Origin of the sequence: Amycolatopsis vancoresmycina, from assembly GCF_000716785.1 — a bacterium.
Taxonomy (GTDB): Bacteria; Actinomycetota; Actinomycetes; order Mycobacteriales; family Pseudonocardiaceae; genus Amycolatopsis; species Amycolatopsis vancoresmycina.
Window position 1 is genome coordinate 1 of record NZ_JNYY01000016.1, and the last position, 57671, is coordinate 57671.

Genomic DNA, 57671 nt, shown 5'->3' on the forward strand with positions numbered 1-57671 from the left:
CCTCATCTCCTACCTCGTCTCCGCCTACTACTCCGCCGCCGTCCTCGTCCCCGACGCCCTCGCCATCCTCGAATCCGCCGAAATCGGCCGGGAGGAGTAACCAGGACACGGGTAACGGCCCGGGCGGCGACTCGCGTGTCGCCACCCGGGCGGCGCCGTCCCGCTGGCAGGATCGGCTCATGGAACGTGTGCTCGGCATCGGTGGGTACTTCATCCGCGCCTCGGACCCGGCCGCCCTCGGCGCCTGGTACCGGGACTGCCTCGGCCTCGACACCGACGAACACGGCGCCTGGCAGCAACAGGCCGGCCCCACCGTCTTCGCTCCCTTCGAAGCCGGGACCGACTACTTCGGCTCGCCCACCCAGCAGACGATGCTCAACTTCCGGGTCCGCGACCTCGACGCCATGCTCGCCCAGCTGCGGGCATCCGGCGCCGACGTCGCCGACGACGTCCAGGACATGGCCGGGGTCGGGCGGTTCGGGTGGGTCACCGATCCCGAAGGGAACCGGATCGAGCTCTGGCAGCCCGCCTAGAGCACGAACCCGGCCGGGAACGGGTCGGACGGGTCGAGCAGGTACGTGGCCGTGCCGGTGATCCACGCCCGGCCCGAGAACTCCGGCACCACCGCCGGCCCACCGCCGACCGTCGTCTCGGCGACCAGCTCGCCGGTGAACGTCGTGCCGATGAACGACGAGTTCTCGAACGGCGTGTGCAGCGGCAGCTCGCCGCGCGCGTGCAGCTGGGCCATCCGGGCCGACGTGCCGGTGCCGCACGGCGATCGGTCGAACCAGCCGGGGTGGATGGCCATCGCGTTCTGCGACGCGCGGGCGTCCGAACCGGGCGCGAGGAACTGGACGTGCTTGCAGCCGCCGATCAGCGGGTCCTCCGGGTGCTTCGGCGGCCGCTGTTCGTTGATCGCCGCCATGATCGCCAGCCCCGCGCCGAGGATCCGGTCCTTTTCCGCCCGGTCGAACGGGATGCCCACCGCGGACAGCTCCAGGATCGCGTAGAAGTTCCCGCCGTAGGCCAGGTCGTAGCGGACGGAACCCAGGCCGGGCACCGAGACCTCGGCGTCGCGCTCGGCGAGGAACGATGGGACGTTGCGCAGCTTGACCCGCTCGGCGCGGCCGTCGCGGACGGAGACCTCGGCGTGCACCAGCCCGGCCGGGGTGTCCAGGCGGACCACCGTCGTCGGCTCGGTCACCTCCACCATGCCCGTCTCCACCAGCACCGTGGCCACGCCGATCGTGCCGTGGCCGCACATCGGCAGGCAGCCCGACACCTCGATGTACACCACACCCCAGTCGGCGTCCGCCCGGCAGGGCGGCTGGAGGATCGCCCCGCTCATCGCGGAGTGGCCGCGCGGTTCGTTCACCAGGAACTGCCGCAGGTGGTCCAGGTGCGCCATGAAGTACCGGCGGCGCTCGGCCATCGTGGCACCGGGGATCGGGGCGACGCCGCCGGTCACCACCCGGGTCGGCATGCCCTCGGTGTGCGAGTCGACCGCCGTGATCGCGCGCGAGGAGCGCATCTACGCCACCCCCAGCGCCGCGAGCGCACGGCCCATGTCGGCGCGGACCTGCTCGCGGTGGGCGTCCGACAGCGGTCCCCGCGGCGGACGGCACGGCCCGCCGCGGCGGCCGACCAGGTCCATCCCGAGCTTGATGGCCTGGACGAACTCGGTGCGCGAATCCCAGCGGAACGCCGCCACCAGCGGCTCGTACAGCGCCCGCGCCTCCTCCAGCTTGCCCGCCGTGGCGAGCTCGAACAGGCGCGCCGACTCGGCCGGGAACACGTTGGGGAACCCGGCGAACCAGCCGGTGGCGCCCATCAGAAGGCTCTCCAGGACGACGTCGTCGGCGCCGCCGATCACGGCCAGTCCCGGCGCCCGCTCGCGGATCTCCAGCACCCGGCGGACGTCGCCGGAGAACTCCTTGACGGCCACGACGTTGTCGATCTGCGCGAGCTCGGCCAGCAGGTCCGGGGTGAGGTCGACCTTGGTGTCCAGCGGGTTGTTGTAGACCATCACCGGCAACCCCGCTGACGCCACCGCCTCGAAGTGGGCGAGCACCTCGCCGCGGTTGGCGCGGTAGAGCGTCGGCGGCAGGCACAGCACGCCGTGCGCGCCGTCCTCGGCCGCCGCCTCGGCCCAGGCCCGCGCCTGGTGCGCGCCCGGGGCGTGCACGCCGACGACGACGATCCCGTCGGCGCCGACGGCCTCGATCGCGGTGCGCGCGACGCGGCGGCGTTCGTCGTCGGTGAGCGAGGAGTACTCGCCGAGGGAACCGTTCGGGCCGACGCCGCGGCAGCCGTTTTCGACGAGCCAGCGGCAGTGCTCGGCGTAGGCGTCGTAGTCGACGGCCAGCCCGGCGGGTGCGGCGTCGTCGGCCCGGTAGGGCAGCGCGGCGGCGACGACCACGCCGCCGAGGTCGCGGGTGCTCATGCTGGGGTCTCCTTCGGATCGGCGAGCTCGCCCAGGCGGATCGGCTGGGCGATCGGACGGTGGTGCCGCTCGGCGCCGCCGCACAGGTCGGCGACGGCGGCGCCGCACATCCGGCCCTGGCACGGCCCGAGCCCGGCGCGGGTGCCGAGCTTGAGCGCGTGCGGGCCGGGTGCGGCCGGGTCGGCGACAGCGCTTTTCAGGTCGCGGTAGGAGGTTTCCTCGCAGCGGCAGACGACGGTGTCGTCACGCAGCCAGCCGGGCCACGCAGCGCCGATCGGGTGCGCGGCGGCCAGTAGCCGGGCGAAGGCGCGTGTGTGGTCACGCTGCTGCAGCAGGGCACGGCCCGGCGTTCGCCCGGCGGCGGCCCACCCGGCGACCGCGCCTTCCGCCGCGGCGGCGGCCGCACCGCCGATGCCGGTGAGCTCCCCCGCGGCGAACACGCCTTCGACGCTGGTGCGCTGGTCGTCGCCGACCCGGACGAACCCACCGTCGAGGACGCAGCCGGCCGCGACGGCCAGTTCGGGTTGCGGCACGAAGCCGTGGCCGACGCAGAGGGCGTCGACCTCGTGGGTGCGTTCGGTGCCGGGGACGACCGACCAGTCGGACCGGACGCGGGCGGTGACGGCTTCACGAACCCGGTCGTCGCCGCGGGCTTCGACCACCGCGCGGCCCGTGCGGTACGGGACGCGGTGCCGGGCCAGCTTGGCGGCGTAACGAACAAGTTCGTTCATCTTGCCGGCGTGCCCGGCCGCCCGCCACGACCATCCACTGAGGACAGTGCGCGCCGGGTTCGCCTCCAGCACGGCGAGGACCCCGGCACCGACGTCCAAAAGGGACTCGGCGACCGGCAGCAGGAACGGGCCGGCCCCGGCGACGAGCACCCGCCGCCCGGCGGCGACCCGCTCCCCCTTGGCCAGCGCCTGCGCGGCACCGGCGGTGAAGACGCCGGGCAGCTGCCAGCCGGGGAACGGCAGGACGCGGTCGTGCGCGCCGGTGGCCAGGATCAGCGCGTCAGGCTCGAGGGTGTGACGCCGCCGGTCCGTCCCGTCGGCCGGGCCGCGCAGGACGTGAACCCGCTTGCCTTCCACGGCCCAGACGGTGGCTTCCGGCCACCATGCGCACCGGCTCAGGAGCGCATCGAACCGCTGTGACGCTCCGCGGTGGTACTGCCCACCGGGCGCGTCCGCCTGGTCCAGGACGGTGACCTCGGCCCCGGCGGCGAGCGCGTGCTCGGCCGCCGCGAGCCCGGCGGGCCCGGCGCCGACGATGACGACGTGCGTCACGCGCCCTCCTCCCGGGACTGGGTCCGGATCTCGTCGCCGTCGGCGGCGCGGCGGCGGCAGGCGCGGACGTCGGCGACGCCGTTGACGGTGAGCAGGCAGTCGAAGCAGGCGCCGATCCCGCAGAAGACCCCGCGCGGCGCGCCGGACCGCGTGGTGCGCCAGGACAGCCGCCCGGCGGCGAGCAGCACCCCGGCGACGGTCTGCCCGGCCAGGCCGGTGACGGTCTCGCCGTCGACGGTGATCGCGATCGGCTCGCTCACGCCAGCACCGCCGGACGGTCCACAGTGAACTCGTCCACCGGCATCGACGGTTGCTCGCCGGTCAGCAGTTCGCGCAGCAGGCGGGCCGTGCCGGCGCTCAGGCCGATCCCCGCCCCCTCGTGACCCGTTGCGTGCCAGAGGTTTCCCAGCCGCGGGTCTTCGCCGAGCACCGGCAGGTGGTCGTCCACATAGGGCCGGAAACCGCCGTACGCGCGCATGACCGCGGCGTTCGCGAGGGCCGGGAACAGCCGGACCGCCTTGGCCGCGATCGCGCCCAGCACGTCCGGGCGGATCGTGTCGTCGAAGCCCACGCGGCGGCGGGACGAGCCGATCAGCACCGTGCCGCCCCGGGTCGACTCCACCACCGCCGACGTCTGCAGGTCCCCGCTGCCCGTGCCGACCGCGCCGACGTAGTCCGCGTCGTAGACCTTGTGCCGCACCACACCCGGCATCGGCGTGGTCACCAGGACCTCGCCGCGCCGGGGCCGGACCGCGATCGGCGCGCCCAGCCGGGCCGACACGGGCCCCGACCACGGTCCCGCGGCGTTCACCACCACGTCCGCCGCGACCACTTCGCCGGCCACGCGGACCCCGGTGATCCGGCCGCCCTCGACCCGGGCGCCGGTGACCTCGGCTTCGGTGCGCAGCCGGGCGCCGTGGTGCAGCGCCGAGCCCAGCAGGGCGAGCGCGGCACCGGCCGGCTGGACCTGGGCGTCCTGCGGGTAGTGGACCGCGGCGGTCACCTCGCGGGTGAGCGCGGGTTCGGCCGCCGCGACGGCCGCCGCGTCGAGCCGCTCGGTGCGGACCCCGGCCGCGGCCTGCGTCCCGGCGAACGCGAGGAGCGCGGCGGCGCCGGCTTCGGTGGTGGCGACGACGATGCTGCCCTTCGGGTCGAACTCCGTCGCGGCCGCCGCCCGGGGCTCGAACTCCGCCACCAGCTGCGGCCACAGCCGGGCGGACAGCTGCGCGAGGGCGAGTTCGGCACCCGGTCCCTTGTCGGAGACCAAGATGTTGCCTTCGCCGTGCGAAGTGCTGCCGCCCGCGGGGCGGCCGCGGTCGAGAACCAGGACGTCGAAACCGGCCAGGGCGAGCTCCCTGGCGCACGCCGCGCCGACGATGCCGGCGCCGATCACCACCACCCGCGTTCGGTTCATCGACCCTCCAGCGTTCGGTATAGCGAACGATAGGTCTCGGCCGGGACGGGTGTCAATCCGTCATGACGGGGTGCGGCCGGCCGTCGAGCCGTTCGTCCGCGCGGTACTGCAGGAGCAGCACCGAGTGCACCGGCGCGGCGAGCGCGGTGTAGCTGTGCGGCTCGCGGGCGTCGAACGCGACGTAGTCGCCGGGCCCGAGGTCGACGGTCCGGCCGGCCACCTCGACGCGCAGCTGGCCCGCCTGCACCACGGTGTGCTCGACGCCGACGTGCCCCTGCGACCGCTGCGGCGCGTCTCCGCGGACGACCTGGTCGTACACCTCGAAGACGCTGTCGGCGGCTTCGATGCGGCGCAGCGGCCGCAGGTCGACGCCCTCGCCGCGGAGGACCTCGACGTCGGCGGCCCGCACCACGGTCAGCCCGCCGCGCGGCCGGTGGTCGAGCAGGTCGGAGATCGCCACCTCGAGGACGCGGGACAGGCTGAACACGGTCTCGATGGTCGGGTTGCCGGTACCGCCCTCCAGCTGCGACAGCGTCGCCTTGCCGATGCCCGACCGCCGGGACAGCTCCGACAGCGACAGGCCGCGCGCCGACCGGGCCGCGCGGAGGTTGACCGCCAGCATGTCGCGGATCGACTCGTTCGGTAAAGCGTCCACCGGCGACGTCCTTCGTTCGGTTTGCCGATCGGGGTCATGATGCCACGGCGCTAGGGTGGACGGATGGACCAGTCGATCCTCGCCCTGGCCGACCTGGCGACACCCATGGCCATCCGCGTGGCGGCGACGCTCGGCCTTGCCGACCACGAGGGCACCGCCGCCGAACTCGCGTCCGCCACCGGCGCGTCCCCCGCGGCGCTGGCCCGCCTGCTCGATCACCTGGTGACGGCCGGGGTGTTCGCGTTCGAGTCCGGCCGCTACCGGCCCACGGACCTCGGCGCGCAGCTGCGCACCGAAGCCGCCAAGGTGCTGCTGGACATCAACCGCGCCGGCGGCCGCGCGGACCTGGCGTTCGCCGACCTGCTGGGCACGATCACGACGGGCGAGCCGGCGTACGAGCGCCGCTACGGCCGCGGTTTCTGGGCGGACATCGACGCCGAGCCCCGCCTGCGACGGTCGTTCGACGCGCAGATGGGCTGGCGGTTCCGGGACCACGCCCCGCGGATCGCCGGACGCTTCGCCTGGAGCCGCTTCCCCCGGATCGTGGACGTCGGCGGCGGCGACGGCGTGCTGCTGGCGGAGATCCTGCGCGCGCACCCCGAGGTCCGCGGCGAGGTGCTCGACCTGGCCCCCTCGGCCACGGCGGCGGCCGAACGGTTCGCGGCGGCCGGGTTCGGCGACCGGGCGAGCGCGGTGGCCGGAAGCTTCTTCGACCCGCTCCCCCCGGCGGCCGACGCGTACGTGCTGTCGGACATCCTGCACGACTGGGACGACGACCACGCTGCCCGGATCCTGACGCGCTGCCGCGAGGCGGCGGACCCGTCCGGAACGGTAGTGGTGATCGAGCCGCTGCACGAGGCGGCGGGCACGGCGATGGACCTGTTCATGCTGATGTGCTTCGGCGGCCGCGAGCGAACACCGGCCGAGCTGGAGACGCTGGCGGCGGACAGCGGCCTGGTGTTGCGCGAGACGGTCGCGGTGTCCGACGGCCGGACGGCCCTGGAGTTCGGGGTGGCCGGTCGTGAGTGGTAAGACGAGTTAGAACGCGTCTTACCACTCACGACCAGCCGCGGCAGAGAGTGGGCCGAGGCGGTACTACCTGCTGTAGGTCAGGCAGTTGGCCGCGTGCCCGCCGTCGCCCTGGCCGACGCGGATGCTCGACGCCGTGCACTCCAAAGCCGAATTGTGGCGGCAGTCCGCCCGGGAGCAGGCGCCGACCTGCGCCACGACCCGGTCCAGGCCGCCCTTGGTGTTCAGCGGGACGAACGTGCCGCAGTCCGCCGAGCCGTTGTCGCCGCCGACCGTGATCGCGAACGCGTGGCAGCCGTCGTGGTTGTAGGAACAGCCGGTCACCGTGCACTCGTGCACCGCCGGCATTTCCGTGGTGGTCATCCGCACTCCTGGTTCCGTGGTGGGAAAGCAGTCGATCTCCCGACGCTCCCACCGCGGCCGCGGCCCCGCAACGCGCGGGCCGCGGCCGGGTGAACCTGCGTACCGGGCGGGTGAAAACCGCGCCCGACCGGGGATCAGTGCGAGATGATCTTCGGGTCGCTCGTGCTCGGACGCCCGTTCTCCAGGTGCCCCGCCACCCGGCGCAGGAAGCGCGGGTCGTGGTCCGAACTCACCGAGACGTCGTACCAGTTGCCGCTGCGGTGCGTGTCCACCGCCTCGACCGCCCGCGCGCCCGGCCGCAGCACGCGGGTCGTCGAGCGGCGCCCGTACGCGTCCGTCAGCGTCAGCCGCACCGGGGACGGGCCGTTGTTGGTCAGGACCAGGGACAGGTTCCCGCTGCGGCCTTCCGGGCGCACGCTCACCTCGGGGCCGGCCGCGCCGCCGCCCCGGAACCGGCGGACGAACCCGTTCGGTCCGTACGCCGTGTAGTCGTAGCCGCCGGACACCGGCAGCGTCGCGGCGAGCGAGCAGCCGGCGCCCGCGGTGTACGTCCGCGGTTCGCCGCCCGGCGACGCCACGTAGAACGTCGCGCCCGCGCGGCCCTGGTTGGCGAACGTCAGGTGCAGCCCGTCGGCCGCCACCCGGGCGTCGGCCGCCAGGTCGTACGGGAGGGCGCGGGCCGGGCGCTGCCCCGGCTCCTGCTTCGGCAGCACCGTGCGGGCCGGGACCGCCGGCACGTAGTCCGGGTGCCGTTCGCGGTCGGGCGGGAGGTAGCCGGCGGTGTCCGGCAGCGCCGGGACCGCCGCGTCGGTGCGCGCGAAGTCGAACGCCGAGGTCAGGTCCCCGCACACCGACCGGCGCCAGGCCGTGATGTTCGGCTCGTGCACGCCGAACCGGCGCTCCATGAACCGGATGATCGACGTGTGGTCGAACGTCTCCGAGCAGACCCAGCCGCCCTTGCTCCACGGCGACACGACCAGCATCGGCACGCGCTGGCCGAGGCCGTACGGGCCGGCCGGGTTCGACGCCGAGCCGGGGTAGATCTCGCCCGCGGTGTCCACAGTGGACTGGCCGGCGGTCGCGTACGGCGGGACGACGTGGTCGAAGAAGCCGTCGTTCTCGTCGTAGGTGATGAACAGCGCGGTCTTGCTCCACACGTCCGGGTTCGCGGTGAGCGCGTCGAGCACCTGCGCGATGTACCAGGCGCCGTAGTTCACCGGCCAGTTCGGGTGCTCGCAGAACGCCTCCGGCGCGGTGATCCAGGAAACCTGCGGCAGCTCGCCGGCCTTGACGTCGGCGCGGAGCCGGTCGAAGTAGCCCTCGCCCGCCTTCGCGTTCGTGCCGGTGCGGGCCTTCTCGTACAGGGCGTCGCCGGGCTTGGCGTTGCGGTAGCTGTCGAAGTACAGCAGCGAGTTGTCGCCGTAGTTCCCGCGGTAGGCGTCGTCGATCCAGCCCCAGCCGCCGGCGGCGTCGAGGCCGTCGCCGATGTCCTGGTAGATCTTCCAGGAGATCCCCGCCTGTTCGAGCCGCTCGGGGTAGGTCGTCCAGGAGTAGCCCTTTTCGTCGTTGCCGAGGACCGGGCCGCCGCCCTTGCCGTCGTTGCCCGTGTACCCGGTCCACATGTAGTAGCGGTTCGGGTCGGTCGAGCCCATGAACGAGCAGTGGTAGGCGTCGCAGATGGTGAACGAGTCGGCGAGGGCGTAGTGGAACGGGATGTCCTCGCGGGTCAGGTACGCCATCGTGGTCGAGCCCTTGGCGGGCACCCACTTGTCGTACTTGCCGGCGTTCCACGCCGCGTGCGTGTCCTTCCAGCCGTGCGGGAGGTCCTGGATGAACTGCAGGCCCAGGTTGTCCGCTTCGGGGCGGAACGGCAGGATGTCGCGCTTGCCGTCCGACTGCTCCCACACCGACTTGCCCGACGCCAGCGTCACCGGCCGCGGGTCGCCGAAGCCGCGCACACCGCGCAGCGTGCCGAAGTAGTGGTCGAACGACCGGTTCTCCTGCATCAGCACCACGACGTGCTCGACGTCCCGCAGCGTCCCGGTGCGGTGGAACGCGGGGATCTCCGCCGCGCGGGCGATGCTGGTGGACAGCGCGGAAAGGGCGGCGGTACCGCCGGCGAGCTGCAGAAAACGTCGTCGGTTGACGTCCGTCATGGGGACTCCGGGGGTGTCGTGGTGGCGAGCCGGGTCAGTATGGGCGGCGAAGAGCGAACCTGTCCCGGGACCGAGGCTAACGCCGGGCGAAAGCCTGGTTAACGCCTGCGAGCGGACAGGCCGTTGACAGAGATACGGAAGTACGTACTAATGTAGTGCTTCACTATGAATGACGTACCCAATCTCGCCCGCGACCCCGACGACCGCCTCTACTCCCCCGGCGTCCGCAGCGCGCTGGCCGGGTTCACGCTCGACGAGGACACCGGCGCCCTGGAGGCCGCCGCGGCCGTCCGCACCGCCGCGCGGAGCCTCGACCAGCTGCGGTCGCACGGCACCGGCAGCCGCGGCCTGAGCCCCGGCGCCCTCGACGTCCTGATCCGGCTCGGCACCGGCGGCTCGAACGTCAAGGACCTCGCCGCCTCGGCCGGGGTGAGCTCCCGGAACGTGACCGGCCTCGTGGACACCCTGGAACGGGCCGGGTTCGCCGAGCGGGTCCCCGACCCGCGCGACCGGCGGTCCGTGCTGGTCCGGATCACCCCGGACGGCCGGAGCTGGCTCGAGGAGTTCCGGCGGCCGTCGCAGCTGGCCATGGCCGCGCTCTTCCGCGGGTTCACCGCCGCCGAAACGGCCCAGCTGCGGCACCTGTGCCTGCGGCTGGCCGAAAACCAGTCCCACCTCGCCCGGCACCTGGAGGACCGATGACCACCCGCGACACCGTTCAGGCCTACCACCGGGCCCGCTTCGCCGGCGACGTCACGGCGGCGGCCGCACAGCTGGCGGACACGTTCACCTTCCGCAGCCCGCTGATCGCCTCCGCCGACGCGCGCGGCCACCTGGACGGGCTGGCCGGGTTCGTCGGGATCGTCACCGGGGTCGACCTGATCAGCGAGCTCTACGGCGAGTCGGAGGCCACGCTCGTCTACGACGTGCACACCGCCACGCCGGTCGGCACCCAGCACACGGCCGAGCACTTCCGGTTGCGGAACGGGAAGATCGAGGCCATTTCCCTCGTTTTCGACGCGACGCGCTGGCGTCCGCTGATGGCCGCGGTGACCCGCCCGGACGCCCGGGAACGGGGTTAGCCGGTCCCGCTTCCGCCCTGCGGAGGTCCGAGGGGGGTCGACCTGCGAGCGGAAGCGGGAGTTCGAGGCCGGTACGGGGGTCGCCTCGCGGCGAAAGGCACAACACGGCTCCGTCATGACAGGTATTCCGTGAAGGCAAGGGGTGAGGCCCGGGGACACCGCCGTACCGACACCCATTACAACGTCGCGCCACCGCCGGTGTTCCGGACGGCGGGCGTGACGTGCGTCGCTCGGCCGGCCGGTTCGCGCGTGCGGACCGCCCGGCGTGTCAACGCCGGCACCGGAGCGGCCGCCGCGAGGAACACCAGGGCCACCAGCAGCCAGCCCGGCGCACCGAGCCCGCCCACCGCGAGGGTGAACACGCCGGGGCCCACCATCTGCACGGTCGCCGTGGCCGCTTCGGTGACGCCTTGGTACGCGCCCTTGGCGTCTTCGCGCATCAGCCGCACCGACAGGCCCCAGTTCGCGGCCACGTACCCCAGCTCCCCCACGACGTGCAGCAGCGCGGCCAGCACCACCACCGTGACGGCACCCGCTCCGGCGCCACCCGCCGTCGTCGCCAGCAGCACGCAGCTCGCGGCGAGCACGACACCGGACACCACCGCCGTCCGCGCGGCCTGGTGCACCGTGCGCGCGAACCGCGCGAACGGCACCTGGAACAGCGCGATGCCCACCGAGCTCAGCACGACCACGACGCCGCCGAGGCCCAGCGGCAGGTGGGTCCGGCCGGCCAGCCACAGCGGCAGCCCGGCCGACAACATGGCCCAGCACAGGGAAAGCACCGCCGTGGCCGCGACGACGGCCAGGTACGGCCGGTCGCCGAGCACCGTCCGGATCGCCGGGCGCCCGGCCGGGCGCGGGGCGGGCGCGGGCACCCGCAGCGTCGCGACGGCCAGCACGAGGAAACTCGCGGCGTTGACGGCGATCGCGAGGGTGTACGCCCCCCGCGTGTCGGCGGTCAGCACGAGGGCGCCGAGGCCGGCTCCGGCGGCGTACCCGACGTGCTGGGCGACCCGCTGCTGCGCGAGCACGCGCACCCGTTCCGCGGGCGCGGTGACCAGGCCGGTGATCAGCGCCGTCCGCACCGCGGTCCCGCCGGTCGCGAGGGCGGTGAACGGGATCGTCACGGCCAGGAACGACCAGGTGCCGCCGACCGCGAGGTAGGCGGCCATCGCGGCGCCGCGGACGAGGGTGAGCACGACCAGGACCGGCCGCGCGCCGGCCCGGTCGGCGAGTGCCCCCAGCGGTACCGCGGCGGCCATGCCCGCCGCGCTCGCCACCGCCAGCCCGGCGCCGACCGTGACCGGCGGGAGGCCGGCGATCCGGGTGAAGTACAGCGCCCAGATCGTGAACCACAGGCCGTCGCCGAGTGCGGAAACCCCGCGGCCCCAGAGGAGACTTCGCATGCAATCACCCTTCACGGAGACGTGAAGAGTAACCACGGCCGGCCCGGTGGTGCAACAATCATTCAGGGTCTCGTGAAATATGCTAGGCTCGCGCGCGGAAGGGAGCGGTGATGGGCGGACTGGTCGAGGCGGGCAACGCCGTCCAGGGCGCGATCGTCGAGCTGACGCGCGAACTGGCCGATCCGGTGCGGCTGACGGCCCTGCAGGTGCTGGCCGCCGAGGGCCCGCACACGATGGTGCAGCTGGCCGACGCCCTCGGCGTCACGGCACCGAGGCTGGGCAACCACCTGGCGCGGCTGCGGGCGGCCGGGCTGGTGACGGTCGAACACGCCGGGCGGCACGCCCTGTACCGCGTCGGCCGCGAGGACCTGCTGCCGGTGCTGACGGCCCTCGCGCACTACGCGGGCAAGGATTCCCTCGCGTTGCCGGACCGCGCCGAGTCGGGCGCGGACATCGCCCACACGTGTTACGACCACGCCGCCGGAAGACTCGGCACGGCGGTGTTCGCCCTCCTCGTCGACCGCGGCGCGGTAGTGCCACCGGACGGTTCCGCCTCGGAGGTGTCGCTGGGCGAGGACCTCTCGGCGTTCGCGGACCTCGGCGTGGCACCGGCGGAGGTGGACCCGGGCCGCCGCCGCCCGGCGACGGCCTGCCTGGACCGGACCCACCGGGTACCGCACCTGGGCGGGGTCCTGGGGCACGAGGTCCTGGCGGCGTTCGTCGCCGACGGCCTGGTCCGCCGGGGCGCCGGGGACCGGGAGCTGCGGATCACCGCCCGCGGGCGGCGCCGGTTCGCCGCGCTGCTACCCGGGTTCGCCTGAACACTCGCCGAAGATCTCCCCCAGCACCCGGCGCGGCTCCTCGTCAGCCGACTGCGTGCACGCGACCAGCGTCTTCCACAACGCCCAGCCCCGCCCGCGCGCCCACGCCGCCTCGTCAATCGACAGCCGCTCCCGGAACGCCGCGCGCCCCGAAGCGGTCAGCAGCGTCCACGCGATCGCCGTGTCGCATGCCGGGTCGCCGACCCCGCACGTCCCGAAGTCGATGACCGCCGCCAGTTCGCCGTCCTCGAGCAGGAGGTTCCCGGGCGCGATGTCGCCGTGGAACCAGCGGTCCACCCCTTCCCAACGCGCAGCCACAGCCGTCGTCCAGATCTCCCGGGCCAGCCCCGTGTCGACCTGGCCCTCCAAGGCTGCGAGCGCACGCTCGACCGACCCTTCGTACGTCTGCAGACCGGCGCCGCGGAACCAGTTGTGGATCCCCGGCTGCGGCCCGCCGGCCGCGTCGACACCCTGCAACGCGGCCAGGAATCCGGCCAGGTCGAGCGCGAAGCGGACCGGGTCGGCCACGCCGTCCGGGCGAGCCGGTTCGCCGGACAGCCACGGGTAGACCGTCCACTCGAAGGGGTAGCCGGCGCCGGGACGGCCCGCGGCGACCGGCACCGGGACGGGCAGCGGCAACCGGGGCGCGAGCGCAGGCAGCCACGTGCGTTCCTTGCCGACGGCCAGCGCGTACTCGGCCGCGCTCGGCAGGCGGGCCACCAGTGCGTCGCCGAGGTGGAACGTGAAGTTGTCCCACCCGCCCCTGGCCACCGGCCGGACCGGGAGGCCGGCCCACTGCGGGAACTGGACGGCGACCAGCCGGCGCACCTGTCCGGCGTCGACGGTGATGCGCTGCGGGCGCGGAAGATCGGGCACGTCCCGATTCAACCCGGCGCGTCCACCGGTTATCGGGCCCGCGTCGCCGCCAGGTACTCCCGGTTCAACGTCGTGATGCTCGCGAACGGGATGCCCTTCGGGCAGGCCGCCACGCACTCGCCGGTGTTGGTGCAGCCGCCGAAACCCTCCGCGTCCATCGCCTCGACCATGCCGAGCACCCGCTGGGCGCGTTCGGGGCCGCCCTGCGGCAGCAGGTTCAGGTGGGTCACCTTCGCCGCGGTGAAGAGCGTCGCGGAGCCGTTCGGGCAGGCCGCCACGCAGGCGCCGCAGCCGATGCACGTCGCGTTGTCGAACGCCAGGTCCGCGTCCGGCTTCGGGACCGGGGTCGCGTGCGCGTCCGGGGCGCTGCCGGTGGGCGCGCTGACGTACCCGCCCGCCTGGACGATCCGGTCGAGCGCCGACCGGTCGACGACGAGGTCCTTGACCACCGGGAACCCACTGGCGCGCCACGGTTCCACGTCGATGACCGCGCCGTCGGCGAAGGAGCGCAGGTGCAGCTGGCACGACGTCGTGCGTTCGGGCCCGTGCGCCTGCCCGTCGATCACGACGCCGCAGGAGCCGCAGATGCCCTCGCGGCAGTCGTGGTCGAACGCCACCGGTTCGTCGCCTGCCTCGATCAGCCGCTGGTTCAGCACGTCGAGCAGTTCCAGGAAGGACATGTCCCGGCTGACGCCGTCGACCGGGTAGGCGACCATGCGGCCTTCGGCGGCCGGGCCGGCCTGCCGCCAGATGCGGACGGTGAGGTTCACGTGTAGCTCCGTCGGGTCGGGTGGACGTGTTCGAAGACCAGTTCCTCGCGGTGCAGCACCGGCGGCGTGCCGTGCTCCCAGGCGGCGACGTGGGCGAAGTTCTCGTCGTCCCGCAACGCTTCCCCCTCGGGGGTCTGGTGTTCTTCGCGGAAGTGGCCGCCGCAGGACTCCTCGCGCACGAGGGCGTCGACGAGCATCAGCTCGGCCAGCTCCAGGAAGTCCGCGACGCGGTTCGCCTTCTCCAGTTCCTGGTTGAACTCCAGGCCGCCGCCGGGGATCCGGACGTCGCGCCAGAACGCGGCCCGCAGCTCCGGCACCCGGTCCAGGGCCTTGCGCAGGCCCTCGCGGGTGCGGGACATCCCGCAGTGGTCCCACATCAGCAGGCCCAGTTCCCGGTGGAAGGAATCCACCGTGCGCGTGCCCTTGACGGCGAGCAGCCGCGCGATCCGGGCGCGGACCTCGGCTTCCACCCGCGCGACCGCGCCGGGATCGACGTCGCCGAGCCGCGTGCCGCCGAGGTAGTCGTTCACCGTTGCGGGCAGCACGAAGTAGCCGTCGGCGAGGCCCTGCATGAGGGCCGACGCGCCGAGCCGGTTGGCGCCGTGGTCGGAGAAGTTCGCCTCGCCGATCACGAACAGGCCGGGGATCGTGCTCTGCAGGTCGTAGTCCACCCAGAGGCCGCCCATCGTGTAGTGGATGGCCGGGTAGATCCGCATCGGTACCGCGTACGGGTCCTCCGCCGTGATGCGCTGGTACATGTCGAAGAGGTTGCCGTAGCGGGCTTCGATCGCCGGACGGCCCAGGCGCGCGATCGCGTCGGCGAAGTCGAGGTAGACACCCAGCCCGCCGGGACCGACGCCGAGCCCGGCGTCGCAGATGTTCTTCGCCGCCCGCGAAGCGATGTCCCGCGGGACGAGGTTGCCGAAACTCGGGTACAAGCGTTCGAGGTAGTAGTCGCGTTCGGCCTCGGGGATCTCCCCCGGCGGCCGCGGGTCGCCCGCGCGCTCCGGCACCCAGATGCGGCCGTCGTTGCGCAGGGACTCGCTCATCAGCGTCAGCTTCGACTGGTGCTCCCCCGACCGCGGGATGCACGTCGGGTGGATCTGCGTGAAGCACGGGTTCGCGAAGTGCGCGCCACGTTTGTGCGCCCGCCAGATCGCCGTCGCGTTGGAGCCCTTCGCGTTCGTCGACAAGTAAAAGACGTTGCCGTAGCCGCCGGTCGCGAGCACGACGGCGTCCGCGAGGTGGGTGGTGATCTCGCCGGTGACGAGGTCGCGCGCGACGATGCCGCGGGCCCGGCCGCCGTCGACGACGAGGTCGAGCATTTCGGTGCGCGCGTGCAGTTCCACGTTCCCGGCGTCGATCTGCCGGGACAGCGCCTGGTACGCGCCGAGCAGCAGCTGCTGGCCGGTCTGGCCGCGGGCGTAGAACGTCCGCTGCACCTGCACCCCGCCGAACGACCGGGTGTCGAGCAGGCCGCCGTATTCGCGGGCGAACGGCACGCCCTGGGCCACGGCCTGGTCGATGATCTGCGCCGACACCTGCGCCAGCCGGTACACATTGGACTCACGGGCGCGGAAGTCGCCGCCCTTGACCGTGTCGTGGAAGAGCCGGTACACCGAGTCGCCGTCGTTGCGGTAGTTCTTCGCCGCGTTGATGCCGCCCTGGGCCGCGACGGAGTGCGCGCGCCGCGGCGAGTCCTGGAAGCAGAACTGCACGACGTGGTAGCCCTGCTCGGCCAGCGTCGCGCCGGCCGAGCCGCCCGCCAGCCCGGTGCCCACGACGATCACCCGGTGCCGGCGCCGGTTCGCCGGGTTCACCAGTTTCGCGGCGAACTTCCGTTCGTCCCAGCGGTTTTCCAGCGGACCGGCGGGGGCCTTGGTGTCGGCGATCGGGTCGCCGGTCACGTAGTCCGGCATCAGTGCACCACTCCCGTCATGATCGCGACCGGGACGAGGGCGTAGCCGCCCGCGACCACGACCGCCGTCGTGCTGCCGAGGATCTTGATCGCGCGTTCGCGGTTCGCGCCGACACCCAGGGTCCGGGCGGCGCTGGCGAAGCCGTGGCGGATGTGCAGCCCGAGCATGGCCAGGGCAATGAGGTAGATGACGTTCACCCACCAGACCCGGAAGTCGGCCACGAGGTTGTGGTACGGATCGCCGGGCACGAAGTCCCGGTTCACCGCGCCCACGGTGAAGTCGAGGATGTGCCAGACGACGAACACCGCGAGGGTCGCGCCGCCCCAGCGCATGGTCCGCACCGCGAAGGTCGCCTGCGGCCGCCGGTGGACGTAGCGGACCGGGCGGGCGCGGAGGTCGCGGCGGGCCAGCTGCGCCGCCGCGGTGACGTGCAGGACGAGCGCGACGAGCAGGACCGCGCGCTGCAGCCACAGGAACCACTCGGCGCGCAGCACCGGCTCGCCGATCGTGCGGAGCCAGGCCGCGTAGTGGTTGAGCTCGGCCGCGCCGAGGAACGTCTTGAGGTTGCCGACCATGTGCGCGAAGACGAAGGCGAGCAGGAGCACGCCCGTCACCGCCATGACGGCCTTCTTGCCGATCGTCGACGCCCAGAACCGCCGGACGCCCGGGCGCCGGTCCGGCGCGAGCTCGGTGACCACCCGATCGACGGTAGGAGCACGCTGATCAGAGGTCAAAGACATGATAACTCTGATCTCCATAGCCGTGGGCTATCGTGACCGAGTGCAGTTCCAGCAGCTCGCCTACTTCGTCGCCGTGGCCGACCACCGGCACTTCACCCGCGCGGCCGATCAGGCGCGGGTCGCCCAGCCGTCGCTGTCCCAGCAGATCCGCGCGCTGGAACACGACCTGGGCGCCCCGCTGTTCCACCGGATCCGCGGCAACGTCTCGCTCACCGAGGCCGGCGAAACCCTGCTGCCGATCGCGCGCCGGATCCTCGCGGACACCGAGGCCGCCCGGCGGGCCATCCGGGAACTGGCCGAGCTCGACCGCGGCCGCGTCCGGCTGGGCGCGCCGCCGAGCCTGTGCACCGGCCTGCTGCCCGCGATGCTCGCGGCGTTCCGCCGCCGGTACCCGGGCATCCAGCTGGAGCTGCACGAAAGCGGCTCGGGCGACCTGCGGCAGCGGCTCGCCGAGGGCGCGCTGGACCTGGCGCTGCTGGCGGGCACCCGGACGGCGGCCGGCCCCGGCCTGACGGCGACACCGCTGCTGCTGGAGGAACTGGTGGTGATCTCGCCGGCCCCGCTGGCGGGCGACCGGCTCGGCATCGAGCAGCTGGCCGACGTCCCGCTGGTGATGTTCCGCCGCGGCTACGACGTGCGGGAGGCCACGGTGAACGCCTGCCGCGCGGCCGGGTTCGAGCCGTCGTTCGCCATCGAAGGCGGCGAGATGGACGCGGTCCTGGAGCTGGTCCGCGCGGGTGTCGGGGCGGCGGTGGTCCCGCGCACGGTCGCCGGCGACCGGTTCCCGGTGACCCGGTTCGCCCCCGGCGCCGGGATGACCCGCGTGGTGCAGCTCGCCCACCGCGAGGACGTGGAGCCGACCCGGGCGGTGCGCGCCCTGCACACGGCGATCGTGGGGTTCGTGGCCGACCCGGCCCGCCGGGCGAGCCTGCCGCCGGGCATCGAGTCCCTTGTGCCGCGGCCGGTCGTGAGTGAGAAACAGGGTTAGAACACTGTTTCTCACTCACGACCCCGACCGGGCTAACCGAGGCCGAACCGCGCCGCGAACGCCGCCAGCTCCTCGCGACGGCGGGCGGGTTCCGCCGTCCCCGGCGTGACGACCACCCGCGTCACGCCCTGCGCGGCCAGCTCCTCGACGTCCTCTGTGGACATGTCCAAGCTCCCCCACCGCGTGTACTGCAGGGCATCCGGGTCGCGGCCCGCCTCCTGCGCCGTCGTCCGGGCCAGGTCGAGCTGGCGGCCGCGTTCCGGTGCGGTCAGCCTGCCGCCCGGGAAGTAGCCGTCGCCGCGCCGGCCCGCCCGGCGCGCTGAAGCCGTGCTCGACCCGCCGACGTGGACCGGGAGCGCGGCCAGCGGCTTCGGGAAGCTGCAGACCCCCTCGAAGGAGAAGAACTCGCCGTCGAAGTCCACGCCCTCCTCGCCACCGGCCCACAGCAGCCGCAGCACGTCGATCGCCTCGTCGGCCCGGCGGCCGCGGGTCGCGAAGTCCACTCCGGCCGCCCGCGCCTCGCCGGGCAGCGCGCCGACGCCCACCGTGAGCAGCCGCATGCGGCCACCGGAGAGGACGTCGACCGTCGCCAGCCGCTTGGCCAGCACGACCGGATGGTGGTACGGCAGCAGCAGCACGCCGGTGCCCAGCAGGATGCGGTCGGTGACGGCGGCGACGAAACTCAGGCACTCCAGCGGATCCGCGTACGGCAGCGACGGCGGCAGCTCCATCGGCCCGATCTTCGCGCCGGGGTGGAGCGCGACGTGCTCCGGCAGGTACAACGACTCGAACCCGCACTCCTCGGCGTCCCGGGCGAACCCCGCGATCATGTCCGGGTCCGTCCCGAAAAACGGCGTGCTGTAGCTGATTCCGAACTTCACCCCGCCGAAGCTAGACGTTGACGCCGGCGTCAAGGCAACACGCGGCCCGTCCCGCGATCGGGCGGCCCGGGGTTTGACCGCCGTCCACCGGGGAACGCCGCGGGGACGGTCGGCCGGCGGAGGTTCGGAGTGTTCGGAGCGTTGTTCGCGGTGACGAAGGCCGGGGCCACGCTGGCCCTGGCCGGTCCGGTCCTCGTGACGCAGCAGGCGAAGAAGGTGGTCTCGGCGCTCGTCCCGGCCGCCGGGGAACTGGCCGCGGGCGCGGCCGGGACCGCCGGGGAAGCGACCCGGGCGACCGGCCGCACCGCCGTGCGCGCCACGCGGGTCGCGCGCAACGCCACGGGCACCCGCACCGCCGTGTGGCGGGCCGGGCGGCGGCTCCACGTGCCGCTGCGGCCCGGTGCGCACGCCGACGTCGGCGCGTTCGCCGCCGAGCTGGCCGGGCACGCCGACGTCGCCGGGGCCTATTGGGACGGTGGGCTGGGCAGCGTGGTGGTCTACCTGGCCGAGGAGGAGGCAGCGGACCGCGTGCTCGGCTGGCTGGCGAACCGGTGCGAAAAGCACGGGCTCACCCCGGCCGAACCGGGTGACAGCGCCCCCGCGCACCCCGGCGACACCTACGGCGTGCGGGCGGCGGCGCTCGCCTTGGCGATGGACGTCGCCGGCCTGGCCGTGTCGGCGGGCGCCCGCTCGGTGCGGCTGCACCCCGGCGTGCGCGCCGCCGCGTCCGCGGCACGGGAACACCCGGCCGTCCGGGCCGCGCTCGACGAACGGTTCGGCTGGTACACGGCCGAACTGGCGCGGGCGGCCGGGTCCGCCGCGGTGCGCGGGCTCAGCCAGGACCCCGAGGAGCTCGCCCTCGACGCCGTCCTGCGCGCCGGCCAGCTCACCGAGGCGATCGCCCGGCTCACCGCGTTCGACGCCGCGCACGACGAGCTCTGCTCGCCGGACCGGCCCAGCCTCGGCGTGACCCCGCCGCCACGGCGGGTCCGCGCGCCCATGGAGGACTACGCCCGCTCGGCCGTCGGCGGCGGCCTGCTCGCCGCGCTGGCCGACCTGCTGGTGCGCCGCGACCTGCGCGAAGCCGCCGAAGCGTTCCTCACGACGTCCCCGATGGCCGCCCGGTACGCCGACACCGCGTTCCACACCGCGATGGGCACGGCGTTCGCCCGCGAAGGCGTGCTCGTCCGCGACCCCGACCGGCTCAAGGCACTGGACACTGTGGACACCGTCGTGCTGCACGCCGACGCGCTGCACGGCGACGAGGGCCTGGACCCGCACGCCGAAGCCGTGCTGGACGCGGCCCGCCGGGCCGAGGCGCGGGTCGTCATCACCGGGGCGGCCGCCCGCGAGCGGCTCGGCGAGTTCGCCGCGCTCGCCGACGACGTCACCGACGAGCCGTTCGCCGCGCTGGTGAAGCGGCTGCAGGACGACGGCCGGGTCGTGCTCACCGTCGGACGGCCGCCCGCGCGGTGCACCCCGGGCTGCGACGAGGTGGCCGGCCTGTTCGCCGGTGACCTCTGCGTCGCGCTCGCCGACCGGGACGCCCCGGTGCTGTGGGGCGCCGACCTGATCGTCCGGCCGGGACTGACCGGGGTGTGGCGGGTGCTGCGGGCCGCGGCCGCCGCGCGGGCGAACAGCAAGCGGGCCACGCGCGTGGCCACCGCGGGCGGCCTGATCGGCGGCCTGCTGCTGATGTCACGCCGCCGCCGTCCGCTGGTCCCGTTCCTGCCCCGGCTGGACCCGGTCCTGCTCGGCGGCCTGACCGGGCTGACCATGGGCACGGTCGCCGCAGTGCGCGTCGCCGCGGCCCGGCCACCCGCCGGCCGCGCCCGGATCGCCTGGCACGAGCTCACCGGCGACGAGGTCCTCCAGCGGCTCCAGGCCGCGGCCCCCGAACCGACCCACCGTGACCTGCTGACGCGGCGGGTGCGGGCGGCCGCCGTCGCGGTGGCCCGGCACCCGGCCGCGGCGCCGGTCCGGTTCGGGACGGGCCTGGCCACCGACGTCGCCGCCGAGCTGAACGACCCGCTCACCCCGGTGCTGGCCCTCGGCGCGGTCGCGTCCGCGGTGGTCGGTTCGCCGGTCGACGCGCTGCTGGTGGCCGCGGCGATGGGCCTGAACGCCGTCGTCGGCGGGGCCCAGCAGTTCCGCGGCCGCCGCGCGCTGGCGAAGCTGCGCGACGACGAACGGCAGCGGGCCCGCCGGGCGGGCGGCCGGGTCGTCGACGCGCGGGCGCTGCGGCCCGGCGACCGGATCGAGCTGCGCACCGGCGACGTCGTCCCGGCCGACGCCCGCCTGCTCACCGCGAACGACCTCGAGGCCGACGAATCCGCGCTGACCGGCGAGTCGCTGCCGGTCGCCAAGCAGCTCGACCCGGTGCCGGGCGCGCCGATGGCCGAGCGCAGCTGCCTGGTCTTCGCCGGCACCACGGTGGTCAGCGGGGAGGGCACGGCCGTGGTCGTCGCGGTCGGCCCGGAGACCGTGGCCGGCCGGGCGGTCGAGCTGGCCACCCGGACCGCCGCCGCGGTGGGCATCCAGGCGCGGCTGCAGGAGCTGACCCGGCGGGCCCTGCCGCTGACCATGCTCGGCGGCGCGCTCGTCACCGGCCTGGCGGCGATCCGCGGCCGTCCGCTGCGCCGGGCGCTGGCCGGCGGGGTGGCGATCGCCGTCGCCGCGGTGCCCGAGGGGCTGCCGCTGGTGGCCACGGTGGCGCAGCGGGCGGCGGCCCGGCGGCTGTCCGCGCGCGGCATCCTCGTCCGGGCCCCGCGGGCGCTGGAAGCACTGGGGCGCCTGGACGTCGTCTGCTTCGACAAGACCGGCACGCTGACCGAGAACCGGCTGCGCGTGGTCACCACGACCGGGCCCGGCGGCGAGGCGCGCGAGCCGGAACCCGGTGACGCGGTGCTGCGGGCCGCCGCCCGCGCCTGCCCGGGCACCCTCGACGACCCCCACGTCCGGGCCCACGCCACCGACCACGCCGTGCTGGAAGCCGCCGGCCCGGACGGGGACTGGACCGAGCTCGCCGGGCAGCCGTTCGAGGCGAACCGGGGCTACTCGGCCACGGTCGGCCGGGCCGGGGACGGCGAGCCGGTGCTGGTCGTGAAGGGCGCCCCGGAGGTCGTCCTGCCCGCCTGCACCGGCGCGGCCGAGCCGGCCCGAGCCGCGGAAGCGCTGGCGGACAAGGGGCTGCGGGTGCTGGCGGTGGCGACCCGGACGGCCGGACCGGAGCTCGGCGAGCTCGCGGACCTGGAGTTCCTCGGCTTCCTCGGGCTGGCCGACACGCTCCGGCCGACGGCCGGACCGCTGGTCGGCGGCCTGCGCGCGGCCGGCGTGGCGCCGGTGATGCTCACCGGCGACCACCCGAACACCGCGCGGGCCATCGCGACGTCGCTCGGCTGGCCCTCCGACGCGCCGGTCGTCACCGGCGACGAACTGGCCCGCCTGGACGGCGCCGGCCGGGCGCGGCTGCTGTCCGGCGCCGGCGTGATCGCCCGCGTCGCGCCGGAACAGAAGCTGCAGGTCGTCGAGGCGCTGCGCGAAGCGGGCCGGGTGACGGCGATGGTCGGCGACGGCGCGAACGACGCCGCGGCCATCCGCGCCGCGGACGTCGGCATCGGCGTGCGCGCCCGGGCGTCGACGGCCGCCCGCACCGCGGCCGACGTCGCACTGACCGGCGACGACCTGACCGTCCTGCTGGAGGCGCTGGCGGAGGGCCGCGCGCTGTGGCGCAGCGTGTCGGACGCGGTGGTGATCCTGGTCGGCGGCAACGCGGGCGAGATCGGCTTCTCGGTGCTCGGCACGCTGCTCTCGGGCGACTCGCCGCTGGGCACCCGGCAGCTGCTGCTGGTCAACCTGCTGACGGACCTGTTCCCGGCGATGGCGGTGGCGGTGACGCGCCCGGACGACGACGGCGGCCGGGGCGGCCTCGGCGAGGGCCTCAACCGCGCGATCACCGCCCGCGGCGTGACGACGGGCATCGGCGCGACGACGGCGTGGCTGCTCGGCCGGTACACCCCGGGAACGGTGCGCCGCACGAGCACGATGGCGTTGTGCGGCCTGGTCGGCACCCAGCTGGCCCAGACCCTGCGCGGGCGCCGCCACAGCCCGCTGGTCGTGGGCACGGCGGTCGGCTCGGCCCTCGCCCTGGCGGCGATCGTGCAGACACCGGGGGTGAGCCAGTTCTTCGGCTGCACCCCGCTGGGCCCGCTGGCCTGGGCCGGCGTCGGCGCGGGCGTCGCCACCGGAGCACTGGCCGGCTCCCTGCCGGTCCTGCGCTCGAACCCAGCGTGAGCCCAGCCGTTCCGGCCCGCCCCGGTAGCGCTGGCGCTACCGCCGGTTCGGTGGCCTGCACTCCTGATCTTCCCGACGGATTTCGGCATCGTGAGCGAGGTCGATCCGGACGGAAGGAGCAGAAGATGCGCAAAGGTGTGGTGGTCTTGACCGTGGCGGGGCTGCTGGGGGCCGCGGCCCCGGCGGCGGTGGCGGCACCGCCCCGGGACCCCGTCCAGGAGAAGCTCGATGCGCTGGTGGGCCAGTTCCCGGCCGCGCTGGCCTCGGTGACCCGCGGCGGGCGCACGGTGTCGCTGGTCGCCGGTTCGGCGCGGCTCGGCAGCCGGGTCCCGGTGCCGGCCGACGGGCGCGTACGGGCGGGCAGCAACACCAAGACGTTCACCGCGGTGGTGGTGCTGCAGCTGGTGGCCGAGGGCCGGGTGGAGCTGGACGCGCCGATCGAGCGGTACCTGCCCGGCCTGGTGCCCGGCGGCTCCGCGATCACCGTCCGGCAGCTGCTGCAGCACACGAGCGGGCTGCCGAACTACACCGAGTACCTCGGCCTGGAGGACATCGCGAAGCTGCGGCACCGGTACTTCGAGCCGCACGAGCTGCTCGCCACGGCCTTCGCACACCCGGCCCGGTTCGCGCCGGGGACGAAGTGGGAGTACAGCAACACCAACTACGTGCTGGCGGGCCTGCTGGTCCAGCGGGTGACCGGGCGGCCGGTGGCGGAGCAGATCACCGAGCGCGTGATCCGGAAGGCGGGCCTGCGGAACACGTACTGGCCGACGGTGGGCGACCAGGACATCCAGGGCCCGCACCCGCACGGCTACGCGCGATCGGGCGGCGAGGTGATCGACGTGACGGAGCTGGATCCGTCGTGGGGCTGGGCGGCCGGCCAGCTGATTTCGACCCCGGGCGACCTGGCGCAGTTCTCCCGCGCCCTCCTCGGTGGCCGCCTGCTGCCGGCACCCCAGCTGGCGGAGATGCGCAAGACGGTGCCCGCACCGCTGCTCCCGGGCTGGCGCTACGGCCTGGGGCTGTTCCGAGTCCCCCTCAGCTGCGGCGGCGAGTACTGGGGCCACGGCGGCGACATCCACGGCTACGAAACCCGCGGCGGCGCCACGGACGACGGCCGGGCGGTGGGCCTGGCGGTGACGGCGCTGCCGGGCACTTTCGGCGACGCGGACCAGGGGGCGCAGGCCGTGGTGTCCACAGTGGACGCGGCGTTCTGCCGTTAGCCGGGGTAGCCGCCGGGCCGGTCCCCGCAGGCGGGAAACACGGGACAGTGCATGTCCACCGTGCCGGGCCGGCGGTCCGGCTGAAGCCGACGACCCGCGGCGACACCAGCCCCCCGACGGCGGCGGCGAGGTCAGGAGGTGCCGACCTCGTCGGCGCGGCGGGCGCGGCGCCCGGGAACCTCGACCCCGAGCAGCGACGCCGCCTGCACCGGCAGCTGGACCGGAGACGACGGTGCTTCGGCCGTCGCTGGGATCCAGCCGGTCTTGAGGCTCAGCAATGCCGCCGACGCCGTGAGCTGGCCGGCGCCGAGCACCGCCCGGGTGCGGCGCCGGCTTTCCCGGTCCCGGCCGTATTCCGTCACCCTTCGCGGGGCGGTGGGTCCAGGACACCGATGTACCAGCGGTTGGGGCGGGGATGCCGGTCGAAGGGCTTCACCGAATACGTCGTGTAGCACCAGGACACCAGGACCTGGCGTGGCTCCAACGTGATCTCCCGGTGCAGCGCCACTTCCTTGCCCGCGCCGCTCACCACGAAATCGAGGCGATGGGTTCCGGGCGGGAGGTCGACCCACCGCACCGATCGGTCGTCGACGCTGCCCGCGTACAACTGACGGCGGCCTTCGCGGACGTACACGAATCGGAGATATCGGTAGCCGTTGCGGTTGCTCGAGGGGATGACCGCGTACGCCAGCAGCCCCGTGCGGCCTTCGCGGCGGGCTTTCCGCAGCTTCCGGCGCGCACTCCACTTGAGCTGGCGTGGCTCGAGCGGACGGACCTCGCTGGTGTCGGTCATCCTGGTCACTTTCCTCCGGTGGCGGCGACGCCACCTTAATGGTGGTTCAGGTCGTTGGGGTCCTGGGGCGAGTTGAGGTTGCAGCCGCCCGCGATCGAGTAGCCCAGTGACGCGATGTTCTGCAGCCAGGCGCCGACGTTGAGGCCGCGTTTCGCCTGGCGGTAGCCCCAGCGGCCGATCGCCGAACTGGCTCCCTCCGCCAGCTTGCCCGCCGCCTTCGCGCCGGCGCCGAAGACGTAGCCGGCCGCGCCCGTCGCGACACTCGCCACACTGACCACGCAACTCGCCGCGTTGCTGGTCTTGCACGTGTACCGGGCGTCCGCAATGGACAGTGCGGTGTCCGCGTAGAACAGCCCGTTGGCGAGCATCGACGCGCCTTCCGTGACGCCGACGCCAATCGCGGTGTCGGCGAGCAGGGTGCCGCCGACGAACTCCCCGACCACCGGGATGGCCAGCGACGCCACGGCGAGGCCCACCTCGAAGGCCGTCTTGTGCTCCCAGACGAAGTTCGCCGCCGCGCAGGCCCAGCCGAACCCGGACCAGCACATCCCGGACAGATCGGTCAGGTTGACCGGATTGCCCGCGACGTAGGCGTACGCGCTGTGCGTGCTGTCGACCTGCGGGTCGACCGTCAGGAACTCCGCGGTGCCCGGGTCGTAGTACCGGGCGCGCAGGTAGACCAGCCCGGATTCCGCGTCGGTGTACTGGCCGGTGTACCGGAGCGGCGTGTCGGCGGAACCGGACGCCGTCGTCGTGCCGTACGGCGTGTAGGTGTAGCTGCCGGCCACCGCACCCGCGCCGGTGAGCAGCGCGAGCGTCGAGCCGACCTGGTCGTGGACGTACCAGAACGCCCCGGCCGCGCCGACCTGTTCGATCGGGAGGCCGTCGGGGCCGTAGAGGTACTCGTTCGTCCCGTCGTTCAGGACGTTCGGCGTCGAGCCGGCGTCCCAGACGAACGTGGTCGTCGTCCCGCCGGACGTCTTGGACATCCGCAGGCCGTCGCCGTTGTAGCCGTAGGTCGCCGACGTCGTCCCCCGGGTGAACGCGTTCAGCCGCCCCGCCTGGTCGTAGCCGTAGGTGGCCGGGCCCGCTGTCTTGCGCTCGCCCGAGGCGCCGAACGTGTAGCTGACGGCACCGGCCGGGACGGTGCCGCACCCGGACGTGCCCGCCGAGCCGCTGGGCAGCGTCCAGCAAAGCTGCCCGGCTGCGTCGAACGCCTGGGTCACGGCGCCGAGCTGCACCGGGTTGTCCGCGGCGTCGTCGGTGTAGGTGTTCGAGCCGTCGGAGGCGAGCTGCTCCTTGGCGTTGTACCCGAACGTCTGGGTGGCCGGGCCGACCGTGCGGGACGCCAGCTGGCCGGCTGGGTCCCGGCCGTAGGTCGCCGCCACCGCCGTGGTCGAACCGGTCACGGCGGTGGTGCTCGTCAGGTGGTCGCTGTCGTCGTAGCCGTTGGTCACGGTGGTGCCGTTCGGGTACGACGCCGTCTTGACGACGCCGTCGCCGTCGTAGCCGAAGGTGGTCTTGTTCCCGTTCCAGTCGGTCACCGTCTTGAGCCGCTCGGCGTCGTCGAACGTCCGGACCACCGTGCTGGTGCGCCCCGGGTAGGTGATGCCGGTCTGGTTCCCGTTGTCGTCGTACCCGTACCCGACCGTCGCGCCCGAGCCCTGCGTCTGCGAGGTGACTTCGCCGAAGGTGTTGTAGGTCCAGATCGACGTGCCGGTCCCGTCCGTCATCGTCGTCCGGTGACCGGCCGGGTCGTAGCCGTAGGTGACCTTCGGCGTCACGCCGTCGGAGTAGGTCATCGACTTGAGCTGGCCCGCCGGGTCGTACCCGTTCGTCGTGACCCGGCCGGCGGGGTCGGTGGCGGTCAGGGCGTGCCCGGCCGGGTCGAAGTGCACGGCCGACGTGCGGTTGTCCGGATCGGTGCGGGAATTCTTCCGGCCCTGCCCGTCGTAGCCGTAGGTCGTCTTGGCACCGAGGCCGTCGATCGTGTCGGCGACCGTCCCGTCCGGGTTGAAGTCCGTGATCGAGGTCGAGTTGTCCGCCTGGGTGACCTTCACCGCCTGCCCCACCGGGTCGAAGGTCGTGACGGTGGTCTTCTGGTTGGCGTCGGTGGCCGACGTCCGGTGGCCGTCGGCGTCGAAGTGCGCGGACGCGGCGTGGCCGAGCGGATCCGTTGTCAGCGTGACGTTCCCGTAGGCGTCGTGGCCGTAGGTCGTGCACCCCTTGGCCGGCGGGGTGCAGCCGGTGGTGACGCCGGCCGCGCTGCCGTTCCCGTCCACCGTCGAGACGAGCAGGCCGGTCGACGTGTCGAACCCGGACTGCGTCCTGTCCCCGGCGGCGTCGGTCACCGACACCCGGTCACCGAAGGCGTCGAACGCGACGCCGGTGGTCTTGCCGTTGGGGTCGACCGCGCGGGTCTGGTCGGCCGGGTGCGCCGGGTCGTCGTAGTAGAACGCGGCGGTCCGGACCGGCGCCGGCCCGAAGTTGCCGGTCGTGGATTCCACGACGTTGTTCGCGCGGGTGACCGTCCTCGACGTCAGGTCCAGCCCGCCGCTCACGCCCGAGGGGACGTGCCCGGCCTGGTCGTACTGGTTGACCGTGGCCACCCCGTTGGCGTCGATGGTCTCCAGGAGGTTCGCGGCGTCGTCGTAGACGTAGTCGGTCGTGAACCCGAGCGGGTTCGACTCGGAGGTCTTGTTGCCGTGATCGTCGTAGGTGAACGTGTGCAGGGCGCCGTCGGGGTCGGTCTGGGTGGAGACGCCGAGGGTGACCGGGTCGTAGGTGTAGGACGTGGTCCCGGCGTCGGGGGTGCCGTAGCCCAGGGTTTCCGAGACCAGCAGCCCGTTCTGGTAGGTGTCCAGCTTCCGGTGGCCGCTCGGGTCCGTGACGAGGGTCTGCCCGGCGGCCAGGCCGCCGTCCGGGCCGTAGGTGAACGTCGTGGTGTGCCCGTTGGCATCGGTTTGCGTGTGGACCCGCTCGGCGCTGTCGTACACCATCGACGTCGTCGCCGAGGCCGGCCCGCCGAAGTTGGCCGGGGACCGCATCGACGTCATCAGGTGGTTGCCGTCGTAGGTGTACTGGGCGTGGTCGTCGTCCTTCAGGACGGGGGCCCGGGTGGTGCCGACGCCGTAGACGTCGGTCAGGTTGCCGTTCGCGTCGTAGCCGTAGGTCACGGTCCGGCCGGCCGCATCGGACAGGCCGCTGATGTGGTTTCCCGTCCAGCCGAGCGTGTAGGCGCGGCCGCCGGGGTCGGTGATCGTGGCCAGGTGACCGGCACCGTCGTAGGCGAGCGTCGTCCGGTAGGCCGGCGACGCCTTGCTCCCGGCGAGGTCCGTCTCCGCCGTCAGGTGCCCGCTCGCGACGTCGAAGGTGAAGATCTCCCTGCCCCGCCGCGTGTAGGTGTAGGTGCTTCCGGACTTCACCAGCGCCGCGTCGAACCGCGGCGCGGCCGGGGCGAAGGCGCTCCCGGTCGCGGTGAAGGCGACCGCGGACCCGTCCTCCTGCTTCACCGTCACGTTCCCGGTGGCGGAGTCGGTGTTCGCGGTCAGGTTGTACGAATACGTCCAGCCCCAGCCGAACGGCCCGTCCGCGGCGAGGGTCTTGTTGGGCCCGTTCGGGTCGGCGATGCTCCCGGCGTAGCTGCGGGTGAAGTTCAGCGGCAGGCCGCGCCCGGGAGTGGTCAGGTCGGTGAATTCGTCCCCGAAGTAGCCGGTCGCGGTGTCGACCGGGTCGCCGGCGGTGCGGCGGGCGCAGCCGCAGGCGATGAACGCCGGATTGCTGCCGCGCGGCTCGTCCTGGATCCCGGGCGGGCCGCCGATCGGCTGGCCCGGCGTGCCGCCCTGCGGCACGAACGCGATCGCGTCGAAGGCGACGTCGAAGTCCGAATAGCCGTAGCCGCCCTGGTCCTGGGAGCTGCCGTTGTTGTTCAGCGTCACGTTCGCGCCGTTCTGCATGGCGAACGTGCCGATGGTGACCCACTGCTCCGAGTTCCACGCCTGGTTCACGCGGAACTTCCACGGCGAGACCCCGCCGCCCGGGTTGATGGTGTAGACCACATTCGTGGCCTGCGCGCCGAGGCCGGGCAGGTGCAGCTTGACCTTGTAGTACTGCAGCGACGGCAGGTTCGGGGTCCACACGCCGGTGTTGATCAGCGCCGGGTTCGAGCCGTCTTCGGTGTGGGTGAAAAGGACCCGGCCGCCGAGGCCGGTGCCGAGCTGGTGGGTGTCGATCGCGCCGATCGGGTCGCCCGCGGAGTTCGTCCCGTACGTGTAGGTGAACGTGCCGTTGCTCGACCAGTTCGCGCCGCCGCAGCCCTGCAGGTTCAAGCGGTTCGGCTCGTCGTCGACGATGATGGCGCCGGCCGGCACCTTGGCCGTGTCCTGGCTGCACGTCGGCGGGTTCTGCGTCGGGTTCGCCGGTTCGGAGCCGCCCGACACCGCGTACGGGCTCGTCGCGCACGTCGTCGCGCAGCTCGGGATCCACGTCACCGGGTTGTGCCACCAGCACTGGAAGTCGTCCAGCATGCAGTGGCTCGCGCCCGGGTTGGAGGTGTTGGTGCTGGTGGGATCGCACTGGTTGGCCGCCGGCGAGCACATGGCGGTGTAGGGGGCGGGCTGCACCCAGTGCTGGCCGCCGTTGTACGTCGGCTTCGCGTACGCCGGGTTGCTGTAGCGGATCAGCGGGCTCGCGGTCCAGCCGAGCACCCGCTCCTGGTACGGCCAGCTCGCCGGGTGCGCCGCGTCGGCGTAGGTGTCCTGCAGGTACGGGTCGCGGTTGGGCGGGTAGTCCAGGTTGGCCGGGTTGTTGGTCCAGCCCAGGCCCCACGTGCCATGCGGGCCGGTGCAGGACGGGCCGGGCGTGCAGCCGGTGGTGTTGCCGTTGGCCGCGTTCGGCTGGACGCCCGAGTTGTACGCCCAGGCCGCGAAGTACCAGTTCTCCAGGTAACGCGGGTCGGCGTTGTTCGCGGTGATCCCGGCCGCGTAGAGCTGGTTCCAGGTGGTCTCCAGGATCTGCAGGCCGGCGGCGATGTTCTCCTGGTAGTCGACCGCGACCTTCCACTGGCCGTGCTCGGACAGCGAGTGGTCGCCGATGTGCATGCCGTCGGTGACCTGGCTGATGCCGTACCCGCAGTCGGAGGCGGCGTAGTTGATCGAGACGATGTCCCCGCCCGCGCCGTAGTAGCTGGCGATCAGCGGGTCGCCGGCCGTGCCGGCGGGCGCGTGCCACGACGCCTGGGACCAGTTCGACTCCTGAGCCATGATGCCCTCGAAGATGGACCGCGGCACCGAGTTCGAGCCACCCGCCGGGTGCGACAGCGGGATCAGCGGGAAGTCGCTGTTGGGCGCGTAGGCGACCAGGCCCAGGTTGCCGAAGCCGGCCGGGCGCGTGTACGCGCTGCCGGTCAGCAGGCCCTGCTCGGCCAGCTGCACCGCCCAGTTCACCTGCGCCGGGTTCGGCTGCATCACCTGCCGGTTGGCGGCCAGCGGCGGCACCGCGCACTTCGGCGTCTGCGCCTGGGTGGTGTTCGGCGCCGCCTTCGGCGCCGCCGCGTCGCCCTGCGGGCTCAGCCGGTTCTGGTGCGGTGCCTGGGTGGCCTTGGGCGCGGCGGAATACGCAGGCACGGCGGTGAAGGCGGCCCGGACGGCAGCCGGGACGGCGGGGGCGAGCACCTTGCCGGTGTTCGTCGCCAGCAGCGCGGGCGACGACTTCCGGCCGTCGCCGTCCGGGCCGAGCAGCGCGTCACCGTCCAAAGAGGACGCTTCGGCGCCGTGCGCGAGCGGGCCGTCGCCCACGCTGCGCACGCCCGCGGCGGCCAGCGCGGCGGGCGCGGCCGGGACGGCACCCGAGAGCACGGCGTGCCCCGCGCGGCCCTGGAACAGCTGCACCCGGCCCAGGTCGCCGGAGCCGAGCGGGGTGACCACGCCGCCGTGCTCGTGCGCGGCGGTCGCGGTGCGGGTGCCCGGCGTGGTGTGCAGGAAGCTGACGCCGCCGTCGGCGGCCGGGCGCACGTCGTAGACGTCACCGGGCAGGGTGGCCACCACCGCGGGATTTCCCTTGGCGGGCACGGAAACCAGCCGGTTGCCGGCCACGCCGACGATCCCGGACGCGGCCGGGACCGCGGAGGTGATCTGCCCCGGCGTGGTCACGTCGGCGTCGATCTTGCCGGTGGCCAGGCTCGCGGTGAGCAGCCGGGTCCGCCCGTCGAGGGCGACGGTGAACACGGCGCTGCTCCCGGTGCCGCAGCCGGGCGAGTAGTACTTGAGGCCGACGCCGCCGGCCAGTGCGTGCACGGCCCCGGAGCCGAGGTCGACGGAGTAGGCGAAGGCGCCGTGGTCGCGCGCGGCCTGGGTGTTCACGGCCGAGGCGGGCAGGATCGCGACGGCGGCGTACTTCCCGTCGCCGGACACGCACTGGTAGCCGGTCCACGAGCCGTCGTCGAACCCGGCCGGGTGCAGCAGCGCGACCTCCCGCCACGCGAACCCGGCGGGTTCCCGGCCCAGTTCGACGTGGTAGCCCTGCGCGTCCCCGTAGCCGTCGACGGCGACGTCGGCGGATTTCGCCGCGCCCGGCCCGAAATCCGCCGGTTTCGGCGCCGCGGCGGACGGTGCGGGTGCGGGTGGTTTCGGGGCCGCGTCCGCGACCGAGGTGGCCGCCCCGACGAGGGCGAGCACCGTGCCCAGCACGGTCAGCACCCGGAACCCGGACATTCTTCGCGCGCGATCGATCCCACCGGACACGGCAGATCCTCCCCCTGAAACGAGCGGCACCGGAAATCGGGCCACCACGGGAAAATCTAACTGTCCGCCTCGCGGGACCCATCACCCATTGGAGTGATCTTCGAATCCGGGCGGCATTACCTTTTCTTGGGATTTCCCGTGTCCCAAAAGGACAATCGCGTCGAAACGGGATTCAGCGCGTGCGGGCGCGCAGATGGGCTCGTTCGCCCTGGCGGCCGAAGAGGATGAGGAGCTCGACCGGCTTCCCGTCCGCGGTGCCCAGCCAGTGCGGGACGCTCGTGTCGAACTCCGCCGCTTCGCCGGGCGGCAGCACCAGGTCGAGCTCGCCGAGGACCAGCCGCAGGTTCCCGTGGAGCACGTACAGCCATTCGTGCCCCTCGTGGATCCGGTGGTCCGGCACGGGCGGCGGATCGGCACCGGGGATGACCATCTTGTACGCCTGCATCCCGCCCGGCCGCCGGGACAGCGGCACGAACGTCATGCCGTGGCGGCGGATCGGCGAGAGGTGGATGCGCGGGTCGCCGGTGCGCGGCGCGCCGACGAGGTCGTCGAGCGGGACGCCGTAGGCGCGGGCGAGCGGCAGCAGCAGTTCCAGGCTCGCCCGCCGCTGCCCGCTTTCCAGCCGGGACAGCGTGCTCTCCGACACCCCGGTGGTGCCGGCGACGTCCGCCAGCGTCAGCCCGCGGTGCCGGCGCAGCGCCCGCAGCCGGGGGCCGACGGCGTGCAGCACGTCCTCGAAGTCGTCGCTCACCCGGCCAGCTTGCCGGAACCGCAAGAAAGCGTGCCAGAACCGCCAGGGCCGGGTCAGGGTGGGCTCGTGCCGACATCGACTACCTGCGCCCACCCGCCGAAAGGAGCCACGATGCCCAGGACCCGGCGGCGGGACACCCCGCCCCCGCGCACCGGACCGGCCGAGAAGGAGGTGCTGCGCGGTTTCCTCGACCACCTGCGGGCCGCCGTGGCCGCCAAGGCGCGGGACGTGCCGGAGCCGCAGGTCCGGACGCCCGGCGTGCCCTCCGGGACGTCGCTGCTGGGCCTGGTCCGGCACCTGGCGCACGTCGAACGGTTCACCTTCCTCGGCGAGGAACCCGCCTCCTGGCCCGGCACGTTCCGGCCGGACCCGGAGGAGACCGTCGCCTCGGTGCTGGCGGACTACCGCACCGCGTGCGCGCGGGCGGACGCCGTCATCGACGCCTGCCCCGACCTGACGCAGCCGGTGGCCCGCCCCGGCCGCGCCGCGCCGTCCCTGCGCTGGGCGCTGGTCCACATGATCGAGGAAACCGGCAGGCACGTCGGCCACGCCGACATCCTCCGCGAGCTGATCGACGGCAGCACCGGCCGGTGACGAGCTCCGCGGTGGCCGAGCCGGCGGCACCGACCATCCACTGTGGACAGTTCAGCTGTTCCACATCTCGGCGGTGAGCCGGAGGAACTCGCTGCCGTCACCGGCGCTCAGCGCGGCGGCGCGGTCGGGGTAGCTGTCCAGCACCCGGTTCGCCCCGGTCAGCAGCAGGGCGCGGCTGACCACCGGGTTGCCGCCGGTGACGATCCGGAGGCGGGCGCTCAGCGCGGCGGCGTGGTCGGCCGCCTCGCACAGCACGCGGACCCCCGCCGCGCCGAGGAAGTGCACCTCGGCCAGGTCCAGGAGGAGCACCCGCGGTGCCGGGCAGCGGTCCAGCGCGGCGCCTACGGCCCGCACGACGAGCAGCACCGTGCCGGCATCGAGCTCTCCGGCCAGTGCCAGCACCACCGGCTTGCCGGGCGAGCACGACACCCGCAACCGCCCCGCCGGGGCACCGGACGACGTCACGCGAGCACACCCATCTTCGAGGACCGGCACGAACAGGACGCGGCCCCACCCGCCCCACATCAGGTTAATGACGCTCCCCCGCTGATCACAAGCCGTGACCGCGTCGGTCGACCCGATCGTGTTTCACCGGGACCGGGCGGGGGAAGCCACGCGGGGCGGTCCGCTCTCAAGGAGGTTGTCATGGCGGCAACACCCGATCCGGCGTCGACCGGGGTGCGCACGCTCATCCCGGCGCGCATCGACCGGCTGCCCTGGTCCCCGTTCCACACCCGGATGGTCGTCGCCCTCGGGGTGGCCTGGATCCTCGACGGCCTGGAGATCACGGTGGCCAGCGCGGTCGCCGACACGCTCACCAAGCCCGAGACGCTGCACATGTCGTCGGCGGCGGTGGGCCTGCTGGCGACGATCTACCTGGCCGGCGAGGTGGTCGGGGCGCTGTTCTTCGGCAGCCTGTCGGACAAGCTGGGCCGCCGGAACCTCTTCATGCTCACCCTGGCCGTCTACCTGGTCGGCAGCGGCCTGACCGCGCTGACCCTGGGCAACGGGGCGGGCTGGGTCGTCTTCCTCTACGCCACCCGGTTCGTCGCCGGCATGGGCATCGGCGGCGAGTACGCCGCGATCAACTCCGCCATCGACGAGCTGATCCCGGCCCGCTACCGCGGCCGGGTGGACATCGCCGTGAACGGCACCTACTGGGCCGGGGCGGTGCTCGGCACGCTCGGCACGTTCATCCTGCTCAACCGGATGGACCTGTCGCTGGGCTGGCGGCTGGGCTTCCTCATCGGCCCGGTGCTCGGCCTGGTGATCCTGCTGGTGCGGCGGCACCTGCCGGAGAGCCCGCGGTGGCAGATCATGCACGGCAGGGCCGAGGCCGCCGAGGAGTCGATCCGGCAGATCGAGCAGGAGGTCGAGCACACCGGCCGCAGCCTGCCGCCGGTCGACGAGTCGAAGGCGATCGAGGTGACGCCCGCCGAGCGGATCGGGTACCTGGCGCTGGCCAGGGTGCTGTTCCGCGACTACCCGTCGCGGGCGATCCTCGGCGCTTCGCTGATGATCAGCCAGTCGTTCCTCTACAACGCGATCTTCTTCACCTACACGCTGGTGCTGGGCAAGTTCTACGGGGTGTCGTCGGCGGCGACGCCGATCTACCTCATCGCGTTCGCGGTGGGCAACCTGGTCGGCCCGTTCACCATCGGCCACCTCTTCGACACCCTCGGCCGCCGGAAGATGATCTCCGGGACCTACGTCGTCTCCGGGGTCCTGCTGGCGATCACGGCGGTGCTGTTCTACGCGGGCGCGCTCAACGCGATCACCCAGACGATCGCGTGGTGCGTGATCTTCTTCTTCGCCTCCGCGGGCGCGAGCGCGGGCTACCTGACGGTGAGCGAGATCTTCCCCCTGGAGGTCCGGGCGAAGGCGATCGCGGTGTTCTTCGCGATCGCGCAGTGCTTCGGGGCGCTGGGCCCGGTGATCTACGGCGCCCTGATCGGAACGGGCGAGCACCCGGTCCGCCTGTTCATCGGCTACCTGCTCGGCGCGGCGGTGATGATCGCCGGCGGCCTGGTGGCCCGGTTCCTCGCGGTCGACGCGGAGGGCAAGTCCCTGGAGGACATCGCCCAGCCCCTGGCCGCGGCCGGCCGCCGTGGCCGCACCCGCGCCGAAGGAGCCTCCTCGCCGTTCTCGACCTGATCCATCCCCCGGCCCGAACGTCGCGAATGACTCATTCGGGACACCGGATGTCCCGAATGAGTCATTCGCGACATCGGCGGCGAGCGGGCCGGGCCGGGCCGGTTTAGTCTCGGGAGACCGCGGGTAGCCCGGCCGCACATGATCGGGAGGTGGACGTGGGACCACGGAAGTGGCTCGAGCTGTGGCCCGTCTACCGCCAGCTCACCGGCACCGACCCCCTCGGCCGCGGCAAGGCCGCCGAGTCCCCGCACTCGGCGGCGCTGGCCCCGCGCACCGCGAGCGCCGACCGGGTGGCCAAGTCCGTCTGCCCCTACTGCGCCGTCGGCTGCGGGCAGCAGGTCTTCGTCAAGGACGAAAAGGTCGTCCAGATCGAGGGCGACCCGCACAGCCCGATCTCCCGCGGCCGGCTCTGCCCCAAGGGCTCGGCCAGCAAGCAGCTGGTCACCGGGCCGCAGCGCGAGCAGAAGGTCCGGTACCGCGCGCCCTACGCGACCGAGTGGACCGAGCTCGACCTCGGCACGGCCATGGAGATGGTCGCCGACCGCGTGCTCGACGCCCGCCGCAAGGGCTGGCAGGACACCGACGACCACGGGAAGCCGCTGCGCCGCACCATGGGCCTCGCCAGCCTCGGCGGCGCCACCCTGGACAACGAAGAGAACTACCTGATCAAGAAGCTCTTCACCGCGCTGGGCGCGATCCAGATCGAGAACCAGGCCCGCATTTGACACTCCGCCACGGTTCCCGGTCTGGGGACCTCCTTCGGTCGCGGTGGCGCGACGGACTACCAGCAGGACCTGCAGAACGCCGACTGCGTCGTCATCATGGGCTCGAACATGGCCGAGGCGCACCCGGTCGGGTTCCAGTGGGTGATGGAGGCGAAGGCCCGCGGGGCCGAAGTGCTGCACGTCGACCCGCGGTTCACGCGCACCAGCGCGCTGGCCGACGCCCACGTCCCGCTGCGCGCCGGGACGGACATCGCGTTCCTCGGCGGGGTGATCAACCACATCCTGAGCAACGACCTGGACTTCCGCGAGTACGTGGTCGCCTACACCAACGCCTCCTTCCTGGTGTCCGAGGACTACCGCGACACCGAGGACCTGGACGGCCTGTTCAGCGGCTACGACGAGGCCAAGGCCGCCTACGACCCGGCCACCTGGCACTACGAGAACACCCGGCCGAAGGAGTCCCCGCACGGCAAGGAGACGTCGGCGTCCGACCAGCACGGCTCGGGCGGCCCGGTGCTCGAGGGCGGCAGCGAGGAGATCGCCGCCGACCCGACGCTGCAGCACCCGCGCTGCGTGTTCCAGATCCTCAAGCGCCACTTCGCCCGCTACACCCCGGAGATGGTCGAGGCGACCTGCGGGACGCCGAAGGCGCTCTTCCAGCGCGTCTGTGACGCCTGGACGCGCAACTCCGGCCGCGAACGCACCGCCGCGCTCGTCTACAGCGTCGGCTGGACCCAGCACAGCGTCGGCGCGCAGTACATCCGGGCCGGGTCGATCATCCAGCTGCTGCTCGGCAACATCGGGCGGCCCGGCGGCGGGGTGTTCGCGCTGCGCGGGCACGCCAGCATCCAGGGCTCGACCGACATCCCGACGCTGTTCAACCTGCTGCCCGGCTACCTGCCGATGCCCACGCCCGAGCAGGCCACCCTCGACGACTACCTCGAGACCGTCCGCGGCGACAAGCAGAAGGGCTTCTGGCGCAACGCCGACGCGTACACGGTGTCGCTGCTGAAGGAGTACTGGGGCGAGAAAGCCACCCCGGACAACGGCTTCTGCTTCGACTACCTGCCGCGGATCAACGGCGACCACGGCACCTACCGCACGGTCATGGACATGGTCGAGGGCAAGGTGTCCGGCTACTTCCTGCTCGGGCAGAACCCGGCGGTCGGGTCGGCGCACGGGCGGCTGCAGCGGCTCGGCATGGCCAACCTCGACTGGCTGGTCGTCCGCGACCTGACGATGATCGAGAGCGCCACCTTCTGGAAGGACGCGCCGGAGATCGAGACCGGCGAGATCGTGCCGGAGCAGTGCCGGACCGAGGTGTTCTTCTTCCCCGCCGCGTCGCACGTCGAGAAGGAAGGCACCTTCACCCAGACCCAGCGCATGCTGCAGTGGCGGGACAAGGCCGTCGAGCCGGCCGGGGACCAGCGGTCCGAGCTGTGGTTCTTCCACCACCTCGGGCGCCTCGTCCGAGAGCGGCTGGCGGGCTCGGACGACGAGCGCGACCGGCCGGTGCTCGACCTCGCCTGGGACTACGAGGTGCACGGCGACGAACCCTCCGCCGAGGACGTGCTGCGGCGGATCAGCGGCCAGGACCTGACCACCGGCAAGGAGCTCGGCGGCTACCTCGAGCTCAAGGCCGACGGCAGCACCTCCTGCGGCTGCTGGATCTACAGCGGCGTCTACGCCGACGGCGTCAACCAGGCCGCGCGCCGCAAGTCGCGGTTCGAGCAGGACCTCTACGCCCTCGAGTGGGGCTGGGTGTGGCCGCTGAACCGGCGGGTGCTCTACAACCGCGCCTCCGCCGACCCGCAGGGCCGGCCGTGGAGCGAGCGCAAGGCCCTGATCTGGTGGGACGCCGAGCGCGGCGAATGGACCGGCCACGACGTACCCGACTTCGAGAAGACCAAGCCACCGGACCACGTCCCGCCGCCGGACGCCGTCGGCCCGGCCGCCCTGCGCGGCGACGACCCGTTCATCATGCAGTCGGACGGCAAGGCGTGGCTGTTCGCGCCGTCGGGGCTGGCCGACGGCCCGCTCCCGACGCACTACGAGCCGCACGAATCGCCGTTCCGCAACCCGTTCTACGCACAGCAGGCCAACCCGGCGCGAAAGGTCTACGGCCGGCGCGACAACCCCTCGCACCCGTCGCCGCCGGAGCACGGCGGCGAGGTGTTCCCGTTCGTCTTCACCGCCGCGCGGCTGACCGAGCACCACACCGCGGGCGGGATGAGCCGGACCCTGCCGTACCTGTCGGAGCTGCAGCCGGACCTGTTCGTCGAGGTCTCCCCCGAGCTGGCGAAGCTGCGCGGCCTGGCGCACCTGGGCTGGGCGCACGTCGTCACCGCGCGGGCGGCCGTCGAGGCGCGGGTGTTCGTCACCGACCGGATGGCGCCGCTGCGGGTGCAGGACCGGGTGGTGCACCAGGTGTGGATGCCTTACCACTGGGGCACTTCCGGGCTGGTGTCCCGTGACGTCGTCAACGACCTGTTCGGCGTGGTGCTGGACCCGAACGTGTTCATCCAGGAGAGCAAGGTGACCACCTGCGACGTCCGGCCCGGCCGCCGGCCGCGCGGCGCCGAGCTGCTCGCCCTGCTCGCGGAGTACCGGGACCGCGCCGGCATCACGGCGGAGACGGGGACGCAGGTGGCGACCGTGCACGAGACGCGGCACGTGGAACCCGGCCACGAGGAGGACGGGACATGAGCATCGAGGACCGGCTGTCCGGCCCGCTGCCGGACGTCGCCGGGGAAGCCGGGCACACCGGGCACCCGCCGCGGGTCGGGTTCTTCACCGACACGTCGGTGTGCATCGGCTGCAAGGCCTGCGAGGTCGCTTGCAAGGAGTGGAACGCCGTTCCCGAGGACGGGCTCGACCTGCTCGGGATGTCGTTCGACAACACCGGCGCGCTCGGCGCGAACTCGTGGCGGCACGTCGCTTTCATCGAGCAGCAGCGTCCGCTCGGCGAGCAGTCGCCCGGGCTCGAAGGGCTGCCGACCGGGCCGTCCGCGATCGACGTGACCACCGCGTTCGTCGCCGACGAGCTGCGGCAGGCCCCGCTCGGCGGCGGCGAGCTGGGCACCTCTCCCCTGCCGCGCGCGCCGGAGGACCTCGGGATGCCGTCGTTCGACCTGCCCGGCGCGAAGACCGGCGCCGAGGGCCGGACCGACTTCCGCTGGCTGATGGCGTCGGACGTGTGCAAGCACTGCACCCACGCCGGCTGCCTCGACGTCTGCCCGACCGGCGCGCTGTTCCGCACCGAGTTCGGCTCGGTCGTGGTGCAGCAGGACATCTGCAACGGCTGCGGCTACTGCGTTTCCGGCTGCCCGTACGGCGTCATCGACCGCCGTCCCGGCGACGGGCGGGCGCAGAAGTGCACGCTCTGCTACGACCGGCTCCACGACGGCCTCGAACCGGCGTGCGCCAAGGCGTGCCCGACCGACTCGATCCAGTTCGGCGAGCTCGACGAGCTGCGCGAGCGGGCGGCCCGCCGGGTCGAGCAGCTGCACGAACGCGGCGTGCCCGAAGCCCGGCTCTACGGCCACGACCCGGCCGACGGCGTCGGCGGCAACGGCGCGTTCTTCCTGCTGCTGGACGAACCCGAGGTCTACGGGCTGCCGCCGGACCCGGTGGTGCCGACGCGCGAACTGCCCGCGATGTGGAAGTACGCCGGGATGGCGGCGTCGGCGCTGCTCGCCGCCGCCGTCGCGTCGTTCGGGTCGTTCGGGTCGTTCGGAAGGAGGCGCCGGTGACCCCGCGCGAACCGCGCAGCGACGCCGGAGCCGCCGACACCCGTGCCCGCGTGTTCGGCGGCCGCCGCAAGCGCGGTGGCTCCGGCGAAGAGCTGATGGTCCCCAGCGCCGAATTCCGGTCCTACTACGGGCGGCCGGTGCTCAAGCCGCCGGTGTGGGAGTGGAAGGTGCCGGCGTACCTGTTCACCGGCGGCGTCGCGGCGGGCACGTCGCTGCTGGCCGCGGGCGCGGACCTGACCGGGCGCCCGTCGCTGCGCCGCGTGGGCCGCACCGGGTCGCTGGCCGCGCTGCTGGCCAGCGTGTACCTGCTGGTCGCCGACCTCGGGCGGCCGGAACGCTTCCACCACATGCTGCGCGTCGCGAAGCCGACGTCGCCGATGAGCGTGGGAACCTGGATCCTGAGCGCCTTCGGCCCCGGCATGGGGATCGCGGCGGCGGCCGAGGTGCTGCCCGCCGGGCTGCGCCGCCGCCTGCCGGGACGGCTGCTGGGCGCGGTGGCCCGGCCGGCCGGGCTGGTGTCGGCGGCCGTGGCCCCGGCGGTGGCGTCCTACACGGCGGTGCTGCTGTCGCAGACGGCGGTCCCGGCCTGGCACGAGGCCCACCCGCAGCTGCCGTTCGTGTTCGCCGGCTCGGCGGCGGCGAGCTCGGGCGGGTTCGCGATGGCGCTGGTCCCGGTCGAGGAGGCCGGCCCCGCGCGGGCGCTGGCGGCCTTCGGCGCGGCGACGGAGCTGGTGGCGTCGAAGGTGCTGGAGCAGCGGCTCGGGCTCACGGCGGAGGCGTACACGACGGGCAAGGCGCACCGGCTGCGGAAGTGGTCGGAACGGCTGACCGCCGCCGGCCTGCTCGGCACGCTGCTGGGCCACCGCAGCCGCGCGGTCTCGGTGGCGGCCGGGGCGGCCCTGTTCGCCGGAAGCGCCTTGCAGCGCTTCGGGGTCTTCGAAGCCGGGGTCGAGTCCACAAAGGACCCCAAGTACGTCGTGGTGCCCCAGCGGGAGCGCGCCGGCCGGCGGTGACGGCGCCGGTCAGTCCGTCCGATGTGGACGTCCGGGGAGCAGCCGCGGCAGGACGGCCAGCCAGTCCAGCGCCGCGGCGACGCTGCCGTGGATCGGCAGCACGTGGTCCAGCCCCAGGACCCGGATCGGCCGCAGGACCGGCCGCCGGTCGGCGGCGATGGCGAACGGCACCCCGCTCACGTGCGCCTCGGAGGCGGCGACCAGCAGTTCCGTGATGCCGCCGGACCCGCAGAACCCGACGCCGGTGAGGTCGAGGACCAGGGCCCGCGGAGCGAGGTCGAGCTCTTCGCCCAGCCGGCCGCGGAGCCGGCCGAGGGCGGCCAGGTCGACGTCGCCGCGCACGGTGACGATCGTGGCCTCCGCGGTGGCCGTGACCCGCAGGGTCATCCCGGCCGGGACGTCGATGGGGCGGCTCGGGACGGCGAGCTGGTCGAGCACACGGCCTCCTCGGAGCGAGGGACGCCCGGGGACGGATCCCGGCGTCGCGCAGGGTGGACGGCTCCCTGCTGAACCGCGACACCCCCACCGTACGCCCCACGGCGGGCGGCGGGCACCGCGCGGGATTCACCGGTCCCGGCGGCTTTCCGGCGGATCTTCACCCCGGGCTTCGGCAAGGGCGGCCACCGGCCACATTGTCCACAATGGACTGCGCGGAATTCGTCGAACGGGCCGATCATGGTAACGGTTCCCGCGCGAGTGACCGAACGAACTCCCCGCCCGCGCCCGTTCTCTGCTAAAAAGGCCCTCGTTCACGAAGTTCGCCGAGCGACGCAGGGGTACGGGTGGCTTTCGAGGAGCAGCTCGTGAGCGGGCGGTACCGGATCCTGGGACGCATCGGCCGCGGTGCGATGAGCGTCGTGTGGCAGGCCAGGGACGAACGCCTGGACCGCGTCGTCGCGGTCAAGCAGTTCCTGCCCGAGCCGGGGACCGGGCCGGCGCCGGCCGGGATCTGCGACCGGGCGATCCGGGAAGCGCGGCTGGCGTCCCGGCTGCGGCACCCGAACGCGATCGCGGTGTACGACGTCCTCGAGGACGCGGGCTCGATGTACCTGGTCATGGAGTACGTGCCGGCCCGCTCGCTGACCGACGTGCTCGTCGAGCGGGGCGCCCTGCCGCGGTGCGACGTGGTCCGGCTCGGGCGGCAGCTCGGGGCCGCGCTGGCCGCCGCGCACGGGGACTGGATCGTGCACCGGGACGTCACCCCGAACAACGTGCTCGTCTCCGCCGACGGCACCGCCCGGATCACCGACTTCGGGGTGTCGCGCGCGCTCGGCGAGCACCTCGCGGCCGAAGCCGACGTCATCGTCGGCACCCTCCCCTACCTGGCCCCGGAGGTCGCCCGGGGTGGCGAAGCCGGCCTGCCGTCCGACGTCTACGGGCTCGGTGCCACGCTCTACACCGCCCTCGAAGGCACCCCGCCGTTCGGCACCAGCGACGACCCGATCACGCTGCTGCGGCGGATCACCGAAAACCAGCTCGTCCCGCCGCCGCACGGCGGCCCGCTCACCGGCGTGCTGATGCGGATGCTCGAACGCGATCCCGCCGCGCGCCCCACGATGCAGGAGGCGGTCGCCCTCCTCGCCGAGGTGGGGCGGCCGGCGACCGCGGCGGCACCCCGCCGTCCCGGGCTGCGCCGCGTCGCCGTGGCCGGGGCCGCCGTGTGCGTGACGTCGGCGTGCGTGGCGGCCGGGCTGGCCTTCACCGGTGAGCCGGAGACCACCGCGGCCCCCGTCGAACGGCCCCCGGCGACCGTCACCGCGGACCACACCGTCAGCGCCACCACCACCGCACCCGCGCCGCCGCCGTCCCGGATCACCGAGGCGCCACCGGCGCGCCCGGCCGCCGCGGGGTGCACCGCGCGGTTCGCGGTCACGAACTCGTGGCCGGGCGGCGCCCAGGCCGAGGTGACCGTGCACAACGACCGGCCGACGCGGCTGTCCGGCTGGACGGTGACGTGGGCCGTGCCCGGCGGCGCCGTCGTCCGGAACCTCTGGAACGGGACCCTCACCCGGGCCGGCTCGACGGTGACCGTCACCGACGCGGGCTGGAACGCGCTGGTCGAACCGGGCGCGTCGGCGTCGTTCGGGCTGATCCAGGACCTCGCGGACGGCCGGGCCGCCGTCCCGGTCCTCGCCTGCCGCCCGAACTGACCGCGGAATACCGTTACCGTTCCGACACAACCGGATCGGCCTTTTCTCCGTAGCGCCGAAATGCTTTCCCGGTATCCGGAGCGAAATCGTCGAAGGCGATTTCGCGAACCACCCGCGTGAGTGAATTCCCCGCGGACGCCGAACGCCGCGCCCGGGCGGGCCGTGTTCCCGGCGACGGCAACCGCAGGAGGGGAGCGTGCCCGTGGACGACGGGACAGTGATCGCCGGCCGCTACCGCGTGCTCGGCCGCGCCGGGCACGGCGCGATGGGCACCGTGTGGCGGGCGCGGGACGAGCGGCTCGACCGCGTCGTCGCGATCAAGCAGCTGTTCGGCGACTCCGGCACCGACGCGGCGGCCGCGGACCGCACCCGGGCCCGGACGGTCCGGGAGGCCCGGGTGGGCGCCCGCCTGCGCCACCCGCACGCGGTGGTCGTCTACGACGTCGTCGAGCACGAAGCGGCGTCCTACATCGCGATGGAGTACCTGCCGTCCCAGACGCTCACCGAAGTGCTGGAAGACGAAGGGCCGCTGGTGCCCGAGTACGTGGCCGAACTCGGGCACCAGCTCGCCTCGGCGCTGGCCGCGGCGCACGGCGAAGGCGTCCTGCACCGCGACATCAGCCCGAACAACGTCCTCGTCACCACCGACGGCGTCGCGAAGATCACCGACTTCGGGGTGGCGCACGCGCCCGGCGAGGGCACGGCGACCGGAGGCGGGCTCGTCGTCGGCACGCCGGCCTACCTGGCCCCGGAGGTCGCGGACGGCGCCGACGCCGGCTTCCCGTCCGACGTGTACTCCCTCGGCGCGACGCTCTACACCGCCCTCGAAGGCCGGCCGCCCTTCGGCACCGACCACAACCAGCTGGCGCTGCTCAAACGCGTCGTGCGCGGCGAGGTCCGCCCGCCGCGCACCGCCGGGCCGGTCACCGACGTCGTCCTCCGGCTGCTGCACCGGGATCCGGCGGCCCGGCCCACGATGGCCGAAGCGGCCCGGCTGTTCGGCCGCCGCGCCATCGGGGGCGCGCCGGCCCCGGTCCCGGCTCCCGTGGCCGCCGAGCCCGTGCCCGTGCGCCGCCGGCGTGCCCGCGCTGCGCTCGCGGGGACCGTGCTGGTGCTGACCGGGGCCGGGATCGTGGCGGCGACGTCGATCCCGGCGCGGTCCGAGCCCGCGAGCGCGCCCGCCCAGCTCGCTTCGGCACCGTCCACCACCCCCTTCGCCGCGGGGCCGCCCGGCTGTGCGGCGCGCTACCAGGTCGTCAAGTCGTGGGACGGCGGTTTCCAGGGTCTGGTGACCGTGCGCAACAGCGGGCGCGCCGACCTCGCCGGCTGGACGGTCAGCTGGCCGACGCCGCCCGGGACGGCCATCGACGACCTGTGGAACGGCAGGCTGCTGCGGACCGGTGCCACCTCGGCGATCGCGAACGCCGAGTGGAACGGGGTGCTGCGCCCCGGCGAAACGACCACGTTCGGCTTCGTCGCCCTGGCTCGCGCCGGCCGCCGCGGACTCCCCGTGACCGACTGCCGCCCCGCGCGGTGAGACTGCGCGTCCGGCCGCCGACGAAGGTGGCTTGACCAGTCCCGTTGGCCGCCATTATGGTCAGCCTTCCCCTTTCGTGTTAACGCTAACGCTCCACCGGACAACGGACCGGACAATGGCCCGGGAAAGTGCTCGAACAATGACGAATCCCCGCGACGCCGCGGACGAACCGGGCGGAGCAGGCCGCGGTGCGGTGACGATCACCGACGTGGCGAACGCGGCCGGCGTCTCGGCGAGCACGGTGTCGTACGTGATCACCGGCAAGCGGACGATCTCCCCGGCGACGCGGCGGCGGGTCGAGCAGACCATCCGCGCGCTCGGCTACCGGCGCCGCACCGGCTCGCCGCCGCAGTCCCCGGCCCGGGCCGGGGTGCTGGCGATCGCGGTGCCGCCGCACGGCGACCGGCACGTGGGCGCGGAGATGGAGTTCTTCTCGGCGGCCGCGGGCGCGGCCCGCGAACTCGGCTTCGACCTGCTCCTGGTCACCGACGAACAGGGCACGACGGGCCTGCACCGGGTGACGTCGGCCGCGCTGGCCGACGCGGTGATCGTGCTGGACGCCGCCGACGGCGACCCGCGGGTGCCCGTCCTGCTCGCCTCGGGCCGCCCGGCGGTCCTGGTCGGCGCGCCCGGGCGGCACCACGGGCTGGCCGCACTGACGCTCGACTTCCGGCCGGCCGCGCAGGCGTGCCTCGACCACCTGGCCGGCCTCGGCCACCGCTCGATCGTCCACCTGGGACCGTCCCCCACGGCGCCCGGCCACCGGCGGCGCTACCTCGAGGACTTCACCGGCCACCTGCGTGAGGCCGCGGCCCGCCGAGGCGTGGAAGCGCTTTCCCAGCCGTGCGAGCCGACGGCCGAAGACCTCGGCCGCTGCCTCGGCGAGCTGCTCGGCGCGGGCGGCCCGACCGCACTGGTGGTCCACGACGAAGCCGCGCTGCCGCTGGTGCCGCTGGTGCTGCGGAACCGCGGCCTGCGGGTTCCCGAGGACGTGTCGGTGGTGGCGGTCTGCTCGGCGACGGTGGCCGAGCACCAGCGCATCCGCCCGACGGCGGTGGTGATCCCGGCCCGCGAACTCGGCGCGCTCGCCGTCGACCGGGCGGTCCGCCAGCTCGACGGAACCCCGGCCACCGAACCGGAAACCGTCCTCCCGGACCTGGTCACCGGCGCGACGACCGGCCCAGCGCGGAACCGGTCGTGAGTGGTAAGGCGGGTTCTAACTCGCCTTACCACTCACGACCTCCTGGGGCAGCAGCGGCGGGCCGCCGAACCGGTTTCGCGGCCGGTGGCCTCACGACGACGCGACCGCGTCGGCGCCGCAGGATTCCCGGACCACCAGCGTCGGCCACAACTGCAGGCGGTGGACCGGACGCCCGGCCGGGTCGGCGAGGCGGGCCAGCGCCAGCTCCGCGGCCACCGCACCCAGCCGGTGCTTCTGCGGGCACACCGCCGTCAGCGGGGGGTCCGAGGCCGCCGCGACCTCGTCGTCGTAGGTGACCACCGCCAGCTCGCCGGGCACCGCGATGCCGCCGTCGCGGGCCCGCTCGATCAGGCCGATCGCCTCGCGGTCCGAGTGCACCAGCAGGGCTCCGGCCCCGGCGCGGCGGCACCGGTCCAGCAGCGCGTCGTACTCCGCCGCCCAGCCCGGGGTGCCGTAGACCGGGACGTCGAGATCCGGCGACGTGGCGGGGTCCAGGCCCAGTGAGCCGATCGTCTCGCGCCAGCCGGTGCGCAGCGCGCGGCTGGTCGGGCTGGACCGGGACGTCACCAGGCCGACGCCGCGGTGGCCCAGTGACACCAGGTGCCGCACGGCCAGGCCCGCGCCGAGCGCGTGCGCGGTCGTGGCCGCGTCCAGGGCCAGCGTGGGCAGTTCCGGCGGCGGCAGGCGTTCGACCAGGACCACCGGGACGCTGAGCGAACCCAGCCAGCGCAGCAGGTCCAGCGCGCCGCGGCCGCTGGTGGCCGGGGCGGCCAGCAGCGTCTGCACGCCGCGTTCGAGCAGCTTGGTGACCTGACGGCGGTCCTCCGCCGCGTCGTAGCTGGACGCGCGCAGCACGAGGCGCCCGCCCGCCGCCGCCACCGTCGTCTGGGCGCCCTGAACCACCGGCGGCCAGTAGTACTCCACCGACGGCGTCACCATGCCGACCAGCGCGCCGGGCACGACCGGGCCGAACATCGAGCCGGCGGCGCGCCCCGGCTCGGGCGGGCCGCCGCGGGGCCGGGTCAGGGTGACCCCGCCGTGCACCCGCGTCAGCAGCCCGCGGTCGGCCAGTTCGGTGACGTCCCGGCGCACGGTGACCGCGGTGACGCCCAGCCGCTCGACCAGCTCGGTGAGCCGGACCGCGCCGTGTTCGCGCACCAGCGACAGGATCAGCTGGTGCCGTTCCGAAGCGAGCATCACCGGACCCGCTCCAGCCGGACCCGCGCGGGTCCGGCCCGCACGAGCAGGGTCAACCGGCTCAGGTGCGAACCCCAGGCGGCCCGCAGCAGCGGGTCGGCCAGCGGCCGCCGCTCGAGGTCCGCGGTGGTGTGCCGGGGATCCCAGCTCAGCCGCACCCGGACCCCGCCCGAGGACACCAGAGCCTCGCCGTCGGCCAGCTCCACCTCACCCGCCAGGACGTGCCGGAGCCGCACCGGCCGGACGCTGTCGTCGTCCGCCACGACGACGTGCGCGGAAGGACCGCGGACCAGCCGCACCGACCGGATCCAGCGCGCCACCCCCGGGTAGGCGCCGGCGAGGTCCGCGGTCAGGGCGGCTTCGGACGCGGTGAGCGCCGCCCGGACGTCCCGCGCCCCGGCCGCCTCACCGGGCTGCTGCGTGACGCCCGGCTCGGGGACGTTGTGCCACTCGCTGCGCAGCGGCCAGGCCCGGTACCGGTCCGGCCCGAAGCTGGCCGCGGTGTAGGTCGGCTGCCCGGCGTCGGCCACCACCGGCACGCCGTCGACCGCCACCCAGTAGGACCCGACGTCGAGGTGGTTGTGCCGCTCGCCGTTGTACCCGGCCTTGACCGCCACGGTCAGCCCGCGCGCGGTGCCCGCCGTCTCCCGGGCCACCAGCACCTGCACCCGCGGCAGCCACTCCTCGCGCGCCAGCCAGGGTTCGCCCGGTTCCGCCGCCGCCACCGCCGCGCGCCAGCCGGGGTCGGCCAGGCCCGCGAGAGCGCGGCCCAGCCCGGCCGACGGCCACACGAGCCGGCCGCCCGCCCGGGCCCGGCCGGCCGCGAACGCGCACACGGCGGTGTCACCGAGCCGCTCGCCCCACCGGTGCAGGACGTGCCACGGCTGGGCCGGCGGCAGGCGGGCCGGGGCGTCCCCCGCGTTGACGTACGCGTCGCCGCCCAGGTGCATCCGGTGCGGGAAGCGGATCAGGTCCCCGAGCACGGGCAGGTCCGGCCCCTCCTCGCCGCAGCGGGCCAGCAGGTCGAGGCATTCCAGCAGGCGGCAGGCACCGTGCCACCAGTAGGCGACGCCTTCGTCGACACCGCCGTCGTCGGGCAGCACGGCGACGTAGTGCCCGAGGCCGTCGACGACCAGCCGGACCAGCCGCCGTCGCCGCGCTTCGTCGTCGACGAGCAGGAGCGCGGCGGTGAGGACGGCGCTGTGGATCCACGGGTTCCAGTTGTGCGCGTCGCCGTCCAAGCCGAGCCAGTGCCAGTCGCGGATCCGCTCGAACGGCGTCAGGACGCGGAGCTCGACCTCCCGCCGCAGACGTTTGCGCAGCCCCGGAGCCCGGTGGTCGAGGTGCGGGCCGAGGGCGTGATCGGCCCAGGCGAACAGGGACGCGACCTCGGCCGCGCCCAGGTCGAGGAACGGGTCGTCGGGGTCGGCCAGCACTTCGCCGCGCCCGGCCGCGTGCCGGTCGTGCGGGGCCCAGCACCAGGTGGTCGCCTCGGCGAGGGCGGCCAGCCCGTCGATCGCGGCGTCCAGGAACGGCACCTCGTCCGGTGGCGCCTCGCCGGTCAGCACCGCGGCCAGCACCAGCGTGGTCACGCGGTCGCGCAGCTCGCGGGCGGCGTCTTCGTAGTCGGTCCGGACCCCGTCGCGGAACGTGCGGGCCCACGCCGTGGCCGTCAGGACGGGCGCCGGCCGGGCGAGCAGCGCGCGGGCGTCGGCGAGCACGGCGGCGCCGTCGGCCGCGTCCCAGACCGCGCGGTCACGGACGTCGGGGAAGCCGAAGCGCGCGCTCCGGACCATGGCGTTCCTTCGGTTCTGATCGTTTGTGATCGCTTTTGCGCCGAAATGTTGACTCGCACTATGGCACACCCCGACAGTGACAGCCATCACTTCGACGGAGGAGCAATGACGCTTCGGCGATCGGCCGGCCTGACCCGCCGGACCTTCCTGTCCGCCACCACCGGGCTCGCCGCCGCCGGGCTCCTCGGCGGCTGCGCGTCCCCGACCACCACGGCCTCCGGCGCGACCCGCGTGCGCATCTGGTCCTGGCTCACCGGCATGGACAAGTACGTCGCCGCGTTCAACGCGGCGCACCCGGACGTCTCGGTGGAGCTGAACGTGATCGCGTCCGGGCTCAAGGGCGGCTACGCCCAGCAGGCCAACGCCCTGCGCGCGCACAACGCCCCGGACATCCTGCACACCGAGTACCAGGGCCTGCCGCAGCTGCTGACCACCGGCGGCCTGCGCGACCTCACCGCGGACCTGGCGGACCTCGAACGCGGCTACTCCCCCGCCGCCTGGCAGGGCGTGCGGCCGGGCGGGCGCACCTGGGCGGTGCCGATGGACCTCGCCCCGATGGTGCTCTACCACCGCAAGGACCTGTTCGACCGGCACGGCATCGCGGTGCCGCGCACGTGGGCGGAGTTCCGGACCGCCGCGCAGGCCGTGCAGACGGCGGACCCGGCCGCGCGGGTGACGACGTTCCCGCTCAACGACGGGTCGTTCTTCGCCGGGATGTGCTGGCAGGCGGGCGATCCGTGGTGGCGCGTCGACGGCGGCGCCTGGCGGGTGGACATCGACGGCGCAGGCACCCGGCGGACCGCGGACTACTGGCAGGGCATGATCGGCGACGGCCTGGTCGCCACCGCCCCGACCGGCGACCAGGACTGGATCGGCGCGATGCACACCGGCCGGCTGTGGGGCCTGCTCGGGGCGTCGTGGAGCGTCGGCACGCTCGTCAAGTCCATCCCGAAGGACACCGGCCGGTGGGCGGTCACCACGATGCCGACCTGGGACGGCGTGCCGTCCACCGGCGTGCAGGGCGGCAGCGCGTTCGCCGTCTCCGCCGAAAGCCGGGTGCCCGAAGCGGCCGTGAAGTTCCTGCGCTGGCTGAGCACCGACCCGGCCGTGGCGAAGATCGGCACGACGTTCACCACGCCGTTCCCGGGTTACCTGCCGAGCCGGGACGTCGCCCGGAAGGCGTACCGGGGCGGGTACTTCCTCGGCGACCCGGTGTACGACGTGCTCGACGAAGCCGCCCGGCGCGTCCCGGACTGGACGTGGGGCCCCAACGCCCTGCGGATGTTCTCGGCCGTCGTCGACCACCTGGGCGGGGTGAAGACCGGCGGCACGACCCTGGCCGCCGCCGTCCGGCAGACGCAGGCCGACGCCGTCGCCGAGCTGCGCGAGCGGGGATTGACCGTGTGGGAAGGGAAAGCCTGATGACCGTCCTCGTTCCCGAGCGCGCCGCGAGCGCCCCGGCACCGGCGAGCCCGAGCGCCCCGGCGCGCGGCCGCCGTGGCCGCGGGCGCGCCGGCCTGGTGCTCGCGGCGCCGTTCGCGATCCTGCTGACCGCCACCGTGCTCGTCCCGATCGGGTACGCGCTCTACCTGAGCCTGTTCACCGATCGCCTGTCCGGCCTGGGTTTCTCGGGCCCGCGGCAGGCGTTCGTCGCGCTCGGCAACTACGCCGGCGTGCTCACCGACCGCGCGTTCCACGCCAGTCTCGGCAACGTGGCGCTGTTCGTCGTGGTGCACATCCCGATCATGCTGGGCCTGGCGCTGCTCCTGGCGCTGCTGGTCGACTCGGCGGTCGTGCGGCTCAAGCGCGTGTGGTCGCTGGCGGTCTTCCTGCCCTACGCGGTGCCGACCGTGATCACCGGGCTGATCTGGGCGTACCTCTACAGCCCGAACTCCGGGCTGACCGCGCTGCTGCCGGTCGACCCGCTGGGCAAGACCGGCATCCTGCCCTCGATCGTGAACATCGCGACCTGGCAGTGGGTCGGCTACAACATGATCATCTTCTACACCGCGCTGCAGGCGGTCCCCCGTGACGTGCTCGAGGCCGCGCGCGCCGACGGCGCCGGGGGTGTCCGCACGGCGTGGTCGGTCAAGGTCCCGATGATCCGGCCGACGATGTTCGTCGCCCTCGTGTTCACCGTCATCGGGTCCCTGCAGCTGTTCACCGAACCGCTGGTGCTGCGCGGGTTCACCGGTTCCGTGACGAGCACCTGGTCCCCGAGCCTGTACGTGTACGAAGCCGCGTTCATCGCCAACGACTACGGCCGCGCGGCCGCCGCGTCCGTGCTGCTCGCGCTGGTGTCCGCCCTGCTCTCGGCGCTGGTCATGCGCCTGTCCGCCCGGAGGTCCCGGTGACGCTGTCTTCAACCGGTTCGCGGTGGACGTCCCGCACGGTCGTGCACGTCCTGCTGGTGCTGGCCGCGCTCTACGCGGTGCTGCCGCTGGTCTGGCTGGTCACCTCGGCCACCAAGTCCGTCGGCGACTTCTCCACGACGGGAGCGTTCGAGCTCGGGCAGTGGAACCTCGGCACCAACCTCGGCGCCCTGTTCACCCAGGAGAACGGCGTTTTCCTGGCCTGGATCCGCAATTCGCTGCTCTACGCCGGCCTCGGCGCGGTGCTCGGCTCGCTGATCTGCGCCGGGTGCGGGTACGCGATCGCGAAGCTCGACTTCCCGGGCCGGCGCGTGCTGTTCGCCGTCACGCTGGCCGGTGTCCTCGTGCCGACCACCGCGCTGGCCCTGCCGCTGTACCTGCTGGCGTCCCGGCTGCACGTGGTCGGGACGTTCTGGGCGGTGTTCGTCCCGTTGCTCACCAACCCCTTCGGCGTCTACCTCGCCCGGGTCTACGCCGAAGCCGCGGTGCCCGGCGAGGTGCTCGAAGCCGCGCGGACCGACGGCGCCGGCGAGCTGCGGACGTTCTTCACCATCGCGCTGCCGATGATGCGACCCGGCCTGGTGACGATCTTCCTGTTCCAGTTCGTCGGGATCTGGAACAACTTCTTCCTGCCGCTGGTGATGCTCACCGACCCGCAGCTGTTCCCGATGAGCCTCGGCCTCTACCAGTGGAGCACGCGCGTGACGCAGTTCCCGCAGTACAACCCGCTCGTCGTCACCGGCTCGCTGCTGGCGGTGCTGCCGCTGGTGGTCGCGTTCGTGCTGCTGCACCGGCAATGGCGGTCCGGGCTGGCCGCGGGCAGCGTCCAGTGACGCGGCGCCCGGAGACGCTGCTGGTGCTGGGCCGGGACACGATGCGGCTGCAGTTCGGCGACGCGGAACTGGCGCGGCTGCGCGCCGCGGCCCGGCTCGGCGATCCACTGTGGACCGGCGAGCTCGGCTCGGCGGCGGTGCGGGCCCGGCTGGCGGAGGTGGAGGTGCTGATCACGTCGTGGGGCTGTCCCCCGCTCGACGAACAGGTGCTGCGGGCCGCGCCGAACCTGCGCGCGGTGCTGCACGCGGCCGGCAGCGTCCGCGACCACGTCGGCGCGGCGGTGTTCGACCGGGGCCTGCTGGTCACCACGGCCGCCGGCGCCAACGCCGAGCCGGTCGCCCAGTACACCCTGGGCGCGATCCTGTGGGCGTTCAAGAAGGTGCCGTTCCTGGCCGCCGACGCCCGCGCCTTCCGGGAGGACTGGCGCTACCGCGACCACCGCGGCGAGCTGTCGGGCCGGGACCGCACGGTGGTGCTGGTGGGCTTTTCGCGCGTCGGACGGCGGGTCGCCGCGCTGCTGCGGCTGCTCGACCTAGCCCGGGTGCTCGTCGTCGACCCGGTCGCCGGCCCCGAAGAGATCCGCGCCGCCGGCGCCGAACCGGCCACGCTCGCCGAAGCCCTGCCGCAGGCGGACGTCCTCAGCCTGCACGCGCCGTCGCTGCCGGAGACCCGGCACATGATCGGCGCCGCGGAGCTGGCCGCGCTGCCCCCGGGCGCGGTGCTGGTCAACACCGCACGGGGAGCGCTGGTGGACACGGCGGCCCTCGAACGCGCCTGCGGCGACGGCCTCCACGCCGTCCTCGACGTCACCGAGCCGGAGCCGCTGCCCGCCGCGTCGCCGCTGTACGACCTGCCCAACGTGGTGCTGACGCCGCACGTGGCGGGCTCGCTGGGCACGGAGACCCGGCGGATGACCGCCGAGGCGCTCGGCGAACTGGAGCGGTACGCCGCCGGGCTGCCGCCCCGGGCGCCGGTGACGCGGCATTCCCTGGCGGTGCAGGCGTGACGGCCTTCGAGCACCAGCGGCTGACCGCCGTCGAAGACCGGCGCCTCTCGCCCTACACCGGCTGGACCCGCGAGCACTGGACCGCCCTCGCCGACCGGATGCTCGCCGCGGTCGTCCCCCACCGCTCCCCCGGTGGCGCCCGGATCGACCTGCCCGGCCCGGCCAGCCGCAACGGCCGCGTCTCCGACGGCCTGGAGGGGTTCGCGCGGACGTTCCTCCTCGCCGGGTTCCGTGTCGCCGGGGAGCGCGGCGCGGACCCCGGCGGGCTGCTCGAGCCGTACGCGCGCGGGCTGGCGGCCGGCACCGATCCGGCGTCCCCGGAAGCGTGGCCGCGGCCCGACGAGCTCGGACAGTCCAAAGTGGAGGCCGCGTCGATCGCCCTGGTGCTGCAGCTGACCCGGCCCTGGCTGTGGGACCGGCTCGACGACCCCGTCCGGGAGCGGGTCGTCGCCTGGCTGGCGACCGTCGTCGGGCAGCCCTACCCGCCGATCAACTGGGTGTGGTTCCGGATCGTCGTCGAGTCGTTCCTGCGCGAGGCCGGCGGCCCGTGGTCGGCCGCGGACGTCGAAGAGGACCTCGCCGTGCACGCCTCGCTGCGGCGGCCCGGCGGCTGGCTCAGCGACGGCGACGAGCGCGCCTACGACCACTACACGGGCTGGGCGCTGCACCTGTACCCGCTGCTGTGGACGCACTTGTTCGACGTCACCGGCAGCCTGTGCCCCGGCTCGCTGCGCCACCGGTGGGCCGCGGACCTGCGCGAGTACCTCGACGACGCCGTGCGGCTGGTGGGCGCTGACGGCTCGCCGCTGCTGCAGGGCCGCAGCCTGGTCTACCGCTTCGCCGCCGCGGCACCGTTCTGGGTCGGCGCGGTCACCGGGACGTCCCGGCTGGCCCCGGGCCTGACCCGGCGGGTGGCCGGCGGGATGGTGCGGCACTTCGCCGGCCGGGGCGCGTTCGAACCGGACGGGCTCCTGTCCCTCGGCTGGCACCACGCCTGGCCGTCGATGCGCCAGGCGTACTCCGGGCCGGGCTCGCCGTACTGGGCGGCCAAGGGCCTGCTCGGGCTGGCGCTGCCGGCGGACCATCCCGTGTGGACGGACACCGAAGAGCCGCTCCCGATCGAAACCGGCGACGTCGCCCGTGTCGTCGCCGCGCCCGGCTGGCTGGTTTCGGGACGGCGCCGCGACGGCATCGCCCTGGTCGTCAACCACGGCACGGACCACGCCCGGCCCGGCGACCCGCGGTCCGACGCACCGCTGTACGCCCGGCTCGGCTACTCGACGGCCACCGTGCCCCCGCTCGGTTCCCTGCCCGACAACACGGTCGCCGTGCTCGACGCGGACGGCCGGGCGAGCCACCGGGCCGGGTTTTCGACGTGCTACACGGCCGAACTGCCGGGCGGGGTGCTGGCGGCGGCGTCCCGGGGCCGCGTCCGGTGGGTCGACCCCACCGGCGACGACGCACCGGACCACGGCTCGGGCCGCCGCGGCCCGGTGGTGCCGGGGCCGGTGCTGACCGTCGTTTCCGTGGTGCGCCACGGGATCGAGGTCCGGCTCGCGCGGCTCGGCGCCGGAACCCGGCCGCTGCGGCTGAGCGGGTGGCCGGTGGCGGCCGCCGCCCCGCCGCGGGTGACCCGGACCGCCGGGTCCGCCACGGCGGACACCCCGCAGCTGCGGTCCGCGGTGCGGGCCCTGCGCGGCTTCGCCACGGCGGACGTGGCGGTCGAAGCCGGCACCTCCCCGCTGGGCGAGTGGACGGCGATCCCGTTCGTCACCACGGCCGGTCCCCCGGCACCCGGCGAGGTGCTCGCCGCCGTGGTCCTCCTGGACCGCGGCGGTCCCGCCGGCCCCGACCCGGTCCTGACCGTGACCGGGGATCGGGTGATGCTGACGTGGTCCGACGGTCTCACCACCGAAGTCGTCATCCCCTGACCGGTGCCGTCACGGGGTCCGGCGGCGCAGGGTCGCCGCCCCCAGCAGCAGCGCGAGGACCGCGCAGCCGGCGACGATGCCGACGTTGCGCAGCAGCGTGCCGTCGATCTCGGGCGAGCGGGTCACGTGCGTGAGGGCGTCCACGGCGTAGGACAGCGGCAGGACGTCCGACACCGCGCTCAGCACCCAGCCCATGTCGCCGCGCGGGACGAACAGCCCGCACAGCAGGAACTGCGGCAGCACGAACACCGGCAGGAACTGGATCGCCTGGAACTCGGTGCGGGCGAACGCGCTGACGAACAGCCCCAGCGCGGTCCCGAGCAGCGCGTCCAGCACCACGATCAGCAGCAGCGCCCAGACCGGGCCGGCGATGTCGAGCCCGAGCCAGGTCAGGGCGATCCCGGCCGCCACGACCACCTGCAGGACCGCCAGCAACCCGAACGCCAGCGCGTAGCCGAGCAGCAGGTCCAGCTTGCCGATCGGCAGGGTCATCAGGCGCTCCAGCGTGCCGGTCGTGCGCTCGCGCAGGGTCGTCACCGAGGTGAGCAGGAACATGATCGTGAACGGGAAGATGCCCAGCAGGGCCGGGGCGACCGCGCTGAACCGCTGCTCCGAATTCAGCACGTACCGCAGCAGGATCATCAGGACGCTGGGCACCGCGACGAGCAGCACGACCGTGCGCGGGTCGTGCCGCAGCTGGGTGAGGATCCGCCGGGTGGTGGCCAGTGCGTTCACCGCGCCACCCCTTCCCGGCCCTTGATCAGCCGCAGGAAGGCCTGTTCGAGGTCGGCGGCGCCGGTGCGGGCGCGCAGCTGGGCCGGGGCGCCCCTGGCCAGCAGCGTGCCCCGGTGCAGCAGCAGGAGGTCGTCGCAGCGGGCGGCTTCGTCCATGACGTGGCTGGAGATCAGCAGGGTGGTCCCGGCCGCCGCCAGCGTGTGGAAGAGCGTCCACAGCTCGTCGCGCAGCTCGGGGTCGGAGCCGACCGTCGGCTCGTCCAGCACCAGCAGCTCGGGCGTGCCCAGCAGCGCCACCGCCAGGTTGGCCCGGCCGCGCTGGCCGCCCGACAGCCGGCCGACCAGGGTGCGGGCCGACGTGCCCAGCCCGGTCTGCGCGATCACCCGGTCCACATCGGACGGACCGGTGCCGAGCACCGCGGCGAAGTAGCGCAGGGCCTCGGTCACGGTCAGGTCGGCGTAGATCGCCGGGTCCTGGGTCGCGTAGCCGATCCGCCGCCGCAGGTCCGGGCTGCCCGCCGCGCGGCCGAGCACGGTGACCCGGCCCGCCTCGACGACCTGCACGCCGACGATCGACCGCATCAGCGTGCTCTTCCCGCAGCCGTTGGGCCCGAGCAGGCCGGTGACGGTGCCCCGCCCGACGGTGAACCCGATGCCGCGCAGGACGTCGTGCCCGCCGCGGCGGACACGCAGGCCGGTCACCTCGATCGCCGGTTCGTCCATGGCCCGCTCCTTCCCGCCCCTCATGGTGCGCGCCCGGGCGGGCCCGGGCAAGACCGGCCACCCTTCTCTCCACAAAGGACGGTGACCGGACCAGCCGGCGCACTGGTCCGGCTACGAAAGGGCAGCTTCGTGGTCCGTTAGTCCCCAACCCGGGCCGCCGGATGTTGACCCGGCCGGAAGCGGTACCTACCGTCCGGCGGACACGAAAGCCCTTTCCAGGAGGTGCCATGCTGTCGAGGCGTACCTTCGTCACCGCGGGCCTGGCGGCCGCCGCGGCCGGAACGTCGCTGTGGTCCGCACTGGCCGCGCCGAGCGCCCGTGCCGCCGCGGCCCTGCCGCTGACGCTGAAGAACAATTCCGGCAGCGGCACCGTCTACGCCTACATCAGCGGCGCGGACACCGCGGGCCGCCCCGGGTTCGTGACCGCCGACGGCCGGTTCCAGGCGCTGCCCAACCCGTCTTCGCCGGTCACCCCGATCCCCGACTACGCGATCCCGCTGACCGGCTCGGGCGCGCAGCGCACGGTGACGCTGACCGACTACCTCATCGGCGGCCGGGTGTGGTTCTCGGTGGACAAGAAGATCCAGTTCTTCGTCAACCCCGGGCCCGGCCTCGTCCAGCCCGGCTTCACCAGCTCGGACCCGAACTGGCAGACGAACTGGACGTTCTGCGAGTTCACCTACAACAGCGCGAACCTGTACGCGAACATCAGCTACGTCGACATGGTGGCGCTGCCGGTGTCGATGGCCACCACCGGCGCGGCCGGCGCCCAGTCGGTCAGCCCGCTGCCGAGCGGCGCTCTCGGGAGCATCGCGGACGGGCTGCGCGCGCAGCACAACGCCGACGGCGCACCGTGGGACCGGCTGGTCGTCACCGACGGCAGCGGCCAGGTGGTGCGGGTGCTCGCGCCGAGTCACTCCCCGGCCGACTTCGGCGGCTACTGGACGAACTACCTCAACGCCGTCTGGGACCACTACCGCTCGACGCCGCTGACGATCAACGGGCAGGGCGGCATCGGCTCCTACACGGGCACGGTCAGCGGGGACGCGATCGTGTTCGCCGGCCTGAACACCAACGGCGTGCCGTTCACCAAACCGAGCGCGGCGGACATCTTCGGCTGCGCGAGCGGCCCGCTGTACAACTCCGGCAGCGACGCCCGCGGCGCGGTCGCCGCCCGGCTGGCCGCGGCGCTGAACCGCAGCAGCCTCCTGGTGGCGGGCGGCAACAACCAGCCCGACGGCGTGCCCCCGTCGCAGTACTACCGCGACGCGACGACCAACCACTACGCGCGCCTGGTGCACCAGTACGCGTCGATCGGCTACGCGT

Annotated in this window: 47 protein-coding genes (1 of these 47 running past the window's edge); 23 read left to right on the forward strand and 24 right to left on the reverse strand. The window is 73.9% G+C overall.

Features of this window, described 5'->3' with window-relative positions; all coding sequences use genetic code 11:
- A partial coding sequence (locus OO60_RS47950) for a hypothetical protein (RefSeq protein WP_244885624.1) occupies positions 1-100 on the forward strand: 100 nt, incomplete at its 5' end.
- Between the two features lie 79 nt (positions 101-179).
- Positions 180-533 (forward strand): VOC family protein, encoded by a 354-nt coding sequence (locus OO60_RS31970; RefSeq protein ID WP_004559063.1) that lies wholly within the window; start codon positions 180-182, stop codon positions 531-533.
- On the opposite strand, the gene OO60_RS31975 is transcribed toward OO60_RS31970, so the two are convergent.
- The 6 genes from OO60_RS31975 to OO60_RS32000 are packed head-to-tail and all read right to left on the reverse strand — an operon-like array spanning position 530 to position 5762.
- On the reverse strand, positions 530-1531 hold the full coding sequence (locus OO60_RS31975) for a proline racemase family protein (RefSeq protein ID WP_004559062.1): 1002 nt from the start codon (positions 1529-1531) through the stop codon (positions 530-532). The two genes, OO60_RS31970 and OO60_RS31975, sit on opposite strands and share 4 nt — an antisense overlap.
- Entirely contained in the window at positions 1532-2443 is a 912-nt protein-coding gene (locus OO60_RS31980; protein WP_004559061.1) for a dihydrodipicolinate synthase family protein, read from the reverse strand.
- Positions 2440-3726 (reverse strand): FAD/NAD(P)-dependent oxidoreductase, encoded by a 1287-nt coding sequence (locus OO60_RS31985; RefSeq protein ID WP_033262742.1) that lies wholly within the window; start codon positions 3724-3726, stop codon positions 2440-2442. Before OO60_RS31985 ends, OO60_RS31980 begins: the two co-directional genes overlap by 4 nt.
- On the reverse strand, positions 3723-3986 hold the full coding sequence (locus OO60_RS31990; RefSeq protein WP_033262743.1) for a (2Fe-2S)-binding protein: 264 nt from the start codon (positions 3984-3986) through the stop codon (positions 3723-3725). The genes OO60_RS31985 and OO60_RS31990 overlap by 4 nt, the downstream gene beginning before the upstream one ends.
- Positions 3983-5140: an NAD(P)/FAD-dependent oxidoreductase gene (locus OO60_RS31995; RefSeq protein ID WP_033262744.1), complete on the reverse strand. Its 1158-nt coding sequence runs from the start codon at positions 5138-5140 to the stop codon at positions 3983-3985. Before OO60_RS31995 ends, OO60_RS31990 begins: the two co-directional genes overlap by 4 nt.
- Positions 5141-5192: 52 nt before the next feature.
- The gene (locus OO60_RS32000; protein ID WP_033262825.1) at positions 5193-5762 is read right to left on the reverse strand and encodes a helix-turn-helix domain-containing protein; all 570 of its coding nucleotides are present in this window, start codon (positions 5760-5762) and stop codon (positions 5193-5195) included.
- A 96-nt stretch (positions 5763-5858) separates the two neighbouring features.
- Between OO60_RS32000 and OO60_RS46035 the strand changes: the two genes are divergently transcribed.
- On the forward strand, positions 5859-6827 hold the full coding sequence (locus tag OO60_RS46035) for a methyltransferase (RefSeq protein WP_004559315.1): 969 nt from the start codon (positions 5859-5861) through the stop codon (positions 6825-6827).
- Positions 6828-6890: 63 nt separating this feature from the next.
- Here the strand turns inward: OO60_RS46035 and OO60_RS32010 are convergent, their stop codons facing one another.
- Positions 6891-7187 carry a DUF1540 domain-containing protein gene (locus OO60_RS32010; protein ID WP_004559314.1) on the reverse strand — a complete coding sequence of 99 codons (297 nt, stop codon included), beginning with the start codon at positions 7185-7187 and terminating at the stop codon, positions 6891-6893.
- Between the two features lie 134 nt (positions 7188-7321).
- Complete coding sequence (locus OO60_RS32015; RefSeq protein ID WP_004559313.1) at positions 7322-9343, reverse strand: phosphocholine-specific phospholipase C; 2022 nt, start codon at positions 9341-9343, stop codon at positions 7322-7324.
- A 165-nt stretch (positions 9344-9508) separates the two neighbouring features.
- On the opposite strand from OO60_RS32015, the gene OO60_RS32020 reads away from it, so the two are divergent.
- Together OO60_RS32020 and OO60_RS32025 are read left to right on the forward strand one after the other, a co-directional pair.
- Positions 9509-10045 carry a MarR family winged helix-turn-helix transcriptional regulator gene (locus OO60_RS32020; protein ID WP_004559312.1) on the forward strand — a complete coding sequence of 179 codons (537 nt, stop codon included), beginning with the start codon at positions 9509-9511 and terminating at the stop codon, positions 10043-10045.
- The gene (locus tag OO60_RS32025) at positions 10042-10425 is read left to right on the forward strand and encodes a hypothetical protein (protein ID WP_004559311.1); all 384 of its coding nucleotides are present in this window, start codon (positions 10042-10044) and stop codon (positions 10423-10425) included. Before OO60_RS32020 ends, OO60_RS32025 begins: the two co-directional genes overlap by 4 nt.
- 176 nt (positions 10426-10601) lie before the next feature.
- Here the strand turns inward: OO60_RS32025 and OO60_RS32030 are convergent, their stop codons facing one another.
- On the reverse strand, positions 10602-11831 hold the full coding sequence (locus tag OO60_RS32030) for an MFS transporter (protein ID WP_063749435.1): 1230 nt from the start codon (positions 11829-11831) through the stop codon (positions 10602-10604).
- A 110-nt stretch (positions 11832-11941) separates the two neighbouring features.
- Between OO60_RS32030 and OO60_RS32035 the strand changes: the two genes are divergently transcribed.
- Positions 11942-12652: an ArsR/SmtB family transcription factor gene (locus OO60_RS32035; protein WP_003098921.1), complete on the forward strand. Its 711-nt coding sequence runs from the start codon at positions 11942-11944 to the stop codon at positions 12650-12652.
- Here OO60_RS32035 and OO60_RS32040 read toward each other — a convergent pair.
- Genes OO60_RS32040 through OO60_RS32055 form a run of 4 tightly spaced genes read right to left on the reverse strand, consistent with a single transcriptional unit; the run spans position 12635 to position 16915 of the window.
- Entirely contained in the window at positions 12635-13528 is an 894-nt protein-coding gene (locus OO60_RS32040; RefSeq protein WP_003098918.1) for an aminoglycoside phosphotransferase family protein, read from the reverse strand. The genes OO60_RS32035 and OO60_RS32040 overlap by 18 nt on opposite strands.
- A 29-nt stretch (positions 13529-13557) precedes the next feature.
- Positions 13558-14298 carry a succinate dehydrogenase/fumarate reductase iron-sulfur subunit gene (locus OO60_RS32045; RefSeq protein ID WP_003098916.1) on the reverse strand — a complete coding sequence of 247 codons (741 nt, stop codon included), beginning with the start codon at positions 14296-14298 and terminating at the stop codon, positions 13558-13560.
- A complete protein-coding gene (locus OO60_RS32050) occupies positions 14295-16217 on the reverse strand; it encodes a fumarate reductase/succinate dehydrogenase flavoprotein subunit (RefSeq protein WP_003098914.1) in 1923 nt (640 codons plus the stop codon). The genes OO60_RS32045 and OO60_RS32050 overlap by 4 nt, the downstream gene beginning before the upstream one ends.
- Positions 16217-16915 (reverse strand): succinate dehydrogenase cytochrome b subunit, encoded by a 699-nt coding sequence (locus OO60_RS32055; RefSeq protein WP_003098912.1) that lies wholly within the window; start codon positions 16913-16915, stop codon positions 16217-16219. Before OO60_RS32055 ends, OO60_RS32050 begins: the two co-directional genes overlap by 1 nt.
- An 82-nt stretch (positions 16916-16997) precedes the next feature.
- Here OO60_RS32055 and OO60_RS32060 point away from each other — a divergent pair, with 82 nt between their 5' ends.
- Positions 16998-17945 carry a LysR family transcriptional regulator gene (locus OO60_RS32060; protein WP_003098910.1) on the forward strand — a complete coding sequence of 316 codons (948 nt, stop codon included), beginning with the start codon at positions 16998-17000 and terminating at the stop codon, positions 17943-17945.
- 32 nt (positions 17946-17977) lie between these two features.
- Here OO60_RS32060 and OO60_RS32065 read toward each other — a convergent pair whose 3' ends face one another.
- On the reverse strand, positions 17978-18826 hold the full coding sequence (locus OO60_RS32065; RefSeq protein ID WP_003098909.1) for an LLM class F420-dependent oxidoreductase: 849 nt from the start codon (positions 18824-18826) through the stop codon (positions 17978-17980).
- A 129-nt stretch (positions 18827-18955) separates the two neighbouring features.
- Here OO60_RS32065 and OO60_RS32070 point away from each other — a divergent pair, with 129 nt between their 5' ends.
- Both OO60_RS32070 and OO60_RS32075 read left to right on the forward strand, forming a co-directional pair.
- Positions 18956-23119: a cation-translocating P-type ATPase gene (locus tag OO60_RS32070; protein ID WP_033262746.1), complete on the forward strand. Its 4164-nt coding sequence runs from the start codon at positions 18956-18958 to the stop codon at positions 23117-23119.
- A 125-nt stretch (positions 23120-23244) separates the two neighbouring features.
- Positions 23245-24342 (forward strand): serine hydrolase domain-containing protein, encoded by a 1098-nt coding sequence (locus OO60_RS32075; RefSeq protein WP_004561786.1) that lies wholly within the window; start codon positions 23245-23247, stop codon positions 24340-24342.
- Between the two features lie 131 nt (positions 24343-24473).
- Here the strand turns inward: OO60_RS32075 and OO60_RS32080 are convergent, their stop codons facing one another.
- The 4 genes from OO60_RS32080 to OO60_RS32095 all read right to left on the reverse strand — a co-directional run bounded on the left by OO60_RS32080 (position 24474) and on the right by OO60_RS32095 (position 32626).
- Positions 24474-24704, reverse strand: coding sequence for a hypothetical protein (locus tag OO60_RS32080; protein ID WP_004561785.1), 231 nt, complete (start codon positions 24702-24704; stop codon positions 24474-24476).
- Positions 24701-25135 (reverse strand): hypothetical protein, encoded by a 435-nt coding sequence (locus OO60_RS32085; RefSeq protein ID WP_004561784.1) that lies wholly within the window; start codon positions 25133-25135, stop codon positions 24701-24703. The genes OO60_RS32080 and OO60_RS32085 overlap by 4 nt, the downstream gene beginning before the upstream one ends.
- A gap of 35 nt (positions 25136-25170) precedes the next feature.
- Positions 25171-31875 carry an RHS repeat-associated core domain-containing protein gene (locus OO60_RS45125; protein ID WP_244885615.1) on the reverse strand — a complete coding sequence of 2235 codons (6705 nt, stop codon included), beginning with the start codon at positions 31873-31875 and terminating at the stop codon, positions 25171-25173.
- Positions 31876-32047: 172 nt separating this feature from the next.
- Entirely contained in the window at positions 32048-32626 is a 579-nt protein-coding gene (locus tag OO60_RS32095) for a helix-turn-helix domain-containing protein (RefSeq protein WP_003094202.1), read from the reverse strand.
- 111 nt (positions 32627-32737) lie between these two features.
- Here OO60_RS32095 and OO60_RS32100 point away from each other — a divergent pair, with 111 nt between their 5' ends.
- Entirely contained in the window at positions 32738-33220 is a 483-nt protein-coding gene (locus OO60_RS32100) for a DinB family protein (RefSeq protein ID WP_003094205.1), read from the forward strand.
- Positions 33221-33271: 51 nt separating this feature from the next.
- Here the strand turns inward: OO60_RS32100 and OO60_RS32105 are convergent, their stop codons facing one another.
- The gene (locus OO60_RS32105) at positions 33272-33685 is read right to left on the reverse strand and encodes an STAS domain-containing protein (RefSeq protein WP_003094207.1); all 414 of its coding nucleotides are present in this window, start codon (positions 33683-33685) and stop codon (positions 33272-33274) included.
- Positions 33686-33865: 180 nt separating this feature from the next.
- On the opposite strand from OO60_RS32105, the gene OO60_RS32110 reads away from it, so the two are divergent.
- The 4 genes from OO60_RS32110 (at position 33866) to nrfD (ending at position 40864) form a co-directional block, all read left to right on the forward strand.
- Entirely contained in the window at positions 33866-35374 is a 1509-nt protein-coding gene (locus OO60_RS32110) for an MFS transporter (RefSeq protein WP_003094209.1), read from the forward strand.
- Between the two features lie 155 nt (positions 35375-35529).
- The gene (fdh, locus tag OO60_RS32120; RefSeq protein WP_240490743.1) at positions 35530-38805 is read left to right on the forward strand and encodes a formate dehydrogenase; all 3276 of its coding nucleotides are present in this window, start codon (positions 35530-35532) and stop codon (positions 38803-38805) included.
- Positions 38802-39851, forward strand: a complete 1050-nt coding sequence (locus tag OO60_RS32125; RefSeq protein WP_003094221.1) for a 4Fe-4S dicluster domain-containing protein — start codon at positions 38802-38804, stop codon at positions 39849-39851. Before fdh ends, OO60_RS32125 begins: the two co-directional genes overlap by 4 nt.
- Positions 39848-40864, forward strand: a complete 1017-nt coding sequence (nrfD, locus tag OO60_RS32130) for an NrfD/PsrC family molybdoenzyme membrane anchor subunit (RefSeq protein ID WP_003094224.1) — start codon at positions 39848-39850, stop codon at positions 40862-40864. Before OO60_RS32125 ends, nrfD begins: the two co-directional genes overlap by 4 nt.
- A 9-nt stretch (positions 40865-40873) precedes the next feature.
- On the opposite strand, the gene OO60_RS32135 is transcribed toward nrfD, so the two are convergent.
- On the reverse strand, positions 40874-41302 hold the full coding sequence (locus tag OO60_RS32135; RefSeq protein ID WP_003094228.1) for an STAS domain-containing protein: 429 nt from the start codon (positions 41300-41302) through the stop codon (positions 40874-40876).
- A 365-nt stretch (positions 41303-41667) separates the two neighbouring features.
- On the opposite strand from OO60_RS32135, the gene OO60_RS32140 reads away from it, so the two are divergent.
- The 3 genes from OO60_RS32140 (at position 41668) to OO60_RS32150 (ending at position 45752) form a co-directional block, all read left to right on the forward strand.
- Positions 41668-43014, forward strand: a complete 1347-nt coding sequence (locus OO60_RS32140; protein ID WP_425304657.1) for a protein kinase domain-containing protein — start codon at positions 41668-41670, stop codon at positions 43012-43014.
- Between the two features lie 202 nt (positions 43015-43216).
- Positions 43217-44551, forward strand: coding sequence for a serine/threonine-protein kinase (locus OO60_RS32145; RefSeq protein ID WP_051767827.1), 1335 nt, complete (start codon positions 43217-43219; stop codon positions 44549-44551).
- A gap of 139 nt (positions 44552-44690) precedes the next feature.
- On the forward strand, positions 44691-45752 hold the full coding sequence (locus OO60_RS32150; RefSeq protein ID WP_063749436.1) for a LacI family DNA-binding transcriptional regulator: 1062 nt from the start codon (positions 44691-44693) through the stop codon (positions 45750-45752).
- A gap of 90 nt (positions 45753-45842) precedes the next feature.
- Here the strand turns inward: OO60_RS32150 and OO60_RS32155 are convergent, their stop codons facing one another.
- Positions 45843-46949: a substrate-binding domain-containing protein gene (locus OO60_RS32155; RefSeq protein ID WP_244885616.1), complete on the reverse strand. Its 1107-nt coding sequence runs from the start codon at positions 46947-46949 to the stop codon at positions 45843-45845.
- The gene (locus OO60_RS32160; protein WP_033262750.1) at positions 46949-48745 is read right to left on the reverse strand and encodes a heparinase II/III family protein; all 1797 of its coding nucleotides are present in this window, start codon (positions 48743-48745) and stop codon (positions 46949-46951) included. The genes OO60_RS32155 and OO60_RS32160 overlap by 1 nt, the downstream gene beginning before the upstream one ends.
- 105 nt (positions 48746-48850) lie before the next feature.
- Between OO60_RS32160 and OO60_RS32165 the strand changes: the two genes are divergently transcribed.
- The 5 genes from OO60_RS32165 to OO60_RS32185 are packed head-to-tail and all read left to right on the forward strand — an operon-like array spanning position 48851 to position 54888.
- A complete protein-coding gene (locus OO60_RS32165; RefSeq protein ID WP_033262751.1) occupies positions 48851-50167 on the forward strand; it encodes an ABC transporter substrate-binding protein in 1317 nt (438 codons plus the stop codon).
- Complete coding sequence (locus tag OO60_RS32170; protein ID WP_033262752.1) at positions 50167-51099, forward strand: carbohydrate ABC transporter permease; 933 nt, start codon at positions 50167-50169, stop codon at positions 51097-51099. Before OO60_RS32165 ends, OO60_RS32170 begins: the two co-directional genes overlap by 1 nt.
- A 41-nt stretch (positions 51100-51140) precedes the next feature.
- Positions 51141-51950: a carbohydrate ABC transporter permease gene (locus OO60_RS32175; RefSeq protein WP_081656028.1), complete on the forward strand. Its 810-nt coding sequence runs from the start codon at positions 51141-51143 to the stop codon at positions 51948-51950.
- Complete coding sequence (locus OO60_RS32180) at positions 51947-52957, forward strand: hydroxyacid dehydrogenase (RefSeq protein ID WP_004559378.1); 1011 nt, start codon at positions 51947-51949, stop codon at positions 52955-52957. Before OO60_RS32175 ends, OO60_RS32180 begins: the two co-directional genes overlap by 4 nt.
- The gene (locus OO60_RS32185) at positions 52954-54888 is read left to right on the forward strand and encodes a DUF2264 domain-containing protein (protein ID WP_244885618.1); all 1935 of its coding nucleotides are present in this window, start codon (positions 52954-52956) and stop codon (positions 54886-54888) included. The genes OO60_RS32180 and OO60_RS32185 overlap by 4 nt, the downstream gene beginning before the upstream one ends.
- A 9-nt stretch (positions 54889-54897) precedes the next feature.
- On the opposite strand, the gene OO60_RS32190 is transcribed toward OO60_RS32185, so the two are convergent.
- Together OO60_RS32190 and OO60_RS32195 are read right to left on the reverse strand one after the other, a co-directional pair.
- Positions 54898-55623: an ABC transporter permease gene (locus OO60_RS32190; protein ID WP_033262753.1), complete on the reverse strand. Its 726-nt coding sequence runs from the start codon at positions 55621-55623 to the stop codon at positions 54898-54900.
- Positions 55620-56345, reverse strand: coding sequence for an ABC transporter ATP-binding protein (locus OO60_RS32195; RefSeq protein ID WP_033262754.1), 726 nt, complete (start codon positions 56343-56345; stop codon positions 55620-55622). Before OO60_RS32195 ends, OO60_RS32190 begins: the two co-directional genes overlap by 4 nt.
- A gap of 227 nt (positions 56346-56572) precedes the next feature.
- Between OO60_RS32195 and OO60_RS32200 the strand changes: the two genes are divergently transcribed.
- A protein-coding gene (locus OO60_RS32200) for a beta-1,3-glucanase family protein (protein WP_033262755.1) crosses the window boundary here: on the forward strand, positions 56573-57671 show its 5' portion. The gene runs 542 nt beyond the window's last position; 1099 of the gene's 1641 nt are visible here — the first part of the coding sequence; the start codon lies at positions 56573-56575; the stop codon falls past the right edge of the window.

Bases quoted from the DNA above. Each gene is read 5' to 3' on its own strand.
- OO60_RS31970 (WP_004559063.1), top strand. From the start codon at position 180: ATGGAACGTGTGCTCGGCATCGGTGGGTACTTCATCCGCGCCTCGGAC.
- OO60_RS31975 (WP_004559062.1), bottom strand. From the start codon at position 1,531: ATGCGCTCCTCGCGCGCGATCACGGCGGTCGACTCGCACACCGAGGGC.
- OO60_RS31980 (WP_004559061.1), bottom strand. From the start codon at position 2,443: ATGAGCACCCGCGACCTCGGCGGCGTGGTCGTCGCCGCCGCGCTGCCC.
- OO60_RS31995 (WP_033262744.1), bottom strand. From the start codon at position 5,140: ATGAACCGAACGCGGGTGGTGGTGATCGGCGCCGGCATCGTCGGCGCG.
- OO60_RS32000 (WP_033262825.1), bottom strand. From the start codon at position 5,762: ATGCTGGCGGTCAACCTCCGCGCGGCCCGGTCGGCGCGCGGCCTGTCG.
- OO60_RS46035 (WP_004559315.1), top strand. From the start codon at position 5,859: ATGGACCAGTCGATCCTCGCCCTGGCCGACCTGGCGACACCCATGGCC.
- OO60_RS32010 (WP_004559314.1), bottom strand. From the start codon at position 7,187: ATGACCACCACGGAAATGCCGGCGGTGCACGAGTGCACGGTGACCGGC.
- OO60_RS32015 (WP_004559313.1), bottom strand. From the start codon at position 9,343: ATGACGGACGTCAACCGACGACGTTTTCTGCAGCTCGCCGGCGGTACC.
- OO60_RS32020 (WP_004559312.1), top strand. From the start codon at position 9,509: ATGAATGACGTACCCAATCTCGCCCGCGACCCCGACGACCGCCTCTAC.
- OO60_RS32025 (WP_004559311.1), top strand. From the start codon at position 10,042: ATGACCACCCGCGACACCGTTCAGGCCTACCACCGGGCCCGCTTCGCC.
- OO60_RS32030 (WP_063749435.1), bottom strand. From the start codon at position 11,831: ATGCGAAGTCTCCTCTGGGGCCGCGGGGTTTCCGCACTCGGCGACGGC.
- OO60_RS32035 (WP_003098921.1), top strand. From the start codon at position 11,942: ATGGGCGGACTGGTCGAGGCGGGCAACGCCGTCCAGGGCGCGATCGTC.
- OO60_RS32050 (WP_003098914.1), bottom strand. From the start codon at position 16,217: ATGCCGGACTACGTGACCGGCGACCCGATCGCCGACACCAAGGCCCCC.
- OO60_RS32075 (WP_004561786.1), top strand. From the start codon at position 23,245: ATGCGCAAAGGTGTGGTGGTCTTGACCGTGGCGGGGCTGCTGGGGGCC.
- OO60_RS32085 (WP_004561784.1), bottom strand. From the start codon at position 25,135: ATGACCGACACCAGCGAGGTCCGTCCGCTCGAGCCACGCCAGCTCAAG.
- OO60_RS32100 (WP_003094205.1), top strand. From the start codon at position 32,738: ATGCCCAGGACCCGGCGGCGGGACACCCCGCCCCCGCGCACCGGACCG.
- OO60_RS32110 (WP_003094209.1), top strand. From the start codon at position 33,866: ATGGCGGCAACACCCGATCCGGCGTCGACCGGGGTGCGCACGCTCATC.
- OO60_RS32125 (WP_003094221.1), top strand. From the start codon at position 38,802: ATGAGCATCGAGGACCGGCTGTCCGGCCCGCTGCCGGACGTCGCCGGG.
- OO60_RS32150 (WP_063749436.1), top strand. From the start codon at position 44,691: ATGACGAATCCCCGCGACGCCGCGGACGAACCGGGCGGAGCAGGCCGC.
- OO60_RS32155 (WP_244885616.1), bottom strand. From the start codon at position 46,949: ATGCTCGCTTCGGAACGGCACCAGCTGATCCTGTCGCTGGTGCGCGAA.
- OO60_RS32160 (WP_033262750.1), bottom strand. From the start codon at position 48,745: ATGGTCCGGAGCGCGCGCTTCGGCTTCCCCGACGTCCGTGACCGCGCG.
- OO60_RS32165 (WP_033262751.1), top strand. From the start codon at position 48,851: ATGACGCTTCGGCGATCGGCCGGCCTGACCCGCCGGACCTTCCTGTCC.
- OO60_RS32170 (WP_033262752.1), top strand. From the start codon at position 50,167: ATGACCGTCCTCGTTCCCGAGCGCGCCGCGAGCGCCCCGGCACCGGCG.
- OO60_RS32195 (WP_033262754.1), bottom strand. From the start codon at position 56,345: ATGGACGAACCGGCGATCGAGGTGACCGGCCTGCGTGTCCGCCGCGGC.